This is a genomic window from Vibrio aestuarianus, from assembly GCF_028858425.1.
GTDB lineage: Bacteria > Pseudomonadota > Gammaproteobacteria > Enterobacterales > Vibrionaceae > Vibrio > Vibrio aestuarianus.
The window spans coordinates 1,149,918-1,207,588 of the sequence record NZ_JAKNYQ010000001.1 but is presented as its reverse complement, the minus strand read 5'-3'; the positions used below and the strand labels follow the sequence as shown (position 1 = coordinate 1,207,588).

Here is a 57,671-nt window from a genome sequence, read left to right as displayed (position 1 = left end):
TGGTCAGAAATGAGTAGACGAATAGACCATCTTCGGTGCCAACCCAATATTCGTTGTCGGTTTCAGCCAATGATAATACGTGTGAATATCCAATCCGTTTTGGTTGTTGGGAATTTGGATTTTTTATATCGATAATGAGCGCTCCGTTCAGCGTACCAACGATAAGCTCTCTGTTTTTTGCAGAAAAATAAAGCTTTTCAATAAAATGCTTCTTCGAGCTCAATACATGAGAAAAGCTTTCGCCATCAGATAAATAAACACCAGCATTGGTTGCTAGCACCCACTTTGACAATAGAAATTTAGCATCATTGATTGTCAATTGACTGACTTGGTTGAATTGATACATATCCGACAACGGATAAGTATCAATTCTTTTTGTCTGGATATTATAGGTGTAAAAATGTGCGTCATCGGTTAACCAAATAAAACCGTTAGAAGCACCTATATTTTTTATAACTGAACCGGCTGTGAGGCTGAAAACAAGCTCTCGGTGTTGGGCTGGGTAAGTACGATAAACTTCATTCTCAACGTAAGACCAAAAAGCATTATCGAAATAAGCAATGTGACCGCTGTCTTGTGCCAGTACTGAACCGCGACGAGGAAGGATATTTTGTCCATCAAAGAACACCACTTTACCATGAACATCGTGTATCCATATCCCCCCTTCATCACCCAAGAATAAGTTTTGGGCAACAAAGACTTTGCCTTGAGCTTGGGTTGGCAAGGGGTAAAAAATCGAAGGGGCTTTGTCCAGGGCTTGTGCATACCACGCCAATAACAGAAGTAGTAAGCACAAAACCTGACTCAAATATTTGGAATACAAAAATGTTCCTTTCAACAGCAGAGCCTTAATCGATGATACGCCTAATCATTAAACGTTTTTTTGCGACGATAATTATCAACTATTCTAGCTAAACTTATAATTTTTTGAAGTTAAGGAACAAATAAAACAATAATATTTAGTGAAAATGACCACAAGTAAATGTACAACAAACAATACAGCGTGCATCTATTCAGACAAGCAGCCATAAATGCTATTACTCAACTGGTTCAGCAACTCAAAATAGCTGCCACTTTTCACATCTATATCCATACCCAACGGGTCGAGCACACCACTATTCACTTGGCTACCTCGAGTCACGGTATCAATAACAGCAGGAGTAAACTGTGGCTCTGAAAAAACACATTTAGCTTCATTTTTCGCAAGTGAATTTTTAATGTTGATCAGGGTCTTAGCTCCAGGTTTTCGATCTGGGCTAACGGTAAAGTGACCCATATTATTTAACTGATATTGTTGCTCAAAATATCCATAAGCATCATGAAAAACGTAATAACCTTTATGTTTAACCGAACGCAACTGCTGAACAATATTTCGGTTAGTGATAGCTATTTCATTTAAGAAATTTTCTAAGTTAGCTTGGTATAGCAGCGCATTATCTACATCAGTGCTCTTTAAGCGCTCTGTGATTGCACTAGCGACCTGTTTAGCTTGCTCAACCCCAAGCCAAAAATGAGGATCATGAGTTCCATGGTTATGTCCATCATGGTCATGGTGATCACCAGAGAATTCTCTTAACTTTAGTTCAGGTATTTGACTAATGGTTAAGACGTTATGATGTGCTTGTAAGGTTTTACTTAAAAATGGCTCTAAATCTTCGCCATACCAAATCACTAAATCGGCTGCTCTTATCTTTTTTACATCAGACGGGCGCATTGCGTAATCATGAGGTGATGTGTTGGAACCAAGTAATACCGTTGGTTCTGTGACGCCTTTAGTCAGTTCAAAGGTGATCATTTGAATCGGTTTAATACTTGTCAAAACGGTATTAGCCCAAACCAGTGGTGATAAGGTAGCTAAGCATAAACAGTAGGCGATTTGACGCAACATGGTGGTTTTTCCATTCGGTATATAGCGTTAAAGAGAGCGAAATGTTACATTATAACACTTCCTAATTGCAAATAAGTTCCATTCATGTCCAGCTTAATTCAACTGCAAGATATTTGCGTAGACTTTAATGATCGTCGTGTTTTAGACAATATCAGCATTAGTCTGGAAAAAGGCAAAATTACAACGTTGATCGGTCCCAATGGTGCAGGTAAATCAACACTCGTCAAAGTTTTATTAGGGCTGCAAAAACAAAACAGCGGTACGATTACTCGGGTAAAAAAACTTAAAATTGGCTATGTTCCACAAAAACTAAAGCTCAATGACTCGTTACCCTTACCAGTTAAACGTTTTTTAAGCTTAGCGGGCAATTTCAGTAAGCAAGAGTTATTAGATGCGCTGAGACTGGTTGGCGCTGAACATTTACTAAATAACGATATGCATAAGTTATCCGGGGGAGAAACTCAGCGAGTTTTAATTTCTCGCGCCCTTTTACAACGACCTGATATGCTAATTTTGGATGAACCAGCCCAAGGCGTTGATGTTCAAGGCCAGATCGATCTCTATGACCTCATTGATGCTATACGCCACCGCTTTGGTTGCAGTGTGTTTATGGTTTCACACGATTTACATTTAGTGATGGCTAAAACTGATGATGTCATATGCTTACATCATCATATTTGCTGCTCTGGCTCTCCTGCAGCGATCACGCAGCACCCAAGCTACATAGCTCTGTTTGGTACAAATAACCGTGAAACGCTTGCGTTTTACCACCATCAGCATGAGCATCATCACCATGACTTAGCCGGTCAACCAGTAAAGGGCGATGCGACTTGCTGCCCTAATCATTCACACGGTCACCATCATGATTGAATTTCTTCTCCCATCAATACTTGCAGGCATCGGTATTGCTATTCTTGCAGGACCACTAGGTTCTTTCGTTGTTTGGCGCAAGATGGCCTACTTTGGCGATACACTAGCACACGCCTCTTTAATGGGATTGGCGCTTGGCTTTTTATTAGATATAAACCTTTATCTAGCGTTACTCGTTTGCTGCCTTGGTCTTGCCATCATTCTTGTTACTATGCAAAAACAGCAGTTAGTGGCAACTGATACATTACTTGGAATTTTGGCACACAGTTCATTATCTGTTGGCTTAATTGCCGTGAGTTTTCTTGATAATGTACGCATTGATCTAATGAGTTATTTATTTGGTGACTTACTCGCGGTTAATACCACAGACCTCATGTTTATTTGGTCAGGTGTCATTGCTGTCAGTATTTTATTATTGATTTTTTGGCGACCATTACTTTCAACCACAGTGAATGAAGAGCTGGCCTTTGTCGAAGGCATCAACGTCGATCTGATGCGACTCATTTTAATGCTGCTGATTGGTGTTGTTATCGCTTTAGGTATGAAATTTGTTGGTGCCTTGATCATGACATCGCTACTGATTATACCTGCAGCAACCGCCAGACGTTTGTCCACCACTCCAGAACAAATGGCTTTCATTGCTTCCGTTATTGGAGCATTAGCTGTACTAGGTGGTTTAACTCTTTCATGGCATTTTGATACACCAGCTGGTCCTTCCGTTGTGATCAGTGCAAGCTGTATGTTTATGTGTAGTCAATTTGTAAAACGCTAAAACCCTTACCTATAAAAATAATAAGCCCCAGATTTTATCTGGGGTTTATTTTTCAGTCAGTGGTTAGAGAGCTACCAGCCAGTCACTTCACGAAGTGCTTTACCGATATCCGCCAAACTTTTTACTGTTTTAACGCCAGCCGCTTCAAGAGCCGCAAATTTATCTTCTGCCGTACCTTTACCACCAGAAATAATCGCGCCCGCATGGCCCATGCGTTTACCTGGAGGAGCCGTTACACCAGCGATATAAGAAACAACCGGTTTAGTCACATTATCTTTAATAAACGCTGCCGCTTCTTCTTCCGCGGTACCACCAATTTCGCCGATCATAACAATCGCTTCAGTTTCCGGATCTTCCTCAAACAGTTTAAGAATATCAATAAAGTTAGAACCTGGAATTGGGTCACCACCGATACCAACACAGGTTGATTGGCCAAAGCCTTCATCCGTGGTTTGCTTTACTGCTTCATAAGTCAAAGTACCTGATCTAGATACAATACCGACCTTACCTTTCTTATGAATATGGCCTGGCATAATACCAATTTTACATTCATCCGGCGTAATAACACCTGGGCAGTTAGGGCCGATCATACGTACGCCAGATTCGTCCAGACGTACTTTTACATCGAGAAGATCAAGAGTTGGGATACCTTCCGTGATAGTAACAATCAGTTTGATACCTGCATCAATCGCTTCTAGGATCGCATCTTTACAAAAAGCAGCGGGAACATAGATAACAGAGGCTGTCGCGCCAGTTGTTTCAACAGCTTCACGTACTGTATTAAATACTGGAAGACCTAAGTGGGTTTGGCCACCTTTACCAGGAGAAACGCCACCGACCATTTGAGTGCCGTAGGCAATCGCTTGTTCTGAGTGGAACGTACCTTGTCCACCAGTAAACCCTTGGCAGATAACTTTTGTATCTTTATTAATTAGTACCGACATTATTTGCCCTCCGCCGCAGCAACTACTTTTTCCGCAGCTTCAGTTAGAGAAGTCGCAGCAATGATGTTTAGACCACTTTCCGCCAGCTTTTGAGAGCCTAGCGGCGCGTTGTTACCTTCAAGGCGCACAACGACAGGAACCGTAACACCCACTTCTTCTACAGCGCCAATGATACCGTCAGCAATCAGGTCACAACGAACGATGCCACCGAAGATATTAACAAGCACGGCTTTAACGTTTGAATCAGAAAGAATGATCTTAAATGCTTCTGTTACACGCTCTTTTGTTGCGCCACCACCAACATCTAGGAAGTTTGCCGGTTTGCCGCCATGCAGGTTAACGATGTCCATCGTTCCCATCGCAAGACCGGCGCCATTGACCATACAACCAATGTTGCCTTCAAGAGCGACATAGTTAAGTTCCCACTGAGCCGCATGAGCTTCACGTTCATCTTCTTGCGATGGATCATGCATTTCACGTAATTTTGGCTGACGGTACATCGCGTTAGAGTCGATGTTAATCTTACCATCGAGACAAAGCAGATTACCTTCAGCGGTAATAACAAGCGGGTTAATCTCAAGCAGGGCAAGGTCATATTGTGCAAACATATTGCCAAGACCCATGAAGATTTTTACAAATTGCTTGATTTGATCACCTTCAAGCCCAAGTTTGAATGCCAGTTCACGGCCTTGGTAAGCCTGCGGTCCTACAAGTGGATCAATCGCGGCTTTATGAATCAGTTCAGGTGTCTCTTCTGCCACTTTTTCAATCTCGACACCACCTTCCGTAGATGCCATGAATACGATACGACGAGATGAACGGTCGACAACCGCTCCAAGGTAAAGTTCGTTCGCTATGTTTGAAGCTTCTTCTACCAAAATTTTAGATACAGGCTGACCATTTGCATCTGTTTGGTAAGTGACAAGATTCTTGCCTAGCCATTTCTGGGCAAAATCTTTAACACCATCTTTGGTGTCATGCAACTCAACGCCGCCCGCTTTACCGCGACCACCAGCGTGTACCTGACATTTGACGACTTTTTTGGCTGTACTAATACGACCCGCAGCTTCAAAAGCTTCTTGTGGCGTATCACAGGCGTAACCTTCTGGTACAGGCAAACCGAATTCTGCAAACAGCTGTTTGGCTTGATATTCATGCAAATTCATTATGTTATTCCGTTTGTTTATCCCTTAAGGGATTTATTATTTCCATAAAGCGACAGCCTCTGCTGTGCTGTACGTCTGTAGGGTGCTTCTCAAATTAAGCGAAGGTATTGGTACTCTTGCTTAAATGAAGGCTAAACGTGAGCATGCTTAGCCTTAAGGTTACTGGCGACTGTTACAGCCGCCAGTGTTGAAAACTCAACTTAAACGTCTAGTAATAGACGAGCTGGATCTTCAAGTAGTTCTTTGATTGTCACAAGGAAACCAACCGATTCACGTCCATCGATAAGACGGTGATCGTAAGATAGAGCTAGGTACATCATTGGCAAAATTTCTACTTTACCATCGACAGCCATAGGACGATCTTGGATTTTGTGCATACCAAGAATTGCAGCTTGTGGCGGGTTAATGATTGGCGTCGACATCAACGAGCCAAACACACCGCCATTCGTGATAGTAAAATTACCACCAGTCAATTCTTCAACCGTTAACTTGCCGTCACGACCTTTGATTGCAAGCTCTTTGATGCCTTTTTCAATTTCAGCAAGGCTCAATGTATCACAATCTTTTAAGACTGGCGTCACAAGACCACGTGGTGTAGAAACAGCCATGCTGATATCGAAATAGTTATGATAAACAATTTCTTCACCATCAATAGAAGCATTCACTTCAGGGTAACGCTTGAGCGCTTCAGTCACCGCTTTGACATAAAACGACATAAAGCCAAGACGAATACCATGCTTCTCTTCAAACAAGCCTTGATACTGCTTGCGAAGATCCATGATCGGTTTCATGTTCACTTCGTTGAATGTCGTTAACATAGCGGTGCTATTTTTCGCTTCCAATAAGCGCTCAGCAACACGCTTACGCAAACGAGTCATAGGCACGCGTTTTTGGCTACGTGCGGCAGCTTGCACTGGAGCAACTTCAACCATTGGAGCTGCCTTTTTCGCATTCGCTAGGTGAGCATCAATATCTTCACGAGTGATACGTCCGCCAACCCCGCTACCTTTAACCTGACTGGCTTCCAAACCATGCTCAGCAAGCAAGCGGCGAACTGCAGGGCTTAGAGCGTCATTGCTCTCTTCGGTTAACGTTGCTTTGTGGCGCTTATCAGGTGAAGGCTCTGTATCACTCGTTGTATCTTTTGTTGGTTCACCAGCGACTGCGCCTGGTTTCAACTTAGCTAACAACTGCTTAGAAAGTACTGTTGCACCTTCTTCTTCAACAATGACTTCAAGTACACCAGCTTCAGGAGCGGGAACTTCAAGCACAACTTTATCAGTTTCAATTTCAACAATAACTTCATCACGTTCAACCGCTTCACCTGGCTTTTTGTGCCATGTCGCTACGGTTGCATCTGCAACTGATTCAGGTAGATCTGGAACCAGAATTTCAATTGTCATATCTGTATCTTCCTTTTACTTCTAGTTCTTTAAGCTAGGGTCAGAGCGTCTTCAACCAACGCTTTTTGTTGTTTCAAGTGTACTGACATATAACCAACCGCTGGTGAAGCAGATGCTGGACGCCCTGCATATTTCAGATCAGCACCTGCTGGAATGGCAGAACGGAAGTTATGTTGGCTACTGTACCAAGCACCTTGGTTTTGTGGCTCTTCTTGGCACCATACGTAATCAACAACATTAGTGTACTGAGCAATGGCTGCTTCCACTTCCTCTTTAGGGAATGGATACAACTGTTCTATCCGCACGATCGCAACATCATCTTGTTCGTTGTTACGACGTTGCTCAAGTAAGTCGTAGTAAACTTTACCTGAACAGAACACCACACGTTTCACTTTAGCTGCATCAAGGTTATCAATTTCACCAATTGCTGGTAAGAATGAACCTTCGGCTAAATCTTCAAGCGTTGATGTACATAGCGGATGACGTAGCAAAGATTTCGGCGACATTACAATCAACGGTCGACGCATCGGACGAACCACTTGACGACGTAGCATGTGGTAAACCTGAGCTGGCGTTGATGGAACAATAACCTGCATGTTTTGTTCTGCACATAGCTGCAAGTAACGTTCTAAACGGGCTGATGAGTGCTCTGGACCTTGGCCTTCATAACCATGAGGCAGAAGCATAGTTAAGCCACACAAGCGCGCCCATTTTTGTTCACCAGAAGAAATAAACTGGTCGATAACAACTTGAGCACCATTAGCAAAGTCACCAAACTGCGCTTCCCAAATCGTTAGGCCGCTTGGTTCTGCTGTTGCATAGCCATACTCAAATGCCAATACCGCTTCTTCAGAAAGAACAGAATCGAGCACTTCAAACGGGCCTTGCTTGTCATGAATATTGGCTAAAGGAATATAGGTGCTTGCATCGCTTTGATTATGCAATACCGAATGGCGATGGAAGAAAGTACCACGCCCAGAGTCTTGCCCAGAAATACGAATGCGCTTGCCATCATCGACTAATGTCGCATAAGCAAGTGTTTCAGCCATACCCCAGTCCAACAGCTTTTCACCGTTTACCATCGCTTGACGATCGTTGTATATTTTATCAACACGGCTTTGCAGCTTATGGCTTTCTGGATACTGACAAATTCTGTTGCCTAGCTCTTTTAAACGCCCCAGGTCAATTTGGCTATCCCAAGGCATATCCCATTCATGGCCAATATACGGTGACCAATCAACCGAATGCAGCGCCATTGGACGCCACTCTTTTACGACCACTTCGCCATGATCAAGAGCATCACGATATTCATTGACTAATTGAGTAGCCGTTTCTATATCGAATTCACCGCGTTCAATTAACACATCAGCATAAAGCTTACGTGGTGTTGGATGCTTCTTAATCTTTTGGTACATCAAAGGCTGCGTTGCATTAGGTTCATCAGCTTCGTTATGGCCATGGCGTCGGTAACAGACTAAGTCAATAACCACATCACGTTTAAACTCATTGCGATAATCAAGCGCAATGCGCGTAACAAAAGCAACGGCTTCAGGGTCATCAGCATTCACATGGAAAATAGGTGCTTGGACCATTTTTGCGATGTCAGTACAGTACATAGTCGAACGCGTATCACGAGGGTTCGAAGTCGTAAAACCAACTTGGTTATTAATGACGATACGTACCGTACCACCAACGCAGTAACCACGCGCCAAAGACATATTAAAGGTTTCAGCAACGACACCTTGTCCTGCGACCGCAGAATCTCCATGAATTGAAATCGGTAACACCGCTGAGCCATCATCATCACCTAAGCGATCTTGACGAGCTCTAACAGAACCAATAACAACAGGGTTAACGATCTCAAGGTGAGATGGGTTGAATGCTAGTGCTAAATGCACATCACCACCTGGAGTGGCAAAATCAGCCGAGAAACCTTGGTGATATTTAACATCACCCGTCCCCCACGTTTCATCATGCTTACCAGCAAATTCATCGAATAAATCTTGAGGTTTTTTACCCAAGACATTGACTAGCATATTCAAACGACCACGGTGAGCCATTCCAATCACAACTTCCCTCATACCATTACCGCCAGCATGTCGAATCAGTTCTTTCATCATTGGAATTAACGCATCACCACCTTCGAGTGAGAAACGCTTAGCACCGGGGAATTTCGCACCAAGATAACGCTCAAGCCCTTCAGCCGCTGTAAGTTCTTCAAGGAATACTCGTTTTTCATCTTGAGTAAAGGATGGCTGACCAACCACAGACTCTAAACGCTGCTGAATCCAACGTTTTTGCTCAGTATCTGTCATGTGCATATATTCTGCACCGATAGATCCGCAATAGGTTTTATTCAGGGCTTGATGAATATCTTTCAACTTCATGGTTTCTTGCCCAATAGCAAAAGAACCGACGTTGAAAGTTTCTTCGAGATCATCTTCGTTGAGATTATGAAATGACGGGTCTAATTCAGCAACAGGTGGACGTTGCCAAAGACCGAGGGGATCAAGCTGGGCAGCTTCATGACCGCGGAAGCGGTAAGCATTAATTAGCTGCAAGACTTTTACTTGCTTTGCATCGACATCAGGATCACTAACTTGGACATTGTAATGCTTTGTTTCTTTAGCGAGTCGTCGGAAGTAGTCACGGACACGTGAATGTGGTTGTTCTACCACATTGTCAGATTGCGCAGGCAATCCATCAAAAACACGTTTCCACTCCTCACTTACCAGATCGGGATCACTTAGATACAGTTCGTAGAGGTCCTCTACGTAAGTTGCATTGGCGCCAGCCAAGTGTGAAGACTCGAGCCATGCCTTCATCACGCCGTTGTGCATATTTTCCCTTAACCAGTAGTTTTCACGTTTGCTTCGGTCTATGCCGAGCTATTAAAGGCAGGTCCGAAGACCTGCAATTTTATTCATTTTAAACCGAGCGATTAACAAGCATAGATTTGATATGCCCAATTGCTTTCGTCGGGTTTAATCCCTTAGGACAAACACTTACACAATTCATGATGCCATGGCAACGAAAAACGCTAAATGCATCATCAAGATTAGATAAACGTTCATCTGTTGCAGTATCTCGGCTATCAATTAACCAACGATACGCCGCAAGCAAACCAGCAGGGCCGATAAATTTATCCGGGTTCCACCAAAAAGATGGGCACGATGTTGTACAGCATGCACACATGATGCATTCGTACAAACCATCTAGGTGGGCACGTTCGTCTGGTGACTGAAGATTTTCGCGTGCAGGTGGTAAGTTTCCATCCGTCACTAAATATGGCTTAACTTTTTCATAGTTCTCATAGAACTGAGCCATATCGACAATCAGGTCACGTACTACTGGTAAACCAGGCAGAGGACGAATGATAATGGTATCTTTGTTTAACAACGCCGACAGCGGAGTAATACAAGCCAAACCATTTTTACCATTCATATTCAAACCATCAGAACCACAAACCCCTTCACGGCATGAACGGCGGAAAGCGATGGTTGGGTCTTGCTCTTTAAGTAAGATCAACGCATCCAACACCATCATGTCAGAGCCTTCTTCCACTTCCAGCACATAATCCTTCATGTATGGCTTCTGATCGACATCTGGATTGTAGCGATATATAGAGAATTTCAATTTCATAATAACGCCCTCTCCTTAATACGTACGTGCTTTAGGTGGAAATGCATCACGGTAAATAGGCTCCATGTTTACATTACGCTTCGACATAGTTTCTGTCTCAGGATTGTAAATTGAATGGCACAACCAATTTTGGTCATCACGATCTGGGTAATCGAAACGCGCATGAGCACCACGGCTTTCAGTACGATAGTTAGCAGCAACCGCAGTAGCGAATGCCGTCTCCATTAAGTTTTCTAGCTCTAAACACTCAATACGCTGAGTGTTGAACTCGGTTGACTTATCAGAAAGATACGCATTATTTAATCGTTCGCGAATGACTTTAAGCTCTTCTAAACCTTTTGCCATCGCTTCACCTTCACGGAATACTGAGAAGTTATTCTGCATACATTGTTGAAGATCTTTACGAATTTGTGCAGGGTCTTCACCACCAGTACTATTTTCCCAACGATTATAGCGTTCAAGAGATTTTTGAATATCAGCTTCAGTAGCAGGTTTTGCGTCAGCTTGTTTCTTAAGCGTTTCACCCAAATGTAAGCCTGTCGCTCGACCAAAGACCACTAAATCAAGTAACGAGTTACCACCTAAACGGTTCGCACCATGAACAGAAACAGAAGCAATCTCGCCACACGCAAACAGACCTTGAACTTCTACATCTGCGCCATTAGCGTCTTGTTTGATAGCTTGACCTGAAACTTGAGTCGGAACCCCCCCCATCATGTAATGACAAGTTGGGATGACTGGGATTGGTTCTTTGACCGGATCAACGTGAGCAAAAGTGCGTGATAATTCACAAACACCAGGTAAGCGAGACTCTAACGTTTCTTTACCTAAGTGATCGAGTTTCAATTTGATATGTGGTCCCCATGGACCATCGCAACCACGACCTTCACGGATCTCAATCATCATTGAACGAGCAACAACATCACGACCAGCCAAATCTTTAGCATTTGGTGCGTAACGTTCCATAAAACGTTCACCATCTTTATTTAGCAGGTAACCACCCTCACCACGACAGCCTTCAGTTACAAGCACACCTGCGCCTGCGATACCTGTCGGGTGGAATTGCCACATTTCAATATCTTGCATTGGAACGCCAGCACGGATCGCCATACCCACGCCGTCACCGGTGTTGATGTGCGCGTTAGTTGTTGACGCATAAATACGGCCAGCACCGCCTGTCGCAAGAACTGTCGCTTTTGCTTTAAAGTAGCAAACTTCACCCGTTTCCATACACAGTGCTGTACAGCCAAGCACTGCACCATCTTCATTTTTCACCAAATCAAGGGCGTACCATTCAGAGAAAATGGTCGTTTTATGTTTGATATTTTGTTGGTATAGAGTATGGAGCAAAGCGTGACCAGTACGGTCAGCCGCAGCGGCAGTACGAGCCGCTTGTTCACCACCGAAATTCTTCGACTGGCCACCAAACGGACGTTGATAAATAGTACCATTATCAAAACGAGAAAAAGGTAATCCCATTTTCTCAAGTTCGATAACTGATTCTGGACCATTTTTACACATGTATTCGATAGCATCTTGGTCTCCGATATAATCCGAGCCTTTCACTGTATCGTACATATGTTGTTCCCAGTGATCTTCATGCGCATTACCTAGCGCTACAGTAATGCCACCTTGAGCTGATACCGTATGAGAACGAGTTGGGAAAACTTTTGACAGCAAAGCACATGATAGGCCTTGCTCTGAAATTTGCAGTGCAGCACGCATGCCAGCACCACCAGCACCGATTACAACGGCATCAAATTCACGAACTGGAATAGTCACTTACGCACCCCACAATACAAATAAGCCAGAAAAGAAGTATCCAAATAGCACGGCAATAACTACAAGCTGCAAACCACCGCGTAACTTAGAACACTTGATATAATCCGTTAGTACTTGCCATAGGCCTATCCAGCCATGAATTAGGACAGAGACTAACGCTAGCATTGTGAAGACTTTAGTAAATGTGCCACCAAAGAACTGCGTCCAAGAGACGTAAGAAATATCTCCAGAGAAAGCACAAAAGCTCACTAGGTAGACAGTATAAAGCGTCATGATGATCGCAGAAGCACGGATGAGTAGGTAATCATGCACCCCGTTGCGACCAACTGAAGAAACGTGTTTTACCATACCAAAACCCCCGCTAAAACTGACAATACTGCGGTTACGATAAACGTAACTTTTGCACTCATTGCACCAGACTCTAGCTCTTCAAAATGGCCGAGGTCCATCAGCAAATGGCGAATACCACCAGCGATGTGGTATGACAGTGCCGTTAATATTCCCCACAAGATAAATTTCACAAAAAAGCCGTTAACAATGTTGCTGGCTTCCATAAAACCTACAGGGGAGGCTAACGAGAGGGAGAGTAACCACAACAAAATTCCGACTGCAACAAACATGATCACCCCAGACACACGATGTAGGATAGATGCGATTGCGCTGATCGGAAAGTGGATGGTCTGTAAATCTAAATTAACAGGTCTTGACTTTCTTTCTTTCACGGGCTTGCTCACTCAGCTCCATTGAGCATTTATAGTTATAGATGAAATTTGGTTCCAAACCCACAAAAGTTAACATTGATTTAACAACAAACCGTAAAATCAGCGCGGTTAAATGTAAAAATATTGTTAACAACAAGACTAAACACACTACCTCACAATTGTTTTTAGCCTTGAATTTATAAGGTTTTCACCAAAATTTGCAGTGCCACTATACGGCTGGCAACATTCTAATACAATTGATGTAACAATTTTTGCTACACAGAACAGATTTTTAACTTTATATGTCCAAAAAATCTAAACAAGTGCACACATCAGAGGAGAAAAATTGACTTTAACCCCGAACACACGTAAAAAAATGTCACACAAACATCCTGGACGGATTAAATAATAAACAAAGGAGATTGTTATGGCAGATAAGAAAGCTACCCTTCATATCGAAGGCAAAGCGCCAATCGAACTGCCGATTATGGATGGGACAGTAGGTCCTCAAGTAATCGACGTTCGTAAACTGGGGTCCAACGGATACTTCACTTTTGATCCTGGTTTCCTTGCCACTGCATCTTGTGAATCTCAAATCACTTATATTGATGGTGGTAAAGGGGTGTTATTGCACCGTGGTTTCCCTATCGATCAGTTAGCCAATAACGCCGATTACTTAGAAGTTTGTTACATTCTTCTTTATGGTGAAGCTCCAAATCGTGAACAATACGAAGAGTTTAAAAAGATCGTTACTCGCCATACGATGGTTCATGAACAAATTGCGAGTTTCTTTCACGGTTTCCGCCGTGACGCTCACCCAATGGCTGTTATGTGCGGTGTGGTTGGAGCGCTTGCGGCGTTCTACCACGATTCACTCGACATTAATAATGATACACACCGTGAGATAGCGGCTTACCGCCTGCTTTCTAAAATGCCAACACTTGCAGCCATGTGTTACAAGTACTCAACTGGTCAACCGTTTATTTACCCACGGAATGATCTAAACTATGCGGAAAACTTCCTGCACATGATGTTTGCAACACCATGTGAAGAATATGAAGTCAACCCTGTAGTGGCTCGTGCGATGGATAAAATATTTACCCTGCACGCTGATCACGAGCAAAATGCGTCTACATCGACCGTACGTCTAGCGGGTTCTTCAGGTGCTAACCCATTTGCGTGTATTGCCGCTGGTATTGCTTCTTTATGGGGACCAGCTCATGGTGGTGCAAACGAAGCTTGTTTGCGCATGCTTGAAGAAATTGGCAGCGTAGATAACATTCCTGAGTATGTGGTGAGAGCAAAAGATAAGGATGATCCATTCCGCTTAATGGGCTTTGGTCACCGAGTGTATAAAAACTATGATCCACGAGCGACGGTAATGCGTGAAGCTTGTCATGAAGTTCTAAAAGAGTTGAACATCCAAGACCCATTATTGGATGTGGCGATGGAGCTTGAACGCATCGCACTTTCTGACGAATATTTTGTTGAGAAAAAACTCTACCCGAACGTTGATTTCTACTCAGGCATTATCCTAAAAGCTATCGGTATCCCAGTTTCTATGTTTACCGTTATCTTCGCCATGTCTCGTACTATTGGTTGGATTGCACACTGGAACGAAATGCACAGCGACCCTGACAATAAAATTGGCCGTCCTCGCCAACTTTACACAGGTCAAAAAATGCGTGATTTCAAACCATTGCACGAACGCGAATAACAGATCTAGTCAGTATGACTTAATTGAAAAGAGCGAGTATCCACTCGCTCTTTTTTATTTTATGCAACCACGCAACAAGCTGACTACACAGGATTATCGATATCGATAAACTCAACCTCAAAACCATATTCTCTCGCTAACCATTCTCCTAAAGCCTTAACACCATAACGCTCTGTTGCATGATGCCCGGCTGAAAAATAATGAATACCCTGCTCTCTTGCTGAATAGGTAGTTCGTTCTGATATTTCACCAGAAATAAATGCATCAAGTCCTTGTTGAACCGCAAGTTCGATGTAATCTTGCCCACCGCCCGTACACCAACCAACGGTTTCAATCATTTGCTCCGTCTGTGTTGGCGCGATATGCAAAGGCTGACGATTCAGAACTTGGTTGATTTTGGCCGCAAACTCAACACCTGACATCGGTTTGTTAAGACGCCCAAACATCGCAACAGATTGAGGGTGCCCTTCCATTCCACCTTCAACTTCAATGTCGAGCAACCGCGCAAGCTCGGCGTTATTCCCTAACTCTGGATGGATATCTAATGGTAAGTGGTAACCAAACAGGTTGATATCGTTTTTAATTAAAGTTCGGATACGTTTGCCCTTCATGCCTCGAATCGGTTCAGATTCACCTTTCCAAAAATAGCCATGGTGAACCAGTAAAGCATCGGCTTTAAGTTCAACGGCCTTGTCAATAAGTGCTTGAGAGGCGGTAACACCCGTAACAATCTTTTTGATTTCAGATCGACCTTCGACTTGTAAACCATTCGGGCAATAGTCTTTAATTAACTGAGGAGTAAGCTTTTGATTGATTAAAGCTTCAAGTTGTAAATTATCCATTATTCATCCCAAGATTGTATTTTTAACTAGCGTGGTTATAACAATTCCGAGCTAAGATGTCGAAAAATGAAGAAGAGAAAATCAATGAAGATGGACCTAAACTCACTGGCAAACTGGGTATCGACCACCCCTGCATTGTTTCATCACAAAGGTGTTGTTGCCACGCAGCATCCATTCATGCAGGACATTCCGCAGCTTAAAGAGGGTTATGCTGGTAACCCAAGATTAGGCTTTATCTATCAGCATCTATGCTCTCTACTATTTAAACTCGACCCAACCTATTCAGCCGTTTCTGAGGAAATTCAGTTAAATGATGCAGGAACAACACTGGGGTCACTTGATTTCGTTGTGAAAAATAAACGGCAGCAACGCTATGAACATTGGGAAGTGGCGGTTAAATTTTACCTTCTCCATCAAGGGCTCTGGTATGGACCAAACTCACAAGATCGTCTTGATATAAAGCTCGACCATATGCTCCACCAGCAACTAACACTATCTCAATCTGAATCGTTTCAAACCACCTACCCACTTTGGCGTAATATCAGCCACCACTTGTTAATGCAAGGCCGTTTGTATACCAACCCCTTTGCCAACGAAACCATTCCAGAACAATGTTTAGGTTACTCAATTAATTCGTCACAAATTGCCGGGTATTGGTGCTATCAAAGCCAAGCAGAGCAAATAAACGAAGCACTATTCTTACTTGACAAGCCACAGTGGATAAGTGGAAAAAGTACCACAAGCCCAGTGTTTACCTCAGCCCCAGAACAAGGTTTTGTTCATTGCCAAAGTGAAAGTGGTCGATTTTGGTTTATCGTGCCAGATCAATGGCCACATCAAAGCGTTTAAATCATATATAACCGTTTTGATATCGGTTACAAACGTAGCTCAAAACAGAACGGGCGACCCATAAGGTCGCCCGTTTTCATTAATGATTTATATTATAAGCCTGCGTCAGCAAATACTTGATTAACGATATCCTGAGCTTCAGATTCAATCTGTTTCAAGTGTTCTTCGCCTTTAAAGCTTTCACAGTAAATTTTGTATATATCTTCCGTACCTGAAGGACGAGCGGCAAACCAACCAAAATCGGTCGTCACTTTAAGACCACCGATTGCCGCACCATTACCCGGAGCATGCGTCAAACGAGCAGTAATTGCGTCACCTGCTAATGTTTGCGCTGAGACCATTTCTGGTGATAGTTTGCTAAGTACTGCTTTTTGAGGGCCATTAGCGACAGCTTGGATACGGCTGTACTTTGATTCACCGTGTTTTGCAGCAAGCTCTTCATAATACTGTTGAGGATTTTTACCTGTCACTGCAGTGATCTCTGCAGCCAGTAAACAAAGAATGATACCATCTTTATCTGTTGACCATGGCGTGCCATCTTTGCGTAGGAACGATGCCCCCGCACTTTCTTCACCGCCAAAGCCAAATTGACCACTGTATAAACCATCAACAAACCATTTGAAGCCAACGGGTACTTCACACAATTCTCGGCCAAGGTCAGCGACAACACGATCAATAAGAGCACTTGATACTAAGGTTTTGCCGACGGCAACGTCTTGACGCCATTGCTGACGATGACGATATAGGTAGTCAATACATACCGCTAAGAAATGGTTTGGATTCATTAAACCTTTCGGTGTCACAATACCATGACGGTCATAATCAGGATCATTACCAAAAGCTAAGTCATACTCGTCTTTTAGTGCCAGCAGCCCTGCCATAGCATAAGGTGAAGAACAATCCATACGCACCACGCCATCTTTATCTAATGACATAAATTGGAAAGTAGGATCAACCGCCTCACTGACTAGCGTTAAGTTCAGCTTGTAAGCTTTACCAATTTGACGCCAATAATCGATGCCACTGCCGCCCAATGGATCAACGCCCAGCTTAAGATTGGCTTTTTGGATAGCTTGCATATCAATAACATTGACTAAGTCATCAATATACGGTTTGACGAGATCAACCTGTTTAAATAGTGGTGACTGTTTGGCTTGCGTAATCGCTACACGTTTAACACCTTGCATACCCTCAGCAATAATTACATTCGCTCGGTCTTCTATTGCTTGCGTTAGTTCACCTTCGGCTGGACCACCGTGTGTTGGGTTGTACTTAATTCCACCGTCTTGTGGTGGATTGTGCGATGGTGTAATAACAATACCATCGGCTTTCTGTTGATGAGTTAAGTTATAAGTCAGAATCGCGTGAGAGATTCCTGGCGTTGGTGTATAGCCATTATTCTCTTGGACAATGACTTCAATACCATTGCCAATCAGTACTTCAACAACGCTAGAAAATGCAGGTTCTGATAGCGCGTGCGTGTCTTTACCGACGAAAATAGGGCCTTGAGTTCCTTGTTCTGCACGTACTTCAGCCAATGCCTGAGTAATCGCTAAGATATGATTTTCGTTGAAGGTTGATTTATCTGCACTACCGCGATGACCTGACGTACCGAACTGTACTTTATGCTCGGGGCAAGCTGGATCGGGTTGAAGTAAGAAATAGTTTGCGACAAGCGCAGGGATATTATGTAGATCTTCCTGAAGCGCTTTCTGTCCTGCGCGTGGGTGCATAGCCATTTTGACATCCTTTCTTGAAATAACGACGAAACAAAAAGCCTCATAATACGAAATTTATTTCTCGCAGTATGAGGCTTAAATCAGATTTTTATCTTTGAATAACAAGCCAAAGAAAATGTTAGATAGCGTTTGTTACTTTCTCAATGATGTCTGACGGGAAATTCATCAGCGACATCAATTGTTCAATCATCTGCTGTTTACGGCTGGTATTATTGTTAGTAATCACCCAAAAAGGCGTATTTGGAATCGATTTTGGTTTCGTTGTTTGACCACTTTCAAGTAAGGTTTGCTCATTATCTGCAAAGTAAACGCGTTTACGCCCTTTGTTCACTAATGTCGCTTCGGAAAAACTTGCAGGATCAATGCGGTATAAAGTTGAAAGCACCAACATAAAGCGATCAATCGCTTTTTTCAGACCCGCAAATTCATCAGAAATCAACAAAGAACGCATTTCTTTTACGCTATCAATCTGTGTATCTCGAACGGCATCTTTACTCACAACAATGCCTTTAGGTTCAACGTTTACTTGTGTCATTACCGTTGCAGCAGAAACCTTACCATCAACGTTCAGCAAGCGACGCAAAATGTCAGACGCGCTTTCACCAATATGCTGGGTTTGACTTGCAATGTAACGGTATAGATCCTCATCAACCTCAATTGTTTTCATTCGCTTTTCACAATCTCAATGTTTAAACTCTGGGAGATTATAGCGAGATCTTCACTGATACTCTACGTTAAACCAATCACTAATAAGATAAAATGTCAGCACTTCTTAATTATAAACTCGAAGGTGAAGGTCACACCGTTGTTTTGATCCATGGGTTATTTGGTAATCTCGACAACTTAGGCTTACTAGCCCGAGATCTTAAAACTGACCATCAAGTCCTGAGTATTGACTTGCGCAACCACGGTCAATCATTCCATTCACAGCAGCATGATTACTCCAGTATGGCGCAGGATGTCGCCAATCTACTCGAGTATCTAGCTGTTGACTCAGCGATAGTCATCGGACATTCAATGGGCGGTAAAGTCGCCATGAAACTGACTGAATTTGCACCGAATAAAATGAATAAGCTTATTGTTTTAGATATGGCACCGGTAAGCTATAACCAACGGCGACATGACAATGTGCTTGCAGGGCTTAAGGCGGTTATCGACCAGCAACCGACCTCTCGCGCGCAAGTAATGTCGATTCTAGCCGAGCATATTGAACTCGAAGGTGTACGCCAGTTTTTGAGTAAATCAATCGTAAAACGTGATGATAACGTCATGGAATGGCGTTTCAATGTCGCAAGTATTGAAAACAATTATTGGCATATTTTAGAGTGGCAGACTATTCCGACTACCGACATTCCAACGCTATTTATTAAAGGCAGTGAATCAGATTATTTAATGACTGAACATCAACCCTTGATTCAGCAACAATTTAGCCAAGCTAAAGCGCATATCATTGCCAATACTGGCCACTGGTTACATGCTGAAAAGCCCGTAGAAGTGTTGCGGGCTATCCGCAAGTTCACCGATTAAATCACCGTTTGTTGTTGAAACAAGTGTGAAATAGGTACTCATGCACGCATTAACTTTGACGAATAACAATGGTATAGTGCGCGCAAGCAAATTGGCATAAAGGATTCCCATGCTGTACGACTACATGAACATGCTTGAGTCGATTGGACTCGATCTTCTTTTTGCGGCTATATTCTTTCTTATTGGTATGGCGATCAAAGATGTCCTTAAGCAGGGTAATGTTCCACCATTCGGACGTCGTATTGTATGGCTAGTTCTGTTTTTAGGGTGTGCAGGCTTTATCACTAAAGGGCTAATCCAACTCAGTTGGGAAGGCACAGGTCTTGGGTAAAGAGCAGGTTCATCCGCCAGAAAATGACAAATTAAAGGTAATGATTCTATGGCAAGTGTAGGTCTCTTCTTTGGTAGCGATACAGGCAATACTGAAGCGGTTGCGAAGATGATTCAAAAGCAACTGGGTAAGCAGCTCGTTCACGTTCAAGATATTGCTAAAAGTAGCAAAGAAGATATTGATAATTTCGACTTGTTGCTTCTTGGTATTCCGACTTGGTACTACGGTGAAGCACAGTGTGACTGGGATGACTTCTTCCCTGAATTGGAAGCGATCGACTTCTCGACCAAGCTGGTTGCTATTTTCGGTTGTGGTGACCAAGAAGATTACGCAGAGTATTTCTGCGATGCAATGGGTACCGTTCGCGACATTATCGAAAGTAAAGGCGCAACCATCATTGGCCATTGGCCAACCGAAGGTTACGAATTTGAAGCATCGAAAGCATTAGTAGCCGGTGATAACGACCACTTTGTCGGTCTGTGTATTGATGAAGACCGTCAGCCTGAGTTGACCGACCAACGCGTCAATAGCTGGGTTAAGCAAATTTACGATGAAATGTGCTTAGCTGAGCTGGAAGACTAAAAAAAGACCCCCTGCAAACGCTGGGGGTCTTTTTTATATCAACCAATTAAATACTTACCAAAGTAGATGGCCTATGAAAGGCGCTAACAGTACCGTTACCATGCCTGCTAGCATCATCACCACGCTTGACACAACCCCTTCAGAATTACCAATTTGATAAGCCTTAGCCGTACCAGCACCGTGAGCCGACGCACCAAGACTGGCGCCCCTTCCTAACCGCGAGCGGATAGACAAGGTTGTCAAAACCACCTCACCAACCGCCATGCCAATAACCCCAGTTAATACAACAAATAACGCAGTAAGGTCACTTTGACCACCGATTGATTTAGTCGCCTCAACAGCAAACGGAGTGGTAATTGAGCGCATGGCTAAGCTACGTTGTAATATCTCTGGGAGATCAAGCCAACGAGCCATAAAAACCGAGCTACCAACAGCGGTAACGACTGATACTAACACCCCTACCGACAAGGATAACCAGTGCCGTCTAATCAATACCCGGTTATCATAAACGGGTATTGCAAAGGCAACCGTTGACGGACCTAACATCCATAGTAACCAATGAGACTCTTCCATATAAGCTGGGTATGGGATGTGAAAACCCATCACAACCGCAACCAACAATAGTGGGGCAAGTAACAACGGCATTAAAAAGATTGAACGTTTACGCTGATAGAGAAACTTACTAAGGTAATAAAATGCCACTGTTAATACTAAACAAAGGGATCCAAGCTGCGATGAAGTGAAAATAGAAGCCATAAGTTAAGACTCCACTCTAGCAAGACGATTTCTTTGATTACTTTTACGACGAGCCAGTTTCAACTCGATGCGATACACTTTGTCGACAACCCGTGCAGTCACTGCAATCACGACCATAGTACTCGCTATTAATACCGCCAGAATTCTTAACCCATCTTGCTGCACAATGTCTTGGTAATTAACCACTGCAACCACTGCAGGTACAAAAAATAATAGCATTTCAGCGAGTAGCCATGTTGCGCCTTTTCGTAACCAGTCAACACGAACCACGCGAAACATAATTAGAGCAAGCAGCAATAGCATTCCAGTCAAATTCGCCGGTAAAGGCAGATGAAAAGTCGTAACCAGGTACTGAGCAACAAACCAAATTAATGACAGTATAACTATTTGCAACAGAGTCAGAGCGACAGTGCTTACTTTTTTCATGATGGCTTTGGCATAAGTTTGTGAGTTGAGTCACACTATAATCCATTACAAAACCATCACAAAATGAATTTTCATTATCAAATTTATGCCAAAATGGAATGAAATTGAGATGGTATGAGTTAAGTATGAACATAAAAGCATTGCGTTACTTCGTTGAATTAATTAATCAGCAAAGCTTCACTCGTGCATCCGAAAAACTTTTCGTTACACAACCGACCATCAGTAAGATGATTCGTAGCCTTGAGCAAGAGATCAATCAACCGCTAATACAGCGTGAAGGAAGACGTTTCTGGTTAACGGATGCGGGAGAAGTTGTCTATCAAAGAGGGTTAGATATTCTTGCACAAATGGCGCAATTAGAATCTGAATTAATCGACTTAAACACACTTGAACGTGGGCACTTGCGTCTTGGTATCCCACCGATGGTTGGCCACTTATATGCCGGACTTATTCGTCAATATCGCCAGGCCCACCCAAACGTAGAACTGACCATAGTCGAATATGGAGGGAGAAAAATAGAACAGGCCGTACTTAATGGAGAAATTGATGTGGCAATAACCATGCTCACGCCACATACTCCCGACAGCCTGACCTCTTTGCCTTTAGACTGTTATTTAATTTATGCCGTATTACCAGATACCGAGCCTTGGCGACGTCGTAAAAAGATTACTTGGTCTGAGCTACAACATGAACCATTTTATCTTTATACACATGAGTTTACCCTGAGTGACTATATAGGCTCACTTTGCGAGCAACATGGATTTACTCCACAAGTTTCTGCGCGCAGTAGCCAATGGGATTTTTTAGTCGCACTGGTTAAAAGTGGTGTCGGCGTTGCGTTTCTTCCTGAACCACTTTGCCAAAAAATTCAAGAACAAGGCATTTTAGTGAAACCAATAACACCAAATATTGATTGGCACTTAGGCGTTATTTGGCACGCTGAACGTTATGTATCTCGCACAGCCGATGCTTGGATTAACCTATGTAAGCAATATCGAGGCTAAGCCTCGATATCAATAATTTATGCCATTACTATTCGGAGAATGTCATATTTTGCTCAGAGTCCAGTGCTTCGCGGTACTTAGGCTTTTTACGCACATACAATTTTCGCTGCACTTCCGAGACCACGTCTCCTTGAGCATTTTTCACATGTATGATGAACTCAGGAAAACACTTATCTCCATTCACTGTACTGGCAAATATTGTATCAAGCTGGTCTTGAGTGATCTCAAAGTCAGCATAGAGATCTGACTGACCAGGTTTAATAAAATTGATGCTCGCTTCTTTATCCCATACGTAGTATTTCTCACCCAAAATACCCATCAACATTAAAGAATAAACGGGATCGGTTAATGAAAAAATACTGCCTCCATATTGGGTACGATTAGCATTTTTATTCCACCATCTTAGCTTCAAGCGCATCTTAACTTGGCGAAAATCTTCACTGATTTCATCAATATGGATCCCAGCCCCCCAGAAAGGAGGCCAGCTATTTAACGCCCATTTGACTATATTTGGTTTATAAAATTTCGCTAAAGACTGATTCATTCCGTGCTCGCCTTTCCAATCTATACCCAAACAACTTGAAGCTGCAGGTAGGCGGCAAGTGAGTTCATCCCCATGAGCATAGATAAACTATGTGATTGGGGTTAGCGAACGTAGCCAACACCGCTGTAACTTCAAGTAGGAAGGGTATATCTACTTAACCACAAGGACGTGCTAGCCTTTGAAAGTCGGCACGCCCCAACAAATGTTACACAATTGTAACTGGTCAGAGCTGTAATATCAGTGATATTGAGCGACTTTATGGAAAATACAGAGTAACCCTTTGAAGTTCGTGGTTTATTGTTAGCGGTCAGTGCCCTATAATGCTCAGAATTATGTATTCTGTTAACTGCTGCAGATCATCAACAGGAAAGTATATGTCAGATAATAACCAAGCGCTGAAGGATGCAGGCCTTAAAGTTACCCTTCCAAGGCTAAAAATTTTAGAAGTATTACAGCAGCCTGACTGCCAACATATCAGTGCTGAAGAACTGTATAAGAAATTGATTGATCTTGGTGAAGAAATCGGTCTTGCGACGGTTTATCGAGTATTAAACCAATTTGATGATGCAGGTATTGTCACTCGTCACCACTTTGAAGGTGGAAAATCAGTATTTGAACTTTCAACACAACATCATCATGACCACCTAGTCTGTCTTGACTGTGGTGAGGTGATTGAGTTCTCTGATGACGTTATTGAATTGCGTCAAAAAGAAATCGCAGCAAAGTATAACGTTAAACTAACTAACCACAGCCTTTACCTTTATGGGAAATGTGCGGATGGTAACTGCAAACAAAACCCTAGTGCGCATAAGCCAAATAAATAGCAAAAAAAACCACCGAAATCTCGGTGGTTTTTTTTATTCATTCGCAACTAATACCAAATATGGTATTAGAAGTAGTCACGAATCAGTACTTCTGCAATTTGCACTGCGTTCGTTGCTGCACCTTTACGAACGTTGTCAGCAACTACCCACATATTAATCCCACTGTGGTGGCTGATATCATTACGGATACGTCCAACCAATACATCATCTTTACCGCCAGCGTCACGAACTTGAGTTGGGAAATCTGTACCTTGGAAAACCGTAATTCCGGCCGTTTGTTCAAGCAATTCAACTACCTGTTCAGCATCGATAGGGGCACGGGTTTCGATATGTAATGATTCAGCATGACCATAAAATACCGGCACACGAACACAAGTCGGGTTCACCATGATGGTTGAGTCATTAAAGATTTTTTGTGTTTCCCACACCATCTTCATTTCTTCTTTGGTGTATCCGTTGTCCATAAACTGATCAATTTGTGGAATACAGTTAAAAGCAATTTGCTGGCTGAACGCTTCAGGTTCTGCAGGCATACCATTGAGAAGTCTTGCTGTTTGACCAGCTAGCTCATCAATTCCTGACTTTCCTGCGCCAGAAACCGATTGGTAAGTCGAAACATTAATACGCTCAATGCCCACCGCATCATGGATCGGTTTAAGCGCGACCAACATTTGGATAGTCGAGCAGTTTGGGTTAGCAATAATGTTACGATTACGAAAATCAGCAATCGCCTCTGGGTTAACTTCAGGCACAACCAATGGAATGTCATATTCATAACGGAAGTGAGAGGTATTGTCGATCACCACTACACCTTCTTCAGCCGCGATAGGTGCCCATTTCGCTGAAAGTTCACCACCAGCTGAAAACAGTGCGATGTGAGCTAATGACCAATCGAAATCTTCTACATTTTGCACTTGTACCGTTTTACCGTTAAAGCGATAAGCTTTGCCTTCACTACGTTCACTTGCAAGCAAATACAGCTCACCGACCGGAAAATTTCGATCTTTTAGTACTTCTAGCATGGTTTCGCCAACAGCGCCGGTTGCGCCAAAGATGGCGATATTAAATTCTTGGCTCATTTGTTACCTCTGTTTTAAAACCTAATTTGGCTAACGGAGCGAGGTTACATGACTCACTCCCTTTAATGGTTATCGCGCTGTATTCTCTTCTATCCCAATACACTTTACGCATATGATCAAATGCGCCTGGAGTACTAATTTCGCGACGAAATACTGCGTCATCTTTACGCACATCATAAATTAATTGTGTCAGACTATGCAGAGTGGCTTCATCCCACTCACGTTCTAAATACAGTTCAGGAATAGGGGCTGCGGGCAATAAACTGCTTGCATTGGCACAATGTTCATTGTCGAGATATTCGCAAAAACTATTAAAAATCATCGTAGTTCCGCGCGCTTTTCCCTCTAGGCCGTAGCCAGCCACATGCGGTGTAGCAAAAGCTAATAACGGCAGCAATTCCATGTCTACTTGAGGCTCAAATTCAAAAACATCTAACGCTGCAATAAAACCATCTTTTTCCAATAACCTTCGTTTTAGTGCTTGGTTGTCAACAATTGGCCCCCGTGCGGCATTAATTAAAATTTGATCACTTCGCAGTGCCGTTAATCGTTGTTCATTCATCAGATGATGGGTTGGCCACTCACCTTCTGTCGTGATTGGCGTATGCAGAGTAATAACATCTGCCTTATCTAGTAACACATCAAGATGAGTAAATTGACGGCTATCACCTTGTGCTTGCTTAGGTGGATCATTGATCAATACTTTCATACCAATGCCAGTTAAACAATCCGCTAGGTAACTGCCCACTTGACCCGCACCAATAATACCGACGGTTTTGCCCAAAGCAGAAAAACCATGTTGCTGCGCTAACACCATCAAGACACTGAATACATATTCTGCGACCCCTACCTTATTACACCCCGGGGCGGCGGTAAAAAAGATACCTTTTTCAGCCAATAGTGGCTGATCAACGTGATCCATACCAGCCGTAGCCGTTCCGACAAACTTAAGTTTGTTTGCCTTAGTGAGTAGCGCATGGTTCACTTTCGTTACAGAACGAATCATTAACGCATCAACATCAATCAGATCATCAGCCGTTAAGGTTCTACCCGGTTTCAACACCACCTCACCAAGCTGGCTGAACAGTGCTTCAGCATAAGGCATGTTTTCATCAATAAGGATTTTCATAGCGGAGTTCACATTATTGGAAATTGAAGGGATTGTGCAGAAAAGCGCACTAGCTGTCGAGAAGAAATCCCGCTTTCAATAAAAATGCCCGGCTCCTATTGGAAACCGGGCAAACATCCAGAACAAAAGGATCTTGTCCCGCTCTCCAGGGGACAAAGTCTGCGTCTGTGGACCAGCTAGGCTGATCCGCTCTGGAAACCTGATACCTATCACACGTAAGGTACTGAATACCTGATGTGATTAGGCTTGGTATTTTTTGATGACTAATGTTGCGTTAGTACCACCAAAACCAAAGCTATTCGACATTACAGTAGTCAATTCCTGCTCGCGACCTTCAGTAACAATATCAAGACCTTCTGCCGCTGCATCTAGATTATCAATATTGATGCTCGGTGCGATAAAGCCATGGTGAAGCATTAAAGTGGAATAGATAGCTTCGTGTACGCCCGCCGCGCCTAATGCGTGACCTGTCATCGCTTTAGTTGCAGAAATTGCAGGGCTATTACCACCAAAGACTTCTTGGATTGCACCTAACTCTTTCACATCGCCAACCGGGGTTGAAGTGCCGTGAGTATTCACATAATCAACACTTTCTACGCTTTGCATTGCCATCTTCATACAACGTACTGCGCCTTCACCTGATGGAGCAACCATGTCGTAGCCATCAGATGTCGCACCGTAACCAACAATTTCACCGTAGATTTTTGCGCCGCGAGCCAAAGCATGCTCAAGTTCTTCGACAACAACCATACCGCCGCCACCTGAAATGACGAAACCATCACGATCAGCATCGTAAGTACGTGATGCTTTCTCTGGTGTTTCATTGTATTTAGTAGAGAGTGCACCCATGGCATCAAACATCATGGTCAGTGACCAATCTAGCTCTTCACCACCACCAGCAAATACAACATCTTGCTTACCTAGTTGGATAAGCTCCATCGCATGACCAATACAGTGTGCAGAAGTCGCACACGCTGAGCTCATGGTGTAGTTTACGCCACGGATTTTAAACGGCGTTGCAAGACATGCAGACACCGTTGAAGACATAGTACGTGGAACCATATAAGGGCCAACACGCTTCACGCCTTTTGTGCGTAATGTATCAACAGCAATCACTTGGTTATAAGACGAAGCTCCGCCTGAACCAGCAACAATGCCAGTACGATCGTTAGAGACTTGCTCTGGTGCTAGGCCTGAATCAGCAATCGCTTGTTCCATCGATAGGTATGCAAACGCTGCCGCATCACCCATAAAGCGCATTTGTTTGCGATCGATATGGTCGGCAGGGTTCATTTTTAGGTTACCCCAAACTTGAGAGCGCAAACCGTTCTCTTTGAACTGCTCAGAAGCTGTGATACCCGACTTTCCTGCTTTTAAAGACGCTAAAACTTCTTCGACGTTGTTACCGATACTTGAAACAATACCCATACCGGTGATTACGACTCGTTTCATGTGACATTCCTATAATTCAAAATTCCGCTAGATGATAACTAAGAAGGATAACAAAAGTGGTCAGCTTTCCCAGAAATTCGTACAATCTAACCCTATATATCGCCTGATTTCACAGAATTCAAACATTATGACTACCATTACCAACGCAGAACTCGGTTGGAATGAAGCTGGTACGCCTGTTTCTGACCAATTTGATGATGTCTATTTCTCTAACGTAAATGGTCTCGAAGAGACACGTTACGTGTTTCTTAAACAGAATCATCTCCCTCAAAGATGGCATACCTATGACCAAAAACGTTTTGTGATAGCAGAAACTGGTTTTGGTACAGGCTTAAACTTTCTTGCTGTTTGGCAATGGTTTGATGCATTTAAGCAGCAAAACCCAGACGCCACTTTGCAAACACTGCATTTTATCAGTTTCGAAAAGTATCCGCTCAACCAACAAGACTTAATAAAAGCCCACCAAGCTTGGCCAGAATTAGCTGAATATGCAAGAAAACTTCATGCACACTATCCGATTGCAGTCCCTGAATGTCATCGTATTGTTTTGGATGATGGTGCGGTCACCCTTGATCTTTGGTTTGGTGATATCAAAGATTGCATGCCCCAAGTTCCGACCCCTGAACATGGCTTAGTTGACGCTTGGTTTTTAGATGGTTTTGCACCGAGCAAAAACCCAGAAATGTGGAATCAAACCCTATTTGATGGCATGGCTAAGCTCGCCAAGCAAGATTGCACTTGTGCTACCTTTACCGCAGCAGGCTTTGTACGCCGAGGGCTAATTGATGCCGGTTTTGCCATGCAAAAAGTCAAAGGTTTTGGTACTAAACGAGATATGATCGCCGGCACACTGGACAGTAAGCAGCCTTATAGCAACATCAAACCTTGGTTTGCAACCACGTCATCAAACCATGTAACCGACGTAGCGATCATTGGTGGCGGAATTGCCAGTGCCACCTTAGTAAAAATGCTCACTCGCCGCGGTATTAATGTCAGCTTGTATTGTGCAGACGAAAAGCCTGCTCAAGGAGCATCAGGAAATCGTCAAGGGGCAATATACCCACTGCTTAATGGCAACCACACTGGAGTTTCTCGTGTCTTTGCTCCGGCTTTTTTATTCGCTCGACAATTTGTTGAGCAGATGGCTACACAAACCGCATTTGATCACGACTGGTGCGGTGTCACTCAGCTCATGTGGGATGAAAAATCAACCAAAAAGCAAAACGCCATGCTTGATGGGAGCTTTAACTCACAACTGATGCACCACTGTAATCCACAACAAACTGAACTCAATATCGGACTGCCTAATACAATGGAAAGTATTTACTATCCATTAGGCGGATGGCTATGCCCTGCTCAGCTGACTCAAGGGCTAATTGAGACTTTAGAAAAAAACGATTCCTTTAACGCCTACTTTAATCACCGAGTGGAAAAATTACGTTGGGATGAAACACAGCAACAGTGGATATTAAGTATCAATGGCATAGAAAAGCCTCATCAATCCATCATTATTGCTAATGGCCATCAATTCGACCAGCTCGACCAAACTCGTTATGTGCCATTGGGCAAAGTGAAAGGACAAGTCAGCCATATTCCTACCACGGATAACTTACAAAAACTCAGCAGCGTATTGTGCTATGACGGCTATATGACACCACACAACCCGCTTAATCAACAGCATTGTATCGGGGCGAGCTATGACCGAAGCCAAATTAATCAAGCGTTTGACCCAATCGCGCAACAAGAAAATGGTCAGCGTTTAATAAATTGCATTGCAAACCAAAACTGGCCGAAGGATGTCGATACATCTGGCAATCAAGCTCGCCAAGGGGTTCGTTGTGTCAGCCGAGATCACCTGCCCTTTGTCGGCGCGGTGGGAGACTTTGAACAAATTAAAACTAATTATCAACAGTTGCATACTCAAAGCGAGCAGGATGTCGAGCCTGTTGCTCAATACCCTAATTTGTATTGCTTGTTAGGTTTAGGTTCTCGTGGGCTGAGTTCTGCGCCGCTGATGGCTGAATTATTAGCTTCACAGATAAGTGGCGATCCTCTGCCTTTACCGGTTGACGTTCTAGAAATGCTTCACCCAAGTCGCATGTGGGTAAGAAAGCTGAGAAAAGGAAAGGCGATTACCGAATAGCCATCATACAAGACACCAGTAAAACGCCTCATAGCGCAGTGAGGCGTTACGCTTGGTTATGTAGCTCTGTCCACAGATCAAACACAATTACACGGTCAGCAGGGCTCAATTCAGAACGAGCTTGTTCTAGGCTCTGCTCTATACGTGCTTTGAAAATCGTAACATCATCGATACCTTCCTCTTCGCAAGAAGCCGCAGAAAGAGAAATATGACCACGTAAATAACCGCCAGCAAATAATTCATCATCCGATGCCGTTGCAATGCGTACATCAATCATTTCTAGCAATTTTTCTTCAAATTCAATAATCATAACCTTCTCATTTCTCTCTATTTTTATCTTGTTATTTGGCGAGTTATTTGACGATAAAAAGTTCTGAAGTTAACTCTGGCGTACCATAAAAAGCACGCAATGCATCAGACAACATTTTTACTCGCGGTGGTAAGCCGAGCTGCAAAATCGACATCACTTCTTGGTGTACTTTAGTCATAAACACGATGCGATCAGGCTCAAAATCGCCGTGTAGGTTGTCACAACTGACACTAAAAGGAAAGCCTGCACTCACAGACAAAATCCATTCATACGCTTGTGGCCGAATTTCCACTTTTTCAAACTCAGCTTGGACTTGCGCGGTGCGACCATCTGGCTCATACCAATAACCGAAGTCTTCCAATAAGCGACGTTTTGGCCCGGCGACACACCAATGTGCTATCTCATGTAATGCGGACGCAAAGAAACCATGAGCAAAAATAATACGGTGGTAATTGGTGTGCTCATCAGCAGGAAGATAAATAGGCTCATCACCACCTAGTTCTAAACGCGTATTAAACGGCTCAAAAAAAGTCAGGTTGAAGATAGAGATAAGGTCTGAATAGTGGTGGGTCATAGTGAATTTAAGTATCAAATAATTTTCGCTGCACATTCTCGCGTTTTTTCACTTTTAGGTAAAGCCTAACCGCATCAATGTGCTGGTTTCGCCTTGCATGTGATTAGTTTTATTTATCGAGCGAACGGTTTCTCGTTATAAAAACTCATTCGTCAGCTGTAGCATTTCCCACTACACTTGCGCCTTCATTTTCATCCCCATATGCAATATGGGTGCTATTTACGTTTGCCGGGGTATCACACGTATGTTGCTCAGCGTTTTATATATTATTGGAATTACCGCCGAAGCGATGACCGGAGCATTGAGTGCAGGTCGCCGTAAAATGGATTGGTTTGGTGTGATGTTAGTGGCCAGCGCTACCGCGATTGGTGGAGGTACTGTAAGAGATATTTTACTCGGACATTATCCACTAGGTTGGGTTAAAAACCCCGAGTTTTTAGCCATTACTTGTTTAGCGGGTGTCTTAACGACCGGGCTTGCAAAATGGGTCATCAAGCTAAAAGGCCTATTTATTCGCTTAGATGCATTAGGGTTGATTGTATTTAGTATTATCGGCACCAAAGTGGCAATGAGCATGGGTCATCATGCGATGATTTGTATGGTAGCGGCGTTAGTAACCGGTGTGTTTGGCGGGTTACTGCGTGACCTTATCTGTCGTCAAACACCGCTAGTTCTGCATGAAGAGTTGTATGCATCTGTATCGCTTGTCGCATCTGGGCTGTATTTGACGTTACTGGAATTTGGCGTGAATGATGTGACCAGTACCATCATTACCCTAGTGGTTGGTTATGTACTGCGTATGGCCGCGGTTCGTTTTAAGTGGCGCTTACCCTCTTTCCAGCTCGATACAGAAAGCCAAATCCATTAATTTCAGATAAACAAATGCCCTCATATTGAGGGCATTTTTGCATTTTAACCGGGTATTTTAGATTTTAGGTGTTTCAGTTTGCACACCAAAGTTTTGACCGCGATGACGCAGTAAATGATCCATTAAAACGATGGCAAGCATTGCTTCAGCAATCGGCACGGCTCGGATCCCAACACACGGATCATGGCGGCCTTTGGTAATCAGTTGCGTCGACTCTCCAGCGCGGGTAATAGTATCGCCCGGCACGGTAATGCTTGAGGTTGGTTTGAGTGCAATATTAGCCACAATCTCTTGACCAGTCGAAATACCGCCCAAAATACCACCAGCGTGGTTACTCGCAAAACCTTGCGGAGTCAGAGGGTCACGATGTTGGCTGCCTTTTTGCTGCACAACGTCAAAACCATCACCAATTTCTACCCCTTTCACCGCATTAATACTCATTAATGCATGAGCAATATCTGCATCTAGGCGATCAAATACTGGCTCACCAAGACCAACAGGCACATTCGTTGCAACAACTTGCAGCTTAGCACCAATAGAATCCCCTTCCTTTTTCAAGTCACGGATAAGTTGGTCAAAGGCATCGACTTTGTCGACATCAGGACAGAAAAAAGCGTTATTTTCGATTTCATCCCAATCGACTTTATCAATCGATACGTCACCCATCTGTGACAGATAGGCACGGACTTCAACACCGAATTGTTGTTTAAGATATTTTTTAGCAATAGCCCCTGCCGCAACACGCATGGCCGTTTCACGCGCAGAAGATCGACCACCACCACGATAATCACGGATACCATATTTCTGATGGTAGGTGTAATCGGCATGGCCTGGGCGAAATTTATCTTTAATTTCAGAGTAATCTTTTGAACGTTGGTCGGTATTTTCAATCAACAGACCAATCGATGTACCTGTGGTTTTACCCTCAAATACACCCGAGAGAATTTTGACTTCATCAGGTTCACGACGTTGCGTGGTATAACGAGATGTGCCCGGACGGCGACGATCTAGGTCTTTCTGTAAGTCAGCTTCTGTAATTTCCAACCCTGGAGGGCATCCGTCGACGATACATCCTAGTGCGATACCGTGACTTTCTCCGAATGTCATCACTCGAAAATGTTGTCCGATACTGTTTCCTGCCATTACTTCCTCAATATTGATACCTCTCATACCTAGCCTAAGGCTGGGTGAGCAGCACCGATTCATTCAATTGTTCGTGTTTTCATAGTCGCTTTATTACGAAATGATGTAAAGCCCCAAAATAAGCCAATTGCATTTTCAGGCCATAAAAAACGCCAGCATGTCAGCTGGCGTTCTATTTAAAGCATTGAGCGCTATTTAATCGATGTACAGCGAGAATTCGTCAGCACAATCGAGCAACTGCTGACGAGTCAGCATAAATACGCCATGACCACCGTTGGCAAACTCGATCCAAGTAAATGGAATATTTGGATATTGTTCCATCATATGGACCATCGAATTGCCCACTTCACAGATCAAAATACCGTCATCTGTCAGGTAATCCGGTGCATTTGCTAAAATACGACGAACTAATTTTAAACCGTCAGTACCCGCCGCCAAACCAAGTTCAGGCTCATGGGTGAATTCTTTCGGTAAGTTGCTCATATCTTCTTGGTCCACATAAGGTGGATTGGATACGATCAAGTTATATTTTTCTTTAGGTAGATCACGCAATAAATCAGAACGAATTGGGAATACTTGCTGCTCCATTCCGTGATCCTGAATATTTTGCTCAGCAACTTGCAGCGCATCGACTGAAATATCAACCGCATCCACTTCAGCTTCCGGGAAAGCATGAGCACAAGCAATCGCAATACAACCGCTGCCCGTACACAAGTCCATAATGCGCACTGGCTCTTCGATCAACCAAGGTTGAAATTGTGCTTCGATAAGCTCGCCAATTGGTGAACGTGGTACTAATACGCGCTCATCAACATAAAACTCTAACCCACAGAACCACGCTTTATTGGTTAAGTAAGCAGTTGGTGTACGTTCATTAATACGCTTGATTACACGTTCAACGATGCGCAGACGTTCACTGCTGGTCAAGCGAGAATTCAATACGTGGGGAGGAACATCAATCGGAAGATAGAGCGTTGGCAAGATTAACTGCACCGCTTCATCCCACGCGTTATCTGTGCCATGACCATAAAATAAGTTGGCAGCGTTAAAGCGACTCACAGTCCAGCGAATCATATCTTGAAGCGTGTGAAGTTCAGAAACCGCCTCATCTACAAAAATCTTATCCAAAATTGCCTCCAAAAAGCGCTACAATACTGCCAATTTCGATCAGTTAGAAAATGACCAGACCCAATGAGCCAAAAAGACACCGAACACGATGACGATTTCGACTTGTTCCGGGATGCAGTACAGGGCGTCAAAAAGTTGCGACAGGATACCATAATCCAGCAGCCAAACAGAAACCCCAAACAAAAAGAAATCCGCCGTGTAGCGCGTGAAGCCAGCGATACAGAATTTTATTTCTCTGATGAGTTTATGCCTTTACTCAGTGAAGACGGACCTACACGTTATGCACGTGATGATGTGTCTAAATACGAAGTGAAGCGATTAAGGCGTGGTGTGTATGTGCCAGATGTTTTCTTAGACATGCATGGCATGACACAGCAAGAAGCAAAACGAGAACTTGGCGCTATGATTGCCTACTGTGTAAAAGAAAATGTCCACTGTGCTTGTGTTCAACACGGCATTGGTAAGCATATCCTTAAGCAAAAAGTGCCGCTTTGGCTAGCTCAGCACCCTGACGTAATGGCTTTCCATCAAGCGCCCCTAGAGTTTGGTGGTGGTGGTGCGGTACTCGTTTTACTATCCATACCGGACAAATAACGTCATCATCACTAAAAATGCCACATCATTGTATGTGGCATATCTATAGATAAATACGCCAGTGTGGTAATTTCTCAAATGTTTATCACATTAAAATTAATGGCGTAAATCTGGGGGAATGGGCATGTTTTGCTCTTCCAGTTTAGGCCTTTGCCCACCGCGCTTACGGTACTGCTTAAGCTGAAAAACATAAGCCAGCACTTGAGCTACAGCAACGAACAACCCATCGGGGATCTCTTGCTCTAACTCAGTGGTGTGATACAACGCCCGAGCCAGTGGTGGCGCTGGGATGATGTAAATATCATGCTCACGTGCCACTTCGCGAATTTTCATTGCCATGTGATCAACACCCTTGGCTACTACGATAGGTGCTTTGTCTTTATCTTGTTTATAACGCAAAGCCACCGAAAAGTGCTCTGGGTTGGTGATAATAACATCGGCTTGTGGAACATCAGCCATCATGCGGCGCTGTGCTGCCTCACGTTGCAGCATTCGAATACGCCCCTTAACTTCTGGCTTACCTTCGGTATCTTTGTATTCGTCTTTAACCTCTTGCTTCGTCATTTTCAACTGATCAGCATGCTGCCAAATCTGAAATGGAATATCTATTGCCACCACCACCAGTAGTGAACAACTGATAAGCAGCACAAAGTTGAGTAAAATATCCAACGCATGGAAAATATTTTGTGGGTAAACATCCGTGCTCAATTGGAATAAATCTTCTTTAGAAGCCTCAATTAAATAAAACGCCACCCCAGAAACAAGCAAGACTTTAAGGATGGACTTAAACAGTTCAACCCAACTTTGCAAACCAAACATTCTTTTAATGCCGCTCAAGGGGTTCATTTTTGACGGCTTAGGCATTGCCGCTTCGGCCGAGAAATTAATGCCACCCACTCCAGCAGCGCCAATTAATGCAGCAATAAAAAGCGTCACTAAGATCAAAATTAAGGGCAATAACAACGAGGAGAGTGAGCCGAGCGCAATATCAAATAGTTTGCCAGTATCAAAGACCTCTTCGCGGCTCAAACTAAAAATGCGCCCCATTGACGAATACAACGCTCTCGCCAGTGATTCTCCAAACCACATTAACGATATCGCCCCCATCACCAATACTGATACAGAGGCTAATTCTTTAGACCTTGCAACCTGCCCTTTCTTTCGCGCCTCGTCCAACCGTTTGGGCGTGGCGTCTTCGGTACGTTCTTGACCGTCTGACTCTGCCAAACGCGCCTCCTAACAGTTCATACGAATAAGGCGGCAAACTTGCTGCTCACCTTCTAACCAGAATAGTTCATAATGACTATACAGGCCGCCCAAAATATACCAACACAGCAATAAACCGACCAACAAGGCAAAAGCAAAACCGAGCGAGAATATATTCAGTTGAGGTGCCGCACGAGTCATCACCCCGAAGGATAAGTTGACCGTCAATAACGCAATAATACCTGACAACGACATACTCAAAGCCACTTTAAACATCGTGCCTAACCATAACGCTATTTCTCGAAAATCAACCGTAGTCAATGAACCACTACCGATCGGCAATGTTTTAAAACTAAAGACCAATAGCTGAATCATCTTCAAATGGCCATCGGTGGCCAAAAAGAACATGGTAGCTAAAAACATAAACAATTGGCCAAGCAGTGGCGTATTTTGACCATTGGCAGGGTCAACCATCGAAGCGAAACCTAAGCTCGCCTGCATACCCAATATTTGACCAAGCATAACGAAGGTTTGAATGAGAAATTGTGTGACCATCCCCATCGCCACACCAATAATGATTTGCTCGAGAGTAGTAAGAAAACCTTGAAATGAAAGCAGTTGAATGTTTTCAGGAACAGCCGGAATCGCGGGCATAACCGCGAAAGTGATTGCCAACCCCAAATACAAGCGAATACGAGTTGAAACAAAACGTGCCCCAGTCACCGTCATTACCATTAACATGGCCGAAATACGGGTGTATGGCCAAAAATAATTAGCAATCCATTCTAAAATGACGCTTGTTGGATACTCCATTCAAGCTCCTAGTACAGTACCTGTGGTAGCCGTTCAATGATGGAAAAAAAGAATTCCATCAGCATTTGTGTCATCCAGTGTGCGAAAAGCATTAGAGCTAGCAACGTCACAATTAAACGTGGTAGAAAACTCAACGTTTGTTCGTTGATTGAAGTGGCCGCCTGAAAAATAGCAACCACTAAACCTATTAACAAACTTGGAATGATGATGGCACATACCATGATAAGCACCATCCACAATGCAGATCTGAACAGTTCGACAAATATTTCAGGAGTCATACGTCCTCCCGCTACAAAGCAAAACTGCCGGCAAGGGTGGAAAGAATGAGATTCCATCCATCCACCAGCACAAACAGCATCAGTTTAAAAGGTAGAGAAACAATCATCGGCGAGAGCATCATCATACCCATTGCCATCAGCACAGATGCCACTACTAAGTCGATGATCAAAAATGGCAAAAATAGCATAAAACCGATTTGGAACGCGGTTTTCAGCTCAGAAGTAATAAAAGCGGGGATCAGCACCGCCATCGATACATCTTCAGGATTATTAGCTTGAGAGCCTGAAATTTCGACAAAGGTTTCTAAGTCTTTAACCCGTGTTTGTTTAAGCATAAAGGCTTTAATTGGCCCTTGCGCCGTATCAAACGCTTGCCGCGCTGTTATCTGCTCGTTGAGATAGGGCTGTACCGCTTGTTCGTTTATCTGATTAATCACCGGAGACATAATAAAAAAGGTTAAGAAAATGGCAATGCCGATGATCACTTGGTTAGATGGCGTTTGTTGCAAACCCATCGCTTGACGTAAAATCGACATCACAATCACGATGCGCGTAAAGGATGTCATTAAAATAACCATGGCAGGCAAAAAGCCCAGCATGGTCATCAACGCTAATATCTGTAGGTTAATCGAATAATCTTCGCCACCATTGGCGTTGGTGGTCACAGTGAATGCGGGGATTCCACCGCCACCACTAAAACCAGACGCGGTAGTTTGAGAAGCACCGCTGTCTCGGCTCATCGCGGTGACGGTCATACTCTCAGCACCAGCAGCCGTATTTGGAATTGGCGTTGCTAGTTCTTGCTGTGAAAATGCGATTGGAGCAAACAGCAACGTCATCATCAAAATAAACAGATGCATCGGATGAGAAGATAAACCTGAAAAGGTTATGCGATTATTTCTTATCATTTTTATTCAATAGCTGAGTCAGTTGACTGGCAAAAGGACTGGCCTCTAGCTCCTCCTGTTTCAGTGGAGTATCTAATTTCGCGATCAGTTGAATGGACTGTGTCGTGACACCGACTAAGAATTGTTCTTCACCAGCTTGGACAATAACGATACGCTCTTTGGTGCCAAGCGGAAGCTGGCGCACAATGCTCAGTCCTTTTTGGTTGCCAAAAGTAGGAACCCGCATGCGTTTTAACACCCAAGCTAAAAAGAAGATTAAGGCGATAACGAACAAAAGCGACCCTAAGGTGGTCGCTAAATCTAATTGCTCACTAGCAGCGGCCATCGCTTGGCCAGAGAACAGTAATAAACTGGTAAGTTTCTTCATCAGAACACTTCTTTGTCGATGAACAGCATAGGTTTAACGCAACTTTTTAATACGCTCAGTTTGGCTGATCACATCCGTTAAACGAATACCAAATTTATCGTTCACGACCACCACTTCTCCGTGCGCAATCAAGGTACCGTTAACCATCACATCTAATGACTCACCGGCAATTCGATCAAGTTCAACAACAGAGCCTTGGTTCAATTGCAGTAAGTTACGGATACTGATTTTCGAACGCCCGACCTCCATCGAAATGGTCACGGGAATATCCATAATAGTGTCTAGTTTACGGCGCTCATCTTCAGTGATCGGTGGCGACGTATCTTTGAGTTCATCAAGGGGCGCGGCAAGAATTTCATCAACATCAATATTCGGTGCAGACGGGTCTTCACCAAGGGCTGCAGCCCATTCATCCGCCAGTTTTTGGTCGTCACTTGGTTCCATCTTCGTTACCTATTTTATAATTCTTCGTTGTCTTGTTCGCCATCATCATCTTCAAATTCAGACATGATGTCTTTACCTAAAAAGGCAAGGTCGGTTTTCACTACATCAGGACGTTTAATTTTCTCTGATACTTGGACCGCCATTTTCTCCCCAGAACGCCCCATCTTCACGCGGTAAGTAGGAAGTTCTTCCACAAACATAGTGGCATGTTTAGGCATTTTAATCGGTATGATATCGCCCACTTGTAGATCCATGAGATCTCGCAATGAGATGTCTTGTTCTAATAAGTTCACTCTGAAATTAACTGGAACATCCATAATTTCTTCGCGCAAAGCTGAACTCCAGCGGACATCCGTTTCCATTTTATCGGACTGGACACCAGCATCGAGCAATTCGCGAATAGGCTCTACCATTGAATATGGCATAACCACGTGGAAATCACCGCCTCCCCCATCAACTTCAATATGGAATGAGCTAACGACGATGACTTCTGTTGGGCTCACAATGTTCGCCATACTTGGGTTCACTTCAGAGTCTAAGTATTCAAACTCAACCCCCATCACAGGCGACCACGCTTCTTTGTAATCACCAAATACAATTTTCAACAGCAGTTGGATAACTCGGCGTTCTGTTGGTGTAAATTCACGCCCTTCAATACGAGCGTGGAAACGCCCATCACCACCAAAGAAGTTCTCCACCAAGATAAACACTAAACGTGCTTCCATTGTGACCAATGCCGTTCCTTTAAGAGGACGAAAACGCACCATATTCAAGCTGGTTGGTACATAAAGAGTATTTTGGTATTCACCAAATTTCATCATCTGTACGCCGTTGATTGATACTTCGGCTGTTTTACGCAGCATGTTAAATAAACTAATACGCATGTGACGCGCAAAGCGCTCATTGATCAGCTCTAGCGTCGGCATTCGCCCACGAACGATACGGTCCTGAGAAGAGAAGTCAAAATTGATCGCACTGTTTTCTGAGGGATCTAATTCTTCTTCAACTTCATCAACCGTATCTACGCCATGCAGTAGCGCATCAATTTCGTCTTGGCTTAATAAGTCAGTCACGCTTCACCTATTGAATTACAAAATCGGTAAATAACACTTTCTCGATAACAGGTTGTCCAACCGCTTTCGTCAACGCCGATTTAATATCATCAGTTGCTTTATCTCTAAGTTCAACCCGACCAGTTGCACTGCGAAGCTGCTCAACCGTAGCGGAAGCAAACGTTGCTAACAGTGAACTCTCAACCAATGGTGAATGATAACGAGCCAGATTTTCGTTTTCTGATCCTCTGACCATCAGTTGTACTTTAATTTGAACTAAGCGGTCTCTTTTATCGCCAGTAACATTAAACACGAACGGTTGAGGGATATTAACATAGGCCACAGGATCGGCAGGCAAAACCGCTTGAGTCGACGCTTCTTCACTACTTGTAGCACCGTCATCACTTCCCATTAAAAAGAAAGCCGCGCCACCACCTAACAATAATACAACGACCGCAATAATGATAATGAGCAGCTTTTTCTTCCCTTTAGGAGCATCCGTTTGTACCTCTTCATCAGCCATAATATTCTCTATGTCGTTATTTTTAATTTAGTTTAAGCGTAATAACTGATTCCATCACGCTTTGATGCGACATTCAAATCAAGTTTGACGTCCGTATCAAGGTTTTCTTCACCCAAATAGCTTTCATTGCGTGATAATTGACCAGGCTGGCCATCGCCACTTGATGCATAGCGTGACTGCTGCTGTCCAGCATTTTGCTGTTGTACCGAAGTATCACCCAACTGCACTCCTTGCTGGGCAAGCATTTCTCGCAGTCGCGGCATAGATTGTTCTATCGCATCACGAGCTTGATGATTAGCGACAGTGAAGTGGACAGTTGCACCATCGCCATTCATATTCATGCGAATTTGCAAACGGCCTAGCTCAGGTGGATCAAGACGAATATCAACATGCTTTAAATTTTTCGACATCATCATTTGCACACGCTCTGCCATTTGATCACTCGCCATCTCTTTATTGAGATGCAAAGGAGGTTGAGGCGCTGCTTGCTGCAAGTTCTCAGCACGATTTTGCGCTGACGTGATGCCTTGCTGGCCTGCTGCTGTCGATATTTGATGAGCAAGCGAGCTATCTTTGTGCTCTTGGGCTGTTCCACTGTCGCCAAGCCCGGCAAGTGCTTTTGCACCTAACGCCGCCTTCAATGCAGCCTGACTTATAGGTTGATCAGGTGTGATTGCTGTCTGCATAGGCATCGTGTTCATCATTTGCTGCACCTGCGCGTTAGTGGCATCACTTCCTGCGGCGGAAAGTGCTGAGTTCGCCAATGCGGCTTTATCAGCCGCAACTGATGCTTGCATTGTTTGTGACTGCTGCTGAGCTAAGGCTTGATGAACCGAATTCGCTACTGGGGTCGCCTGACTTTTGCCTTTTAATGTAGCAACACTATCGCTACCGTCGAGAGTGATAACTTGCCCTTCTATCGCTGCTGCGCCAGCCCAAGGAATGGCTGCCGCCAGTACAGCATCACTTGCAATAACCGTTTCGCCTTGTACTTCTAAGGCATTAGTAGGAGTCACTGCTGATTGAGGTTGAACCACTTGTTGAGTATCGACTGCTGAGGCGGCTATCAATGCCTGCGCACCAATAGCATGTTGCTCTGAAGCTTCATCGCTTTGCTCTTCCCCTTCTCCCCTCGCAGTCAAAGGTACCCGCTGTGATAATTCTTGTTCTGTCGGCGCGAGTTCAGAGGCTGGCTGTTGAATAAATTTTTGGACTGACGCTGGAATGTCTGCTTTAGGCTCCCCCTGTTGAAGCTGAAGCTTATCAGCCTGGCTGAGCTGAGCATCATTTATCACGCTGTTAGCATGCATATTTTCATTGAGTGGAGAGGATGGAATAACTGCCACCATTTTAGGGTCGATACTATCGGCTCTTTGGATTTCAGCCCCCTCAAGTGGTTGACTTTTTTCTTGTGGCAAAATTTTGCCGTTCGCATCAGTAAGAGCTTGATTTGCACTGTTGAGGCGACCTAAAATTTCATCACCATCACTCATCACTTGCGCTGTTTTTTGTTGTATTGCAACGTCATCAGACTCTGATGACAATTTTGATTTGGAGTGTTTATCTGCTCCGAGTGAAATTTCAGCCTCTTCACCATCAAGTTTTTGAGCTAATAAAGCATCGCTACTTTTACCAGCCGCTTGTTCTACATTTGCATTCTTTGAATCTAGCGGGGCAGCTTTCACCTCAGCGGGGATGCTCGCTTTAACTTCAGTAGATTTAGCCTCTGCCGCTTCTTTTGCATCGGAACCCGTAATGATCGTAGTAAGCTTTTCGAAAAAGCCTTTCGATTCAGAGCCTTCACTAGCAGAATCCGTACTTGCTTTGCTGACACTGGCTATTTTTGATGTATCGGATGGTGTTGTAATATTTACATTCATATCCATGATGCTCGCACTAGAAACAGAGAATGAAGTGAATCAATGAGAGGTTGCTAACGAACCTCTCATTCATTTTTCACCGATAGTAGAGTAAAATAAAGCAAGAAATGCGCCAATGTGATAATGTATGAGGCAGTTAAAATGGGTTGTTGTTAGAACGCTTACGACTAAATAATAATGTTGAAAATTCATCCATTTGTTTCTGCTCACGCTTTTCCTGCAAACGTTGTGCTTCAGTCCGCTTTTTATCTATCAGCCATTCGTAAGAACGTCGTTGCTTTCTCACTTCCAACCAATGATCTTGGCAGTTCTCAACTTGTGTTTTGAAGTGCTGTTCCGCATCTCTTTGCTTGGATAATGTTTCATCTAACTGAGTAAGAAACCGATTCAAATGACCATATTCACTTGCACTAAGTCCAGACATACCGCGATCAACTAACTGCTGGCAATAATCGAGGCGATATTGCTCAATCTGTGATAGTTGTTTGTAGTAACTATCCAATTCACTGCGCGATTTACTAAGCGCCATGGCCGCTTTTTCTTCTTTGTCTTTCGCTTGTTCTAACAAAAATTCTAATGCGTTATCCATTCACTATTACCCAACCTGCAACACATGCTTAAGCATATTAACGCACATATCATAAGGCACTGAATCCTTCATACCTTGCTGTAAATATTCATCAAGTTTGGGTTTGAGAGTGAAAGCGCTATCGATAGCAGGATCGGTCCCTGGTTTGTAAGCTCCAATCGAAACCAAGTCTTGATTTTTACGACAAATAGAGAGTATTTGACGCACTGCTTTAGACATTAGCATGTGCTCGTCAGTTGTAATCTGTGGCATAACACGGCTAACTGATTTTTCAACATCAATGGCAGGGTAATGCCCAGCATCAGCCATCTCACGCGACAAGACTATGTGACCATCGAGAATAGCACGAGAGGCATCGGCTATCGGATCTTGTAAATCATCACCTTCGGTTAAAACAGTGAAAAATGCGGTAATGGAACCTTGTGTAGGCCCACCATTACCAGCACGCTCAACAAGCGCGGGTAGTTTCGCAAACACAGAAGGCGGATAACCTTTAGTTGCAGGTGGTTCACCTACCGATAAGGCAATTTCACGCTGCGCTTGCGCGAAACGAGTCAGTGAGTCCATTAGCAGTAAAACATCTAAGCCTTGGTCACGAAAATATTCGGCAATAGCCAGGGCTGTTTGACAACCTTTAAGTCGCATTAACGGCGATGAGTCAGCAGGCGCTGCAACTACTACAGAGCGTTGACGACCATCAAGACCTAAAATCTCTTCGATAAATTCTTTAACTTCTCGACCACGCTCACCAATCAAACCGACAACGACCACTTGCGCAGTAGTTCCTCGCGTCATCATGCCCAAAGTAACCGATTTACCGACACCAGAGCCGGCAAACAGACCAATACGCTGCCCCTTACCAACCGTTAGTAAACCATTAATCGCTTTAAGTCCCACATCAAGTGGCTCTGTGATCGGCTTACGCGCTAGAGGGTTAATGGGTTCAGCATTAAATGAGGCTCGCTTTTCGGTATAGATAGGGCCAAGGCCATCAAGAGGATTACCCACGCCATCAATCACACGACCGAGTAATTCCATTCCAACAGGCAAACCCGTATCACCAGTAAGCGGCGTTACTTTAGCACCCGGTAAAACACCGGTGATCTGCTCGCTTGGCATCAAATATAGATTGTCTCCTGAAAAGCCAACTACTTCCGCTTCCATTTCACCAGACATCGTTTCAACCGTACACAAGCTACCAATCGGTGCTTTACACCCTGTGGCTTCAAGCGTTAACCCAACGACACGCACTAATTTTCCAGACGCAATCGGCCTACAGGTTAACCCTTCAGTCTTGTATTGACTGAGACGTTCAGCAAGCGCTAACACTAGTGTTCACCTTGTTGATGACGATTGGTGCCACAGAAACTTTTCAGTACACTGCGAATGCGATCTTCCATTCGGTAGTTGACGCTCGACTCACCCGCTTCAATTTGCACATCGGCACGATTCAATGCAGGTTCACCGACCAGCGTCCAATTGCGAAAATCAAGTTCTTTCTCACCATAAGCCGAACGAATGATTTCAACGTCTTCAGGGTGCAGCTTTAAGGTAATAGCATGGCCTGAAACAGGGAGTGCTTCAACGGAAGATTTCACCGTATCAAGAATGACTTGAGGATTAGTTTGGACTTCAACATGGACGACCTCTTTAACTAACGTCAATACCATATCAACCAACTGTTTTTCGACTTGGGCGTTCATCAATTCAAGAGGTTGAGCAAATTGATTTGCTAAGCCAACAAATACTTCAACTTGTTGTTCAATAAAGGATTGCCCTTCAGCAATCCCTTCTTCCTTGCCTTGCGCTAGTCCTTCTTCATGCCCAGCCGCTAACCCTTCTTCTTTTCCTTTTTCGTAACCTTGCTTAAAACCCGCTTCCTGACCTTGATGTAGACCATCTTGATAAGCACCTCGCTTGATCTGTTCGATCTCTTCTTCGGTCAGTTGTAATGGTTCTTCTACTTCAGGTTCGTCAAAGCTAGGCATCCAACCTGGGTCATAGTTCAGCGCGGTTTCTTTGGCTTTTTTATTCGCCTCAGCACCGTAGTCTGGCAGCCCCCATTTTTTGGGTTGCTCTACATTAGCGTCTGTATCTAAACGTAAAAATCCGCGCTTTCTTTCTCCAGACATCATGCTACCTATTATTCAGTAAAGGATGGATTATAAGAATTCGTCAGCACCACCAGACAACATAATTTCACCGTTGTCAGCCATACGACGAGCAATGGCCAGAATTTCTTTCTGTGCGGTTTCAACATCAGAAACTTTGATTGGCGGCATGGCTTCAATGTCATCTTTCATCATATCAGCAGCACGCTTCGACATGTTTTTGAAGACTTTTTCACGTAGTGCATCGTCAGCACCTTTAAGTGCTTTCTGTAGGATATCTTGTGGGACATCACGCAGCAATTTCTGAATACCTTGGTCATCCACTTCAACCAAGTTCTCAAACACAAACATGAGGTCTTCAATTTGAGTAGCCATATCTTCGTCTTGCTCACGCATTTGATCCATGAGAATACCTTCAATATTGTTATCAAGGTAGTTCATGATGTCAGCAGCAGCTTTCAAGCCACCAATTTTCGCCGCTTGAGCACCAGCTTGACCTGCAAATTGTTTCTCCATGATTTCGTTCAATTCAGCCAGTGCCGATGGTTGAACTTCTTCAAGGTTGGCAATACGCATCAAGAGATCCAAACGGTCTCGCTCTGCAAACTGCGCCAAGATCTCTGCGGATTGATCAGGCTCTAAGTAAGATAAGACAATGGTCTGAATTTGCGGGTGCTCGTTGACAATAATGCTCGCCACTTGGCGTGGGTCCATCCATTTCAAAGAGTCTAAGCCTTTCGATCCAGTTCCTAATAGAATTTGGTCAACAAGGTTATTGGCTTTATCGGCACCTAGCGCAGCGACAAGCGCATTACGCATAAAGTCTTCGCTGCCCATACCGATGTTGGTGTATTTTTGGATGTCTTCAAGGAAAGCACGATGAACTGCACCGACCTTCTCTTGGCTAAGCTCCTTAGCTTTAGCCATGGCACTCCCCACACGTTGAACCTGTTTAGGCTCAAGATGGCGAATGATTCCCGCCGCATCTTCTTCGTTTAAACTCAACAGCAAAATAGCCGCTTTTTCATCACCGGAAATCGCTGAAATATCAACGGTCGATTCTGTCACTTCTCCACCACTTTGGTCTTTAGCTATGATTTCGTTAGGCATTTTGCATCCAATTCTTCACTACTTGAGCCGCAAGTTCCGGTTCATTCGCTACAAGAGCACGCACCGCTTTCAGCACGTCTTCATCTTTATGTAAGTTTGGTAAATCAATCCCTGAACCAAACTCGAATAGATCGCCGCCATCAATATCGCTACCAATAAGGCTTGTCTCGCCATTAGCACCAATTGGTAAGCCATCAGGCCCATACATTGGGTTATCATCATCCGCAGCAGGATTAAGCAGTTTTTTCAACGCAGGTCGAACTAAAACAAGAATCACGACCACAATAACCAACGCACTGGCGAACCAACGAATCCAGTCATTAAAGTTCGGATGCTCCCAAATAGGTACATCGGCAATGGTTTCAATTTCAGGTTCAGCAAACTGCATGCTCAGGACATTAAGTAAATCACCACGATTTTCATTAAATCCAACCGTACCAACCAGCACCTGACGAATTGCATTAATTTCGCCCTCACTAAGTGGCGTATAAGTCACTTCACCGGTTTCTGGATTGACAGAAGAACGGTTCTTAATCGCAACCGCTACCGTTTGGCGATCAACCACACCGGACTGTTTTCGTTCATGGCTAATGGTGGTATCCAATTCAAAATTGCGCGTGGCTTCTTTATGAACCGAACCTTGCCCAAGCAAAGAGCCATCTTTCATTTGTGCGACATCTTGTGGGATAGAAGCATCGGCAGGGGGTTGGTTACTCAAGGCTCCTGGAACACCGGCAACCACGTTACCATTGTTGTAATCTTCTAAAGTGTATTCACTGCGTGTTGCGGGCGTATTGGGGTCAAAACGCTTACGGGTTTGCTCAACGGCGCTAAAGTCTAATTGGATATCCACTTGCGCGGTATAATTACCAAGACCAAGAATAGGAATAAGTACGGAATCAATTTTGTCTCGTAACGCTTGTTCTTGTTTGCGTTCAAGCTCTTGTTCTTTACGACGTGCGGATGAAATTGGGTCTTGAGAACCAGAACTGAGCAAGCGACCGTGTTGATCAGTCACGGTAATGCGATTCGGTTTCATTGCCGGTACGGCACTGGCCACCATATCGACAATAGAGTCGACTTCTTCTTGTTTGAGGTTTGCGCCAGTACGTAAGGTAAGAAACACTGAGGCAGAGGCTTCTTGGTTGTGACGAACAAATACACTTTGTTTTGGTAAAGCCAATAATACTCTGGCTTTATTGACTTGTTTCATCTCTTCGATGGCTTTAGCAAGTTGTCGCTCACGACTGAGTTTGAGTCGCTCTTGCTCAAGACGTTGCGACACACCAAACCCCATGTCTTGCATGAGAATTTCATCACCCGCTTGCTTGTTTTGGTTTAAGCCAGCGCGAACCATATTCAGCTTTAAACTGTTGTATTCACTGGAAGGAACTAAAATGGTATTGCCATCGAGCTTGTAGTCGAGTTTCTGCTGATCAAGGTAGTCTAGAACAGGGATAAGTTCTTCTGTTTCATACGCACCGAGTGGGCGCATTTCTGGCTCTTTAACCCAGAAAAACAGCATCACAATGAGAGCAACGCAGATGGAGATCGACAAGACAAGCACTACTTGACGCAGTAAGTCTAAATCACCCATTGCAAAATCCGATTTAGAAGAGCTCTTCTCTTCTAAATCTGGGTTCTGTGTATCTAGGTCTAAATCTGAACCAGCCATTAATGCATGTTCAGAACCACCACTCACGGCTAGGTCGGTTGTTTGCTTATCATCTGCCACTGTCTACTACCTAATTTATACAGGCATGTTCATGAGTTCTTTGTAAGCTTCAACAAGTTTGTTTCTCACTTGTATTGTTGCTTCAAAGGCCACGCTAGATTTGTTGCGTGCAATCATGACATCCGATAATGAGACATCTTCATCCCCACGATCAAAGCGCGTTTGCAAATTACTTGATGTCTTTTGCAAACCGTTCACATTGTTAATCGCATTAGACAGCATATCGCCAAAATCAGAACTGACACTTTGACCTGTCGCTGCCGGACGAGCATTGGTTGCTTCCAACATCATCGTTTGCATTTCACTGTGTAAACCATCAAGTCTCATTGCTACCTCTAACGCCAAATCTTTGACCAATGTCCGAATAAAAGGGATAGAGCAATTTATATGCCATCACCAATGTTTAACCTAATTGGGAATTTCAATCCCTGCATCGCGCATTTTGGCTAATTTATAACGCAATGTACGTGGACTAACGCCTAATTTTTCCGCCATCTCTTTGCGACGTCCTTGGCACTCAACCAAGGTTTCCATGATGATGGTATATTCTTGGTCTCGAAGTTCATCACCCAATGCAGCGCCATTGTTGGTGGATAATTTGTTTGGTTCAGCTTGGGCAATCGGCATAATATCCGGTGTTGCTAGCTCGGTGTTTTCCACCATTTGCTGCAAGCTACTCGCATCTTGCCAATCAACGCCTTCAAGCAGTATATGCTCGCCAGAAATATGACTTTGCTCACTAAGGATGAGTGCTCGCTGGACTACATTATCCAATTCTCGGACATTACCAGGCCAAGTGTAACTCAATAGTTTAGCGATAGCTTCAGGAGCAATATTAGGCACTGGTAAACCTAATTTTGTACAATGACGCTCAACCAAATGATTGGCTAAAGGCTCTATATCACCTTTTCTATCACGCAACGCCGGCCAAGAAATCGGGAAAACGTTCAAACGATAGTATAGGTCATCACGAAAATTCCCTTCTTGTACATACTGTTTTAGGTCACGGTTACTGGTGGCTAAGACCCTTACGTCTAATTTAATGCTTTTACGGCCACCAAGACGTTCGACTTCGCGCTCTTGTAGTACGCGCAGTAATTTAGCTTGCAGGTTTAAATCCATTTCACTGATCTCATCAAGTAAAATGGTTCCGCCTTGTGCTTGCTCAAACTTACCTGGACACGCTTGAACCGCCCCAGTAAATGCACCTTTTTCATAACCGAATAAGGTAGCTTCTAACATATTGTCAGGAATCGCGGCGCAGTTGATGGCAACAAATGGACCATCTTTTCGTGATGAAGCATTGTGGATATAGCGAGACATCACCTCTTTTCCCGAACCACTAGGGCCAAGGATCATCACATTGGCATCGGTTTTAGCCACTTTATCTGCCAGAGCAAGTAAACGCAGGCTTTTTTCATCAGCAACGACCGCATCGCCATTATCATCCGATTTAACTGGAGCGTAGCGACTGACCATATTGAGTAACACTTCCGGGGCAAAAGGCTTGGCCATATAGTCGATGGCGCCTTCTTTCATCGCCGAAACGGCATCTTCGATATTCGCGTAGGCGGTCATTAGCAGTACGGGTAAGTTAGGCCAATGCTGCTTGATATTTCGCAATAGTGCTAACCCTCCCATGCCGGCCATCTGTACATCAGAGACAACAATATCAACGGGGTTTGATTTCAGTTTAATCAACGCATCTTCAGCACAATCGGCTTCTAGCCATTCATAACCAGCCAGCGCCAGCGTATCTACTAATGCTTCGCGTAGACCTTCATCATCTTCAACGATTAAGACTTTGCTTTGAGCCATCATCATTCTCCAGTCTCTGTTTGTGAAGAAGAGGTTTCTCTCTTTAATGGGATGCACATGGTAAAGCAGGCACCATCCCCTTCTTCAGAAATTAATTCTAATCGGCCATCATGAGCCCGACAGACCATTTGCACAACCGCCAGCCCTAAGCCCGTTCCTTGTGAACGTGTGGTAAAAAACGGTTCCATAATTTTATTTTGCAGCTCAACTGGCACACCGGGGCCATTATCTTGAACTGAAATTCGTAGTTCACCATTAACGGGACGAAAAAACACATCAATTTGCGATGCCTTACCCGAGATTTGGATAGCATTCATCACCAAGTTACTAAGTGCTGATGCAATGGCGTTGGCATTACCAAGCACCACGGTTTCGTCTTGTTCGACTTCTTGGTGATAATCAATCGCATTATTTTTCAATGCAGTTTCAATCATCGGTGCAAATTCGCTAACTAATTCATCAATACTAAAAGGCTTGATAACCTTGTTATCGCCACCTTTTGCAAACAACAGCATATCATTAACTTGTTTTTCTAAGTCATGAAGCCTGTCTACTAGCTTAGACTGAAAACGCTCTCTTGTAGCGGTTGGTAGATTAGGCGCACCTAAATTTGAGGCATAAAGCATGGCACTGGATAATGGCGTTCGCACCTGGTGGGCTAATGATGCCACCATTCGCCCAAGAGAAGATAAACGCTGTAAATCGCTGATTCGTGATTGCAATAAACGCGTTTCGGTCAGATCAGTAATTAATATCAGTTGTCCCGTTGTAGAGGCGGAAATCGCTAACCTAACTTTACGGCCATTACGTAACGATATTTCATGGCCATCGTCTTCCTTTGGTGCAAACGCACTTTGGATGATCGAATACCATTTTTCGCCAGACAGTGGAACTTGTAATATGCGTTGCGCTTCTGGGTTAGCTTCCCGCACCACACCTTGCGTATCCAACAAAATCACACCGGCAGGCATCACATCAAGAACCTGCTTATAACGTTCAACTTGGTCTTCTAAAGAATCCAAATGAGATTGATTAACTGGAATTTCAGGTGCCTGCATGTCGATATTCTGCCTATAAAACAACAATAGCCTAACACGCAAAATACATGCCAGGCTATTTTCATTAAAAATCAATGCATTAAATGATCGCCAATATATTGACTAAAGTTTAGTTTTACCTTTAGCTCTATTAACGTTGCATATTATACTTGCGCATTTTCTCAACTAAAGTGGTACGACGCATACCTAGCATATCGGCTGCACGAGCAACGACACCGGCTTGAGCTTCAAGGGCTTGGTTGATCATATTGACCTCAAGATCAGCCAGTAACTCTTTCAAATTTACACCTTCTGGTGGCAACGATTGAGGAGCATTAAGATTTTCATGTAAATCTTGTGCATCACCGAAATTGAAGTCTTCAGAAAAGATACCAGCCAGCACATCACGCTCTTGCTCTTCTATTGATCCATACGAGCTATGCTCAGGTTGAAACTCTGGAATATCACTGTAACGATATTTGGTCGGCAAATGATTAACGTCTACCAGACTATTTGGGTAAAGGATGATCATACGCTCGACTAAGTTTGCCAACTCACGCACATTACCTGGCCAATCATGCTCCATCAGTGAATTGATAGCTCGAGGTGTAAAGCAAATAGGCTGCCCACCTTCAGCTTCCATACGCGTCATTAATTCTTGTAGCAGCAGAGGTATATCGTCTTTACGCTCTTTAAGTGCTGGCATTTCAATAGGAAAGACATTCAATCGATAGTAGAGATCTTCACGGAAAGACTGATCATCAATCATACTGTCAAGATTACGATGTGTTGCAGCGACAACGCGAACGTTGACTTTGATAGTAGCGTTACCGCCCACTCGCTCAAAGCAGCGTTCTTGTAATACTCGAAGTAATTTCACCTGCATCGGCATTGGCATATCGCCAATTTCATCTAAGAATAGCGTTCCGCCTTCTGCAAGTTCAAAACGCCCTTTACGAGCTGTAATCGCACCAGTGAAAGCACCTTTTTCATGACCAAACAGTTCGCTTTCTAATAAGTCCGCAGGAATAGCACCACAGTTAATCGGTACAAATGGACCATTACGACGCGTTGAATGATAATGAATATTACGCGCAACCACTTCTTTACCCGTGCCGGACTCACCAAGAATCAATACGTTTGCTTCAGTACCAGAAACTTGCTCAATCAAATGGCGCACTTCTTGAATACCATGGCTTTGCCCAACAAGGCTGCGAAACAAGGTGTTTTTACGAGAGGTCGATGGCAATTGGATGCCTTTACGTCCTAAAAATTCTTTGCAATGGCGTAGTGCTTCACTGAGCTGTGGATAATTAAGAGGAAACTCTAACTCACCAACATACTGAGGAAATTCTTCTAACGAATAGGGCTGTTTGGCAGCCATTAATAATGGAATATGATTAGCTTTAGTTAACCATTGAAGTATCTCATTAGTTAACGTTCCACCTTTCAGCGATCCAATGATGCATCCTGCCCATAATCCTGAGCAATCATTATCATTGATTTGGGAAGACTCGATCGCCTCGCAGTGCTCTCCAACAAATTCTAAAATGTTACTTAGATTAAGACGGATCTGAGGATCGTCTTCTATCACAAGCAGTTTTGCTAAACCTTGCATAGGTGAGAATATTTGCCTTAAATCAGAGAAATTGTCGCCGCACTCATGAAAATGGTTACCAAGCTTTGTTTTTCCATAAACACTTGATCAAACAATAGACAATATGTGGTATTCAGCAACAAAAAAAGCCATTAAGCTAGTAATGGCTTCTATTCTATGGAATAAAAAAAATAAGGCAACCAAGCAATGAGTTGCTGTGACATCAGTTAAAACTTTTAAAAATAACTCTTTAAAGTTTTATAACCCTACTTCCGAAGCGGTGAGATTGTGGTACTCAGCAGGAATCTGATCCCATGCTGATTTTATTTCACGAATAATATCTATCACATCATCTAAAGGCTGTGGATCATTGAGGTGATTCGCTTCTGTGATCTGCGTGATCATAAATTCATAAAGTTGGTCGAGATTTGAGGCAATATCACCACCATCGCTCATCGACAAACAGCTTCGTAGGCTAATGATGATGTCCAACGCTTTACCTAGACGCTCACCTTTCACGGGAATGTTACCTTGCAGCATAGCAGCTTTAGCTTGAATAAGACGCTCAATCGCCCCCGCCATTAACATCTGTACGACTTTATGCGGGGAGGCCGCACTGAGCTGGCTATCCACTGATACCTTTTTGTAAGCCTGTAAAGAACCACGCATAGTCTTCCTCTTATAAAAACTTTTTGTATTGCTGAACGGATTTATTACCGTGTCGGTATTTTTGAAGCGTTTTACCGATTTCTACCGTTTTTGACTGCATCAGTTCAACAAGTTGTTTGGTCTCATCAATAGCAGTATGCCATTGCGCCGAATTTGCAAACCGTGGATTTTCTGACGCGTACATCAGTAAGTTTTGCAATATTCGTTCCCTTTTATCGACGAGATGATTAATTTCTTCAGTATTTATTTCTTTAATTGCAAGTATTGCTTTGATTTTGTGATCTATATCACTCAGTGTGAGTAGTAACTGCTCCATATCAACCACCTAAAGCATTCATCATACCAGCCAGTTGATTCTGCATTTTACTTGTTGCATCTTGCATCGCACTAAACTTGGAATGCGTTCGCTTCTCTAAACTGTCCATGCGGCGATCAAGTGCCGCTTGGTCATCCGCGATACGGTAATTACGTTCCACCAAACTTTTTTCACGAGTTCGTATTGAGCCAGTCACTCCCGTCATGCTTTGTATAGCATCCTCAACACGTTTAGCAAAACCTTGATTGCCACCAAAGAAATCACCTAACTTGTTGAAGTTATTATTGAGCTGACGATCTAACATGCTGTAGTTAATTTCGAGGGTACCTTGGCGAGTGGTCGTAATCCCAAACTCGGTTAGACTTTTTATCTCTTCAGGGGCTTGTTCTATTTTCGTTGAAAAAACAGTTCGAAGCCGCGAATCAGCACTCCGAACAATACTGTCACCCGCTAATGGACCCGCTTGCCCTGTTCTTGGGTCTACACCAGCAAGGTCCTGCGATACTTGATGAAACTGATTATACGCGGCAACAAATTGCTCTATATCATTACGTACACTCTGACGATCATATTCCACACCAATTTCAGCGGGTGCTTTTCCTTGAGGGCTTTTGCCTTTCAGGGTGAGATCGACTCCTTCAATCGCATCTTCGATAACATTGTTGTTGCTCGAAAGCGTAGCAACACCGTCTAAGACCACCATCGAGTCTTGACTAGCTTGCACCTGAATCATGCCTTGATAAGCATCAAAAGAATCTTGTGCCGCTTTTAGATCTGCTTCTACTTGGTCGACTTTTTCTAAATAAGCTCGCTCTTCTGGATCGAGCTTGGCTCGTTCCATTTGTTTAGCTTGTTCGGGGGAAATTTCTCCACTTTGAATCGCCTTTGCAATGGCCGACTTTTCAGCGGAAAGTTGTTGCTCAAGCTTTGCTTGTGCTTCTTTAGGAGTAACGTAAGAATCAACTAAAGTGCCAGAGGCAGTATTACTCCAACCAGGAACATCCGCAGACTTCTCTAACGCTTTCGCATCAAGCTCTGGTTCCGGTTCGTAATAAGAATCAAGCAAAGTACCAGACGCGGTTTCTGTCCAGCCAGGGATGCGTTCGGAAGGTTTGAGATATTTATTAGCTGCCACACCCACTGCAGCGGCTGTTTTTACCGCGCTATCAGGCAGCTCGCCTACACTATCATCGGCAATACCCGCCGCCTGCTGCACCTCATTGACCATACTTTGGTCAACTTCACGTGCGGCTTCACCAATTTTTTCCGCAACTCTGGCCGCGATTTTTTGCTGGTCTGGTGTTAATGGGGAAATTAGTTGTTGTGCAGCTGAACGAGCTTTTTCGAGATCTTTAACCCGCTCTTCAAGCGTTTTATATTCTAGGTTTTTAAGAGGGTTGCCAGTTTCTGACTGCGCATTAATTTTAATGGCATTATCTTTACCAGAAAGGTTGGAAGCGACAATCAGGCGTGGGCCTTCAACATCGTTAATAATCGCCGCTCTAACACCTGGGTTGGTTTTACTACCATTGATGCCGCGTACAATATCAATCAGCTTAGAATTGGCTTGGACATCAATATCAAATGTCTTGTTACCAAGCGAAATCTGCAGCTTACCAGGGCCAAATTTTGCGTCTTTGTCTAATACATCCGACGCTACTTTATGACTCTGGGCAAGCTGCAACACATCGATAGCATATTTCCCGGCAATGGCATCCGTTGTTGCTGTCGCTGAGACGATATTTTCATCAGTCGTATCCACTTTTCGCAGAGCAAAAGCTTTCTCCTGACGAAAATTCGTCATTAGATTTTTCATCGTATCCAGCGACTCTTTGAGTCGGCCATAGGCGCTAATACTGGCATCAATTTGGCCAAGCTCATTGTCGATACGTTGCTGCTTAGGTACGCGCTCCGCATTAACAATTTTGCTGACCAAGGAATTGATATCCATGCCAGTATTCATACCCATCGGGCCTAGACTCATTAATTCACCTCAAAAAATACGATTACACCTTGGTAACCAATAGACCAGAATTATGGTCTCTTTGTCTAGCAAGGCGTCGCAACACCTCTAACATTTCTTCGTTCGGGATCTGGCGAATAATATCACCAGTACTAGCTTCGTAAATCGTTACCACATCCCGACCTGATTCTTCATCGACCCTAAACGCTAAGTCCTTATTGATAGAAGAGATAAAATCATTCATCTGCTCCATCATTTTGGCTCTTTCCGCTTTGTTGGTCTGCTCTCGCTGTTTTGCAAGCTCGATGACAGCCTCAACCGATTGGTTTTGCCTTTCCCTTAGCTGCTCAGAACGATTGACCTCATTTCTTTGCGAAGAAGTGCGTGTTGCACCATCGTTTTCTGAAGCAAATTTAATGCCACTTTGTGAGCCGTAAGGCTGGATGTTCGATGTGTAGGATGGTATTTCCATAACAATCTCCCTTCCACCTCATAGGTTAGCAGTGCAAGCACTACTTTCCTACTAAGCTCCATTTAATCATTGGGTTAACCCAACAAACTAAGAGCTGCAGATGGTGACTGCTTCGCCTGTGCCAAAACCGAAGTACTCGCTTGTTGTAGAATTTGCGACTTCGTCATTTGGGTTGTTTCGCGCGCGTAGTCTGTATCTCTGATACGGCTACGAGAGGCGTTAACATTTTCATTAATATTATCAAGGTTGCTGATCGCATGACCGAAACGGTTTTGGAACGCACCTAAAGAAGCACGTTGGCTATCAACCGCCTTCAATGCCCCATCAATCAATGCTACTGCTTGTTGCGAACCGCCAACGGTGGTGACATCGATGTCTTTCACTGTCACGTCTTGTCCTGCACCAAAGCCGATCTCAGTACCTAGGTCACCACCAATCGTCACATCACCAGTTACTTTTTGCGTTGAAGCAAATAATTGCAGTTTGCCTTCTTCTCCAACAGAAGCTTTGATATCACCATTTTGGCCGTTAATGTAAGTCGCTACTTCTTCTAAATCATCACCAACTTTAGCATCAATGCTGACGTTACGAGCCACACCTTGTTGATCAGTATAGTCCAGTGTCAAGTTGGTCGCCGTGCTCACTTTCCAGTCTGGCGCTTGGCCTGTTACAGCAACATAACTTTTCCCCCCCATCTCTGCGGTATCAGAGCGCATGTTACCCATAGAAAGCATCACCGCTTCACCAGAATCCGCACCGATTTGGAAGGATTTATCACCAAATGAGCCGTTAAGCAGTTTATTACCACCAAATGAGGTCGTTTCTGCAATACGATTTAGCTCATCATTTAACGCAGATACCTCTTCCTGAATCGCTTGGCGCTCAGAGCGAGAGTTGGAACCGTTTGATGATTGTAGCGATAGATCGCGCATACGTTGCAAGATGTTGGTTGTTTCGTTCATTGCACCTTCCGCTGTCTGTGCAATAGAAATACCATCATTAGCGTTTTTTACCGCCATATCAAGGCCACGGCTTTGTGCGGTTAAACGATTAGAAATTTGCAGACCCGCCGCATCATCACGTGCACTATTGATTTTATAGCCGGATGATAGACGCTCCATCGATTTCTGCGTTCCGTCAGCAGCACTATTAAGATAGCGCTGTGCGGTCATTGCAGACACATTGGTGCTTACATTAATTGCCATGTTGATCTCCTTAGGCATTGTGTTGATGTACCTCAGTGTCTCTCACCTCACTTCGGTACATCTCATTTCTCTCGTATCCTTTAACGGCGAGAAATTTATATCCTTTAGAAAAAAATCGGCATTTTTTTTAAATTAATTCCATTAGATATTGAAGTGTGAACCGCATCCTAAATATCGTAAAACTAGGGCAATGCTAACTGGCATTAATTTACATGTGCGACTAGCGCAAAAAATCCAGCCGAAGCTGGATTTTTATTAGGTCAACATTCTATACCAAGAGCGTAAATCTCTATTTATTAGCCTAGTAGGCTTAGGGCTGCTTGTGGCGCTTGTTTTGCTTGTGCCAGTACAGAGCTTGATGCTTGTGATAGAATTTGAGACTTAGTTAGTGCTGTTGTTTCTTTCGCAAAGTCAGTATCTTTGATTCGGCTCTTAGAGGCATTAACGTTCTCGTTAATGTTATCCAAGTTATTGATTGCGTGATTGAAACGGTTTTGGAAAGCACCTAACTCTGCGCGGTGGCTATCTACATTTTTTAGCGCCGCATCTAGAATCGCAACTGACTCTTGTGAACCACCAACCGTTGTTACATCAATGCTGTTCACCGTTACCGCTGTCGCGGTCGCCGTATCTAAACCTAGATCAGTAGCTAGAGCACCAGAAAACACAACACTTGTAGTATCGATATCATTACCATCAGCGAAAACTTGCAGTTTACCTTCTTCATCAACAGAGGCTTTAACCATATCTGTTTGGCCATTGATGTAAGTCGCCAACTGTTCAATATCATCACCTTCTTTTGCTGTAATATCGATAGTTTGTGCAACACCTGCAGAGTCCGTTAAAGCA

Annotated in this window: 59 protein-coding genes (2 of these 59 cut by a window edge); 12 read left to right on the top strand and 47 right to left on the bottom strand. The window is 43.7% G+C overall.

What is annotated here, in order from left to right; translation table 11 throughout:
- A protein-coding gene (locus MCT08_RS05820) for a helix-turn-helix domain-containing protein (RefSeq protein WP_425609324.1) crosses the window boundary here: on the bottom strand, positions 1–838 show its beginning. 2,522 nt of this gene lie to the left of the window's left edge; only the first 838 of its 3,360 coding nucleotides appear in the window; it begins with the start codon at positions 836–838; its stop codon lies off the left edge, out of view.
- Positions 839–1,009: 171 nt separating this feature from the next.
- Positions 1,010–1,888, bottom strand: coding sequence for a zinc ABC transporter substrate-binding protein ZnuA (gene znuA / locus MCT08_RS05815; RefSeq protein ID WP_053311813.1), 879 nt, complete (start codon positions 1,886–1,888; stop codon positions 1,010–1,012).
- Between the two features lie 84 nt (positions 1,889–1,972).
- On the opposite strand from znuA, the gene znuC reads away from it, so the two are divergent.
- Positions 1,973–2,758 carry a zinc ABC transporter ATP-binding protein ZnuC gene (gene znuC, locus MCT08_RS05810; protein WP_274678035.1) on the top strand — a complete coding sequence of 262 codons (786 nt, stop codon included), beginning with the start codon at positions 1,973–1,975 and terminating at the stop codon, positions 2,756–2,758.
- Positions 2,751–3,530 carry a zinc ABC transporter permease subunit ZnuB gene (gene znuB / locus MCT08_RS05805; protein WP_261917500.1) on the top strand — a complete coding sequence of 260 codons (780 nt, stop codon included), beginning with the start codon at positions 2,751–2,753 and terminating at the stop codon, positions 3,528–3,530. The genes znuC and znuB overlap by 8 nt, the downstream gene beginning before the upstream one ends.
- A 71-nt stretch (positions 3,531–3,601) precedes the next feature.
- Here znuB and sucD read toward each other — a convergent pair whose 3' ends face one another.
- From sucD to sdhC, 8 genes are all read right to left on the bottom strand, one after another.
- Entirely contained in the window at positions 3,602–4,474 is an 873-nt protein-coding gene (gene sucD, locus MCT08_RS05800) for a succinate--CoA ligase subunit alpha (protein ID WP_053311816.1), read from the bottom strand.
- Positions 4,474–5,640: an ADP-forming succinate--CoA ligase subunit beta gene (gene sucC / locus MCT08_RS05795; RefSeq protein ID WP_053311817.1), complete on the bottom strand. Its 1,167-nt coding sequence runs from the start codon at positions 5,638–5,640 to the stop codon at positions 4,474–4,476. Before sucC ends, sucD begins: the two co-directional genes overlap by 1 nt.
- Before the next feature lie 200 nt (positions 5,641–5,840).
- Positions 5,841–7,043, bottom strand: coding sequence for a 2-oxoglutarate dehydrogenase complex dihydrolipoyllysine-residue succinyltransferase (odhB, locus tag MCT08_RS05790; RefSeq protein ID WP_261926917.1), 1,203 nt, complete (start codon positions 7,041–7,043; stop codon positions 5,841–5,843).
- Between the two features lie 29 nt (positions 7,044–7,072).
- Positions 7,073–9,883 (bottom strand): 2-oxoglutarate dehydrogenase E1 component, encoded by a 2,811-nt coding sequence (gene sucA / locus MCT08_RS05785; protein WP_053311819.1) that lies wholly within the window; start codon positions 9,881–9,883, stop codon positions 7,073–7,075.
- An 88-nt stretch (positions 9,884–9,971) separates the two neighbouring features.
- Entirely contained in the window at positions 9,972–10,685 is a 714-nt protein-coding gene (locus tag MCT08_RS05780) for a succinate dehydrogenase iron-sulfur subunit (RefSeq protein ID WP_261917497.1), read from the bottom strand.
- A 15-nt stretch (positions 10,686–10,700) separates the two neighbouring features.
- The gene (gene sdhA / locus MCT08_RS05775; protein ID WP_053311821.1) at positions 10,701–12,467 is read right to left on the bottom strand and encodes a succinate dehydrogenase flavoprotein subunit; all 1,767 of its coding nucleotides are present in this window, start codon (positions 12,465–12,467) and stop codon (positions 10,701–10,703) included.
- On the bottom strand, positions 12,468–12,815 hold the full coding sequence (gene sdhD / locus MCT08_RS05770) for a succinate dehydrogenase, hydrophobic membrane anchor protein (protein WP_168521481.1): 348 nt from the start codon (positions 12,813–12,815) through the stop codon (positions 12,468–12,470).
- Complete coding sequence (gene sdhC, locus MCT08_RS05765) at positions 12,809–13,201, bottom strand: succinate dehydrogenase cytochrome b556 subunit (protein ID WP_053311823.1); 393 nt, start codon at positions 13,199–13,201, stop codon at positions 12,809–12,811. Before sdhC ends, sdhD begins: the two co-directional genes overlap by 7 nt.
- A 394-nt stretch (positions 13,202–13,595) precedes the next feature.
- On the opposite strand from sdhC, the gene MCT08_RS05760 reads away from it, so the two are divergent.
- Positions 13,596–14,885: a citrate synthase gene (locus tag MCT08_RS05760; protein ID WP_053311824.1), complete on the top strand. Its 1,290-nt coding sequence runs from the start codon at positions 13,596–13,598 to the stop codon at positions 14,883–14,885.
- Between the two features lie 83 nt (positions 14,886–14,968).
- Here the strand turns inward: MCT08_RS05760 and MCT08_RS05755 are convergent, their stop codons facing one another.
- A complete protein-coding gene (locus MCT08_RS05755) occupies positions 14,969–15,727 on the bottom strand; it encodes a Nif3-like dinuclear metal center hexameric protein (RefSeq protein ID WP_053311825.1) in 759 nt (252 codons plus the stop codon).
- A 66-nt stretch (positions 15,728–15,793) separates the two neighbouring features.
- Here MCT08_RS05755 and MCT08_RS05750 point away from each other — a divergent pair, with 66 nt between their 5' ends.
- Entirely contained in the window at positions 15,794–16,576 is a 783-nt protein-coding gene (locus MCT08_RS05750; protein WP_425609323.1) for a DUF1853 family protein, read from the top strand.
- Between the two features lie 92 nt (positions 16,577–16,668).
- Here MCT08_RS05750 and pgm read toward each other — a convergent pair whose 3' ends face one another.
- Positions 16,669–18,315, bottom strand: a complete 1,647-nt coding sequence (gene pgm, locus MCT08_RS05745; RefSeq protein WP_053311827.1) for a phosphoglucomutase (alpha-D-glucose-1,6-bisphosphate-dependent) — start codon at positions 18,313–18,315, stop codon at positions 16,669–16,671.
- A gap of 118 nt (positions 18,316–18,433) precedes the next feature.
- Complete coding sequence (gene seqA, locus MCT08_RS05740; RefSeq protein WP_053311828.1) at positions 18,434–18,982, bottom strand: replication initiation negative regulator SeqA; 549 nt, start codon at positions 18,980–18,982, stop codon at positions 18,434–18,436.
- Positions 18,983–19,074: 92 nt separating this feature from the next.
- Here seqA and MCT08_RS05735 point away from each other — a divergent pair, with 92 nt between their 5' ends.
- The 3 genes from MCT08_RS05735 to fldA all read left to right on the top strand — a co-directional run bounded on the left by MCT08_RS05735 (position 19,075) and on the right by fldA (position 20,755).
- Positions 19,075–19,842 (top strand): alpha/beta fold hydrolase, encoded by a 768-nt coding sequence (locus MCT08_RS05735; RefSeq protein ID WP_168521475.1) that lies wholly within the window; start codon positions 19,075–19,077, stop codon positions 19,840–19,842.
- A gap of 109 nt (positions 19,843–19,951) precedes the next feature.
- Positions 19,952–20,173 carry a DUF2788 domain-containing protein gene (locus MCT08_RS05730; protein WP_053311830.1) on the top strand — a complete coding sequence of 74 codons (222 nt, stop codon included), beginning with the start codon at positions 19,952–19,954 and terminating at the stop codon, positions 20,171–20,173.
- A 48-nt stretch (positions 20,174–20,221) separates the two neighbouring features.
- Positions 20,222–20,755, top strand: a complete 534-nt coding sequence (fldA, locus tag MCT08_RS05725) for a flavodoxin FldA (RefSeq protein WP_053311831.1) — start codon at positions 20,222–20,224, stop codon at positions 20,753–20,755.
- 54 nt (positions 20,756–20,809) lie between these two features.
- Here the strand turns inward: fldA and MCT08_RS05720 are convergent, their stop codons facing one another.
- Together MCT08_RS05720 and MCT08_RS05715 are read right to left on the bottom strand one after the other, a co-directional pair.
- Entirely contained in the window at positions 20,810–21,511 is a 702-nt protein-coding gene (locus MCT08_RS05720; RefSeq protein ID WP_168521473.1) for an LrgB family protein, read from the bottom strand.
- Positions 21,512–21,514: 3 nt separating this feature from the next.
- Positions 21,515–21,937 (bottom strand): CidA/LrgA family protein, encoded by a 423-nt coding sequence (locus MCT08_RS05715; RefSeq protein ID WP_274678033.1) that lies wholly within the window; start codon positions 21,935–21,937, stop codon positions 21,515–21,517.
- A gap of 125 nt (positions 21,938–22,062) precedes the next feature.
- On the opposite strand from MCT08_RS05715, the gene MCT08_RS05710 reads away from it, so the two are divergent.
- A complete protein-coding gene (locus MCT08_RS05710; RefSeq protein ID WP_053311834.1) occupies positions 22,063–22,941 on the top strand; it encodes a LysR family transcriptional regulator in 879 nt (292 codons plus the stop codon).
- 28 nt (positions 22,942–22,969) lie between these two features.
- On the opposite strand, the gene MCT08_RS05705 is transcribed toward MCT08_RS05710, so the two are convergent.
- Entirely contained in the window at positions 22,970–23,485 is a 516-nt protein-coding gene (locus MCT08_RS05705; RefSeq protein WP_053311835.1) for a DUF4442 domain-containing protein, read from the bottom strand.
- 374 nt (positions 23,486–23,859) lie between these two features.
- Here MCT08_RS05705 and fcrX point away from each other — a divergent pair, with 374 nt between their 5' ends.
- A complete protein-coding gene (gene fcrX / locus MCT08_RS05700; protein WP_053311836.1) occupies positions 23,860–24,309 on the top strand; it encodes a ferric iron uptake transcriptional regulator FcrX in 450 nt (149 codons plus the stop codon).
- 65 nt (positions 24,310–24,374) lie between these two features.
- Here the strand turns inward: fcrX and MCT08_RS05695 are convergent, their stop codons facing one another.
- The 3 genes from MCT08_RS05695 to fabB form a co-directional block, all read right to left on the bottom strand.
- On the bottom strand, positions 24,375–25,388 hold the full coding sequence (locus tag MCT08_RS05695) for an aspartate-semialdehyde dehydrogenase (RefSeq protein ID WP_171980672.1): 1,014 nt from the start codon (positions 25,386–25,388) through the stop codon (positions 24,375–24,377).
- Positions 25,372–26,517 carry a 4-phosphoerythronate dehydrogenase gene (locus MCT08_RS05690; protein ID WP_274678032.1) on the bottom strand — a complete coding sequence of 382 codons (1,146 nt, stop codon included), beginning with the start codon at positions 26,515–26,517 and terminating at the stop codon, positions 25,372–25,374. The genes MCT08_RS05695 and MCT08_RS05690 overlap by 17 nt, the downstream gene beginning before the upstream one ends.
- Positions 26,518–26,757: 240 nt before the next feature.
- On the bottom strand, positions 26,758–27,969 hold the full coding sequence (gene fabB / locus MCT08_RS05685) for a beta-ketoacyl-ACP synthase I (RefSeq protein ID WP_053311839.1): 1,212 nt from the start codon (positions 27,967–27,969) through the stop codon (positions 26,758–26,760).
- Between the two features lie 127 nt (positions 27,970–28,096).
- Between fabB and mnmC the strand changes: the two genes are divergently transcribed.
- Complete coding sequence (gene mnmC / locus MCT08_RS05680) at positions 28,097–30,112, top strand: bifunctional tRNA (5-methylaminomethyl-2-thiouridine)(34)-methyltransferase MnmC2/FAD-dependent 5-carboxymethylaminomethyl-2-thiouridine(34) oxidoreductase MnmC1 (protein ID WP_274678031.1); 2,016 nt, start codon at positions 28,097–28,099, stop codon at positions 30,110–30,112.
- A gap of 46 nt (positions 30,113–30,158) precedes the next feature.
- On the opposite strand, the gene MCT08_RS05675 is transcribed toward mnmC, so the two are convergent.
- On the bottom strand, positions 30,159–30,422 hold the full coding sequence (locus tag MCT08_RS05675) for a YfcL family protein (RefSeq protein ID WP_053311841.1): 264 nt from the start codon (positions 30,420–30,422) through the stop codon (positions 30,159–30,161).
- Positions 30,423–30,465: 43 nt separating this feature from the next.
- Positions 30,466–30,996, bottom strand: coding sequence for an elongation factor P hydroxylase (locus tag MCT08_RS05670; protein WP_274674555.1), 531 nt, complete (start codon positions 30,994–30,996; stop codon positions 30,466–30,468).
- A gap of 244 nt (positions 30,997–31,240) precedes the next feature.
- On the opposite strand from MCT08_RS05670, the gene MCT08_RS05665 reads away from it, so the two are divergent.
- The gene (locus tag MCT08_RS05665) at positions 31,241–31,864 is read left to right on the top strand and encodes a trimeric intracellular cation channel family protein (RefSeq protein ID WP_053311843.1); all 624 of its coding nucleotides are present in this window, start codon (positions 31,241–31,243) and stop codon (positions 31,862–31,864) included.
- Positions 31,865–31,921: 57 nt separating this feature from the next.
- Here the strand turns inward: MCT08_RS05665 and aroC are convergent, their stop codons facing one another.
- Complete coding sequence (aroC, locus tag MCT08_RS05660; RefSeq protein ID WP_172532368.1) at positions 31,922–33,007, bottom strand: chorismate synthase; 1,086 nt, start codon at positions 33,005–33,007, stop codon at positions 31,922–31,924.
- A 195-nt stretch (positions 33,008–33,202) separates the two neighbouring features.
- Positions 33,203–34,135, bottom strand: a complete 933-nt coding sequence (gene prmB, locus MCT08_RS05655) for a 50S ribosomal protein L3 N(5)-glutamine methyltransferase (RefSeq protein WP_053311845.1) — start codon at positions 34,133–34,135, stop codon at positions 33,203–33,205.
- 63 nt (positions 34,136–34,198) lie between these two features.
- Here prmB and smrB point away from each other — a divergent pair, with 63 nt between their 5' ends.
- Complete coding sequence (gene smrB, locus MCT08_RS05650; RefSeq protein ID WP_053311846.1) at positions 34,199–34,729, top strand: endonuclease SmrB; 531 nt, start codon at positions 34,199–34,201, stop codon at positions 34,727–34,729.
- A 96-nt stretch (positions 34,730–34,825) separates the two neighbouring features.
- Here smrB and flhB read toward each other — a convergent pair whose 3' ends face one another.
- From flhB to MCT08_RS05530, 24 genes are all read right to left on the bottom strand, one after another.
- Complete coding sequence (flhB, locus tag MCT08_RS05645) at positions 34,826–35,956, bottom strand: flagellar biosynthesis protein FlhB (RefSeq protein WP_053311847.1); 1,131 nt, start codon at positions 35,954–35,956, stop codon at positions 34,826–34,828.
- Between the two features lie 9 nt (positions 35,957–35,965).
- The gene (gene fliR, locus MCT08_RS05640; RefSeq protein WP_053311848.1) at positions 35,966–36,748 is read right to left on the bottom strand and encodes a flagellar biosynthetic protein FliR; all 783 of its coding nucleotides are present in this window, start codon (positions 36,746–36,748) and stop codon (positions 35,966–35,968) included.
- An 8-nt stretch (positions 36,749–36,756) separates the two neighbouring features.
- On the bottom strand, positions 36,757–37,026 hold the full coding sequence (fliQ, locus tag MCT08_RS05635) for a flagellar biosynthesis protein FliQ (RefSeq protein ID WP_053311849.1): 270 nt from the start codon (positions 37,024–37,026) through the stop codon (positions 36,757–36,759).
- Between the two features lie 11 nt (positions 37,027–37,037).
- Entirely contained in the window at positions 37,038–37,886 is an 849-nt protein-coding gene (gene fliP / locus MCT08_RS05630) for a flagellar type III secretion system pore protein FliP (RefSeq protein ID WP_171375476.1), read from the bottom strand.
- Positions 37,887–37,920: 34 nt separating this feature from the next.
- Positions 37,921–38,301, bottom strand: a complete 381-nt coding sequence (fliO, locus tag MCT08_RS05625; RefSeq protein WP_053311851.1) for a flagellar biosynthetic protein FliO — start codon at positions 38,299–38,301, stop codon at positions 37,921–37,923.
- Between the two features lie 33 nt (positions 38,302–38,334).
- Positions 38,335–38,745, bottom strand: a complete 411-nt coding sequence (gene fliN / locus MCT08_RS05620; RefSeq protein ID WP_053311852.1) for a flagellar motor switch protein FliN — start codon at positions 38,743–38,745, stop codon at positions 38,335–38,337.
- A gap of 14 nt (positions 38,746–38,759) precedes the next feature.
- Positions 38,760–39,818: a flagellar motor switch protein FliM gene (gene fliM, locus MCT08_RS05615; RefSeq protein ID WP_168780575.1), complete on the bottom strand. Its 1,059-nt coding sequence runs from the start codon at positions 39,816–39,818 to the stop codon at positions 38,760–38,762.
- A 7-nt stretch (positions 39,819–39,825) separates the two neighbouring features.
- Positions 39,826–40,320 (bottom strand): flagellar basal body-associated protein FliL, encoded by a 495-nt coding sequence (fliL, locus tag MCT08_RS05610; protein ID WP_274678030.1) that lies wholly within the window; start codon positions 40,318–40,320, stop codon positions 39,826–39,828.
- 32 nt (positions 40,321–40,352) lie between these two features.
- Positions 40,353–42,206 carry a flagellar hook-length control protein FliK gene (locus MCT08_RS05605; RefSeq protein WP_274678029.1) on the bottom strand — a complete coding sequence of 618 codons (1,854 nt, stop codon included), beginning with the start codon at positions 42,204–42,206 and terminating at the stop codon, positions 40,353–40,355.
- A gap of 130 nt (positions 42,207–42,336) precedes the next feature.
- Positions 42,337–42,789 (bottom strand): flagellar export protein FliJ, encoded by a 453-nt coding sequence (gene fliJ, locus MCT08_RS05600; RefSeq protein ID WP_168521447.1) that lies wholly within the window; start codon positions 42,787–42,789, stop codon positions 42,337–42,339.
- Between the two features lie 6 nt (positions 42,790–42,795).
- Entirely contained in the window at positions 42,796–44,118 is a 1,323-nt protein-coding gene (fliI, locus tag MCT08_RS05595; protein ID WP_053311856.1) for a flagellar protein export ATPase FliI, read from the bottom strand.
- Positions 44,118–44,921 carry a flagellar assembly protein FliH gene (gene fliH / locus MCT08_RS05590; RefSeq protein ID WP_053311857.1) on the bottom strand — a complete coding sequence of 268 codons (804 nt, stop codon included), beginning with the start codon at positions 44,919–44,921 and terminating at the stop codon, positions 44,118–44,120. Before fliH ends, fliI begins: the two co-directional genes overlap by 1 nt.
- 30 nt (positions 44,922–44,951) lie before the next feature.
- Entirely contained in the window at positions 44,952–46,010 is a 1,059-nt protein-coding gene (fliG, locus tag MCT08_RS05585) for a flagellar motor switch protein FliG (RefSeq protein WP_053311858.1), read from the bottom strand.
- A complete protein-coding gene (gene fliF, locus MCT08_RS05580) occupies positions 46,003–47,745 on the bottom strand; it encodes a flagellar basal-body MS-ring/collar protein FliF (protein ID WP_168521443.1) in 1,743 nt (580 codons plus the stop codon). Before fliF ends, fliG begins: the two co-directional genes overlap by 8 nt.
- Positions 47,746–47,760: 15 nt before the next feature.
- Positions 47,761–48,072, bottom strand: coding sequence for a flagellar hook-basal body complex protein FliE (fliE, locus tag MCT08_RS05575; RefSeq protein ID WP_168521441.1), 312 nt, complete (start codon positions 48,070–48,072; stop codon positions 47,761–47,763).
- An 81-nt stretch (positions 48,073–48,153) separates the two neighbouring features.
- Positions 48,154–49,563, bottom strand: coding sequence for a sigma-54-dependent transcriptional regulator (locus MCT08_RS05570; protein ID WP_053311861.1), 1,410 nt, complete (start codon positions 49,561–49,563; stop codon positions 48,154–48,156).
- A 2-nt stretch (positions 49,564–49,565) separates the two neighbouring features.
- A complete protein-coding gene (locus MCT08_RS05565) occupies positions 49,566–50,621 on the bottom strand; it encodes a sensor histidine kinase (RefSeq protein WP_168521439.1) in 1,056 nt (351 codons plus the stop codon).
- Between the two features lie 130 nt (positions 50,622–50,751).
- Positions 50,752–52,218, bottom strand: coding sequence for a sigma-54 dependent transcriptional regulator (locus MCT08_RS05560; protein WP_274674557.1), 1,467 nt, complete (start codon positions 52,216–52,218; stop codon positions 50,752–50,754).
- Positions 52,219–52,455: 237 nt separating this feature from the next.
- A complete protein-coding gene (gene fliS / locus MCT08_RS05555) occupies positions 52,456–52,866 on the bottom strand; it encodes a flagellar export chaperone FliS (RefSeq protein ID WP_053311864.1) in 411 nt (136 codons plus the stop codon).
- A gap of 10 nt (positions 52,867–52,876) precedes the next feature.
- Positions 52,877–53,182, bottom strand: a complete 306-nt coding sequence (locus tag MCT08_RS05550; protein ID WP_274678028.1) for a flagellar protein FliT — start codon at positions 53,180–53,182, stop codon at positions 52,877–52,879.
- A gap of 1 nt (position 53,183) precedes the next feature.
- On the bottom strand, positions 53,184–55,166 hold the full coding sequence (gene fliD, locus MCT08_RS05545) for a flagellar filament capping protein FliD (RefSeq protein ID WP_274674559.1): 1,983 nt from the start codon (positions 55,164–55,166) through the stop codon (positions 53,184–53,186).
- A gap of 22 nt (positions 55,167–55,188) precedes the next feature.
- Positions 55,189–55,617, bottom strand: coding sequence for a flagellar protein FlaG (flaG, locus tag MCT08_RS05540; protein WP_168521433.1), 429 nt, complete (start codon positions 55,615–55,617; stop codon positions 55,189–55,191).
- Positions 55,618–55,691: 74 nt separating this feature from the next.
- Positions 55,692–56,822, bottom strand: coding sequence for a flagellin (locus MCT08_RS05535; protein WP_168780574.1), 1,131 nt, complete (start codon positions 56,820–56,822; stop codon positions 55,692–55,694).
- A gap of 296 nt (positions 56,823–57,118) precedes the next feature.
- Positions 57,119–57,671: the 3' end of a flagellin gene (locus MCT08_RS05530; RefSeq protein ID WP_274678027.1), read on the bottom strand. The gene runs 596 nt beyond the window's last position; only the last 553 of its 1,149 coding nucleotides appear in the window; its start codon lies off the right edge, out of view; it ends in the stop codon at positions 57,119–57,121.

Bases quoted from the DNA above. Each gene is read 5' to 3' on its own strand.
- znuA (WP_053311813.1), bottom strand. From the start codon at position 1,888: ATGTTGCGTCAAATCGCCTACTGTTTATGCTTAGCTACCTTATCACCA.
- znuC (WP_274678035.1), top strand. From the start codon at position 1,973: ATGTCCAGCTTAATTCAACTGCAAGATATTTGCGTAGACTTTAATGAT.
- znuB (WP_261917500.1), top strand. From the start codon at position 2,751: ATGATTGAATTTCTTCTCCCATCAATACTTGCAGGCATCGGTATTGCT.
- sucD (WP_053311816.1), bottom strand. From the start codon at position 4,474: ATGTCGGTACTAATTAATAAAGATACAAAAGTTATCTGCCAAGGGTTT.
- sucC (WP_053311817.1), bottom strand. From the start codon at position 5,640: ATGAATTTGCATGAATATCAAGCCAAACAGCTGTTTGCAGAATTCGGT.
- odhB (WP_261926917.1), bottom strand. From the start codon at position 7,043: ATGACAATTGAAATTCTGGTTCCAGATCTACCTGAATCAGTTGCAGAT.
- sucA (WP_053311819.1), bottom strand. From the start codon at position 9,883: ATGCACAACGGCGTGATGAAGGCATGGCTCGAGTCTTCACACTTGGCT.
- MCT08_RS05780 (WP_261917497.1), bottom strand. From the start codon at position 10,685: ATGAAATTGAAATTCTCTATATATCGCTACAATCCAGATGTCGATCAG.
- sdhD (WP_168521481.1), bottom strand. From the start codon at position 12,815: ATGGTAAAACACGTTTCTTCAGTTGGTCGCAACGGGGTGCATGATTAC.
- MCT08_RS05760 (WP_053311824.1), top strand. From the start codon at position 13,596: ATGGCAGATAAGAAAGCTACCCTTCATATCGAAGGCAAAGCGCCAATC.
- MCT08_RS05755 (WP_053311825.1), bottom strand. From the start codon at position 15,727: ATGGATAATTTACAACTTGAAGCTTTAATCAATCAAAAGCTTACTCCT.
- MCT08_RS05750 (WP_425609323.1), top strand. From the start codon at position 15,794: ATGAAGAAGAGAAAATCAATGAAGATGGACCTAAACTCACTGGCAAAC.
- pgm (WP_053311827.1), bottom strand. From the start codon at position 18,315: ATGGCTATGCACCCACGCGCAGGACAGAAAGCGCTTCAGGAAGATCTA.
- seqA (WP_053311828.1), bottom strand. From the start codon at position 18,982: ATGAAAACAATTGAGGTTGATGAGGATCTATACCGTTACATTGCAAGT.
- MCT08_RS05735 (WP_168521475.1), top strand. From the start codon at position 19,075: ATGTCAGCACTTCTTAATTATAAACTCGAAGGTGAAGGTCACACCGTT.
- MCT08_RS05730 (WP_053311830.1), top strand. From the start codon at position 19,952: ATGCTGTACGACTACATGAACATGCTTGAGTCGATTGGACTCGATCTT.
- fldA (WP_053311831.1), top strand. From the start codon at position 20,222: ATGGCAAGTGTAGGTCTCTTCTTTGGTAGCGATACAGGCAATACTGAA.
- MCT08_RS05720 (WP_168521473.1), bottom strand. From the start codon at position 21,511: ATGGCTTCTATTTTCACTTCATCGCAGCTTGGATCCCTTTGTTTAGTA.
- MCT08_RS05715 (WP_274678033.1), bottom strand. From the start codon at position 21,937: ATGAAAAAAGTAAGCACTGTCGCTCTGACTCTGTTGCAAATAGTTATA.
- MCT08_RS05710 (WP_053311834.1), top strand. From the start codon at position 22,063: ATGAACATAAAAGCATTGCGTTACTTCGTTGAATTAATTAATCAGCAA.
- MCT08_RS05705 (WP_053311835.1), bottom strand. From the start codon at position 23,485: ATGAATCAGTCTTTAGCGAAATTTTATAAACCAAATATAGTCAAATGG.
- fcrX (WP_053311836.1), top strand. From the start codon at position 23,860: ATGTCAGATAATAACCAAGCGCTGAAGGATGCAGGCCTTAAAGTTACC.
- MCT08_RS05695 (WP_171980672.1), bottom strand. From the start codon at position 25,388: ATGAGCCAAGAATTTAATATCGCCATCTTTGGCGCAACCGGCGCTGTT.
- MCT08_RS05690 (WP_274678032.1), bottom strand. From the start codon at position 26,517: ATGAAAATCCTTATTGATGAAAACATGCCTTATGCTGAAGCACTGTTC.
- fabB (WP_053311839.1), bottom strand. From the start codon at position 27,969: ATGAAACGAGTCGTAATCACCGGTATGGGTATTGTTTCAAGTATCGGT.
- mnmC (WP_274678031.1), top strand. From the start codon at position 28,097: ATGACTACCATTACCAACGCAGAACTCGGTTGGAATGAAGCTGGTACG.
- MCT08_RS05675 (WP_053311841.1), bottom strand. From the start codon at position 30,422: ATGATTATTGAATTTGAAGAAAAATTGCTAGAAATGATTGATGTACGC.
- MCT08_RS05670 (WP_274674555.1), bottom strand. From the start codon at position 30,996: ATGACCCACCACTATTCAGACCTTATCTCTATCTTCAACCTGACTTTT.
- MCT08_RS05665 (WP_053311843.1), top strand. From the start codon at position 31,241: ATGTTGCTCAGCGTTTTATATATTATTGGAATTACCGCCGAAGCGATG.
- aroC (WP_172532368.1), bottom strand. From the start codon at position 33,007: ATGGCAGGAAACAGTATCGGACAACATTTTCGAGTGATGACATTCGGA.
- smrB (WP_053311846.1), top strand. From the start codon at position 34,199: ATGAGCCAAAAAGACACCGAACACGATGACGATTTCGACTTGTTCCGG.
- fliR (WP_053311848.1), bottom strand. From the start codon at position 36,748: ATGGAGTATCCAACAAGCGTCATTTTAGAATGGATTGCTAATTATTTT.
- fliQ (WP_053311849.1), bottom strand. From the start codon at position 37,026: ATGACTCCTGAAATATTTGTCGAACTGTTCAGATCTGCATTGTGGATG.
- fliP (WP_171375476.1), bottom strand. From the start codon at position 37,886: ATGCATCTGTTTATTTTGATGATGACGTTGCTGTTTGCTCCAATCGCA.
- fliO (WP_053311851.1), bottom strand. From the start codon at position 38,301: ATGAAGAAACTTACCAGTTTATTACTGTTCTCTGGCCAAGCGATGGCC.
- fliN (WP_053311852.1), bottom strand. From the start codon at position 38,745: ATGGAACCAAGTGACGACCAAAAACTGGCGGATGAATGGGCTGCAGCC.
- fliL (WP_274678030.1), bottom strand. From the start codon at position 40,320: ATGGCTGATGAAGAGGTACAAACGGATGCTCCTAAAGGGAAGAAAAAG.
- MCT08_RS05605 (WP_274678029.1), bottom strand. From the start codon at position 42,206: ATGGATATGAATGTAAATATTACAACACCATCCGATACATCAAAAATA.
- fliJ (WP_168521447.1), bottom strand. From the start codon at position 42,789: ATGGATAACGCATTAGAATTTTTGTTAGAACAAGCGAAAGACAAAGAA.
- fliH (WP_053311857.1), bottom strand. From the start codon at position 44,921: ATGTCTGGAGAAAGAAAGCGCGGATTTTTACGTTTAGATACAGACGCT.
- fliG (WP_053311858.1), bottom strand. From the start codon at position 46,010: ATGCCTAACGAAATCATAGCTAAAGACCAAAGTGGTGGAGAAGTGACA.
- fliE (WP_168521441.1), bottom strand. From the start codon at position 48,072: ATGAGACTTGATGGTTTACACAGTGAAATGCAAACGATGATGTTGGAA.
- MCT08_RS05570 (WP_053311861.1), bottom strand. From the start codon at position 49,563: ATGGCTCAAAGCAAAGTCTTAATCGTTGAAGATGATGAAGGTCTACGC.
- MCT08_RS05565 (WP_168521439.1), bottom strand. From the start codon at position 50,621: ATGCAGGCACCTGAAATTCCAGTTAATCAATCTCATTTGGATTCTTTA.
- MCT08_RS05560 (WP_274674557.1), bottom strand. From the start codon at position 52,218: ATGCAAGGTTTAGCAAAACTGCTTGTGATAGAAGACGATCCTCAGATC.
- fliS (WP_053311864.1), bottom strand. From the start codon at position 52,866: ATGCGTGGTTCTTTACAGGCTTACAAAAAGGTATCAGTGGATAGCCAG.
- MCT08_RS05550 (WP_274678028.1), bottom strand. From the start codon at position 53,182: ATGGAGCAGTTACTACTCACACTGAGTGATATAGATCACAAAATCAAA.
- fliD (WP_274674559.1), bottom strand. From the start codon at position 55,166: ATGAGTCTAGGCCCGATGGGTATGAATACTGGCATGGATATCAATTCC.
- flaG (WP_168521433.1), bottom strand. From the start codon at position 55,617: ATGGAAATACCATCCTACACATCGAACATCCAGCCTTACGGCTCACAA.
- MCT08_RS05535 (WP_168780574.1), bottom strand. From the start codon at position 56,822: ATGGCAATTAATGTAAGCACCAATGTGTCTGCAATGACCGCACAGCGC.